The organism is Rhizobium sp. P1_B8, assembly GCF_056406515.1.
In genome coordinates this window covers 229,917-286,538 of record NZ_JBFTZZ010000015.1, presented here as the reverse complement: position 1 = coordinate 286,538, position 56,622 = coordinate 229,917, and the positions used below count along the sequence as shown (strand labels likewise).

Annotated in this window: 53 protein-coding genes (1 of these 53 cut by a window edge); 19 read left to right on the top strand and 34 right to left on the bottom strand. The window is 60.3% G+C overall.

The window, feature by feature from the left end; genetic code table 11:
• The first annotated feature begins 219 nt into the window (after window positions 1–219).
• Window positions 220–489, top strand: a complete 270-nt coding sequence (locus AC1D2N_RS18990) for a hypothetical protein (protein ID WP_165403391.1) — start codon at window positions 220–222, stop codon at window positions 487–489.
• Window positions 490–557: 68 nt separating this feature from the next.
• Here AC1D2N_RS18990 and AC1D2N_RS18985 read toward each other — a convergent pair whose 3' ends face one another.
• Window positions 558–683 carry a hypothetical protein gene (locus AC1D2N_RS18985; RefSeq protein WP_261330416.1) on the bottom strand — a complete coding sequence of 42 codons (126 nt, stop codon included), beginning with the start codon at window positions 681–683 and terminating at the stop codon, window positions 558–560.
• 294 nt (window positions 684–977) lie between these two features.
• Between AC1D2N_RS18985 and AC1D2N_RS18980 the strand changes: the two genes are divergently transcribed.
• Window positions 978–2,603 (top strand): ArnT family glycosyltransferase, encoded by a 1,626-nt coding sequence (locus AC1D2N_RS18980; RefSeq protein ID WP_130729695.1) that lies wholly within the window; start codon window positions 978–980, stop codon window positions 2,601–2,603.
• A 166-nt stretch (window positions 2,604–2,769) separates the two neighbouring features.
• On the opposite strand, the gene AC1D2N_RS18975 is transcribed toward AC1D2N_RS18980, so the two are convergent.
• From AC1D2N_RS18975 to AC1D2N_RS18965, 3 genes are all read right to left on the bottom strand, one after another.
• Complete coding sequence (locus AC1D2N_RS18975; protein ID WP_130729694.1) at window positions 2,770–3,828, bottom strand: acyltransferase family protein; 1,059 nt, start codon at window positions 3,826–3,828, stop codon at window positions 2,770–2,772.
• Between the two features lie 269 nt (window positions 3,829–4,097).
• A complete protein-coding gene (locus AC1D2N_RS18970; RefSeq protein ID WP_130729639.1) occupies window positions 4,098–4,868 on the bottom strand; it encodes an alpha/beta fold hydrolase in 771 nt (256 codons plus the stop codon).
• Between the two features lie 310 nt (window positions 4,869–5,178).
• A complete protein-coding gene (locus AC1D2N_RS18965; protein WP_130729638.1) occupies window positions 5,179–5,931 on the bottom strand; it encodes an SDR family oxidoreductase in 753 nt (250 codons plus the stop codon).
• A 417-nt stretch (window positions 5,932–6,348) separates the two neighbouring features.
• Here AC1D2N_RS18965 and AC1D2N_RS18960 point away from each other — a divergent pair, with 417 nt between their 5' ends.
• The 7 genes from AC1D2N_RS18960 to AC1D2N_RS18930 all read left to right on the top strand — a co-directional run bounded on the left by AC1D2N_RS18960 (window position 6,349) and on the right by AC1D2N_RS18930 (window position 14,030).
• Window positions 6,349–9,987 carry a PAS domain-containing protein gene (locus AC1D2N_RS18960; protein WP_130729637.1) on the top strand — a complete coding sequence of 1,213 codons (3,639 nt, stop codon included), beginning with the start codon at window positions 6,349–6,351 and terminating at the stop codon, window positions 9,985–9,987.
• Complete coding sequence (locus AC1D2N_RS18955; RefSeq protein WP_130729636.1) at window positions 9,984–10,625, top strand: response regulator transcription factor; 642 nt, start codon at window positions 9,984–9,986, stop codon at window positions 10,623–10,625. Before AC1D2N_RS18960 ends, AC1D2N_RS18955 begins: the two co-directional genes overlap by 4 nt.
• 2 nt (window positions 10,626–10,627) lie before the next feature.
• Window positions 10,628–11,005, top strand: a complete 378-nt coding sequence (locus tag AC1D2N_RS18950) for a response regulator (RefSeq protein ID WP_018516604.1) — start codon at window positions 10,628–10,630, stop codon at window positions 11,003–11,005.
• A 1-nt stretch (window position 11,006) separates the two neighbouring features.
• On the top strand, window positions 11,007–11,699 hold the full coding sequence (locus tag AC1D2N_RS18945) for a response regulator transcription factor (protein ID WP_130729635.1): 693 nt from the start codon (window positions 11,007–11,009) through the stop codon (window positions 11,697–11,699).
• 248 nt (window positions 11,700–11,947) lie between these two features.
• Window positions 11,948–12,304 (top strand): ArsR/SmtB family transcription factor, encoded by a 357-nt coding sequence (locus tag AC1D2N_RS18940; protein ID WP_018245798.1) that lies wholly within the window; start codon window positions 11,948–11,950, stop codon window positions 12,302–12,304.
• Between the two features lie 450 nt (window positions 12,305–12,754).
• Window positions 12,755–13,420, top strand: a complete 666-nt coding sequence (locus tag AC1D2N_RS18935; protein WP_018245800.1) for a nitroreductase — start codon at window positions 12,755–12,757, stop codon at window positions 13,418–13,420.
• Window positions 13,421–13,457: 37 nt separating this feature from the next.
• Complete coding sequence (locus AC1D2N_RS18930) at window positions 13,458–14,030, top strand: NADPH-dependent FMN reductase (protein ID WP_130729634.1); 573 nt, start codon at window positions 13,458–13,460, stop codon at window positions 14,028–14,030.
• A gap of 72 nt (window positions 14,031–14,102) precedes the next feature.
• Here AC1D2N_RS18930 and AC1D2N_RS18925 read toward each other — a convergent pair whose 3' ends face one another.
• From AC1D2N_RS18925 to AC1D2N_RS18900, 6 genes are all read right to left on the bottom strand, one after another.
• A complete protein-coding gene (locus tag AC1D2N_RS18925; protein WP_018245802.1) occupies window positions 14,103–15,290 on the bottom strand; it encodes a galactarate dehydratase in 1,188 nt (395 codons plus the stop codon).
• A 12-nt stretch (window positions 15,291–15,302) separates the two neighbouring features.
• Window positions 15,303–16,514 (bottom strand): mandelate racemase/muconate lactonizing enzyme family protein, encoded by a 1,212-nt coding sequence (locus AC1D2N_RS18920; protein ID WP_130729633.1) that lies wholly within the window; start codon window positions 16,512–16,514, stop codon window positions 15,303–15,305.
• Entirely contained in the window at window positions 16,511–18,232 is a 1,722-nt protein-coding gene (locus AC1D2N_RS18915) for an ABC transporter ATP-binding protein (protein WP_477981761.1), read from the bottom strand. Before AC1D2N_RS18915 ends, AC1D2N_RS18920 begins: the two co-directional genes overlap by 4 nt.
• 7 nt (window positions 18,233–18,239) lie before the next feature.
• Window positions 18,240–19,361 carry an ABC transporter permease gene (locus AC1D2N_RS18910; RefSeq protein WP_017967395.1) on the bottom strand — a complete coding sequence of 374 codons (1,122 nt, stop codon included), beginning with the start codon at window positions 19,359–19,361 and terminating at the stop codon, window positions 18,240–18,242.
• A gap of 9 nt (window positions 19,362–19,370) precedes the next feature.
• Window positions 19,371–20,357 (bottom strand): ABC transporter permease, encoded by a 987-nt coding sequence (locus AC1D2N_RS18905; protein ID WP_018245806.1) that lies wholly within the window; start codon window positions 20,355–20,357, stop codon window positions 19,371–19,373.
• A gap of 123 nt (window positions 20,358–20,480) precedes the next feature.
• A complete protein-coding gene (locus tag AC1D2N_RS18900; RefSeq protein WP_018245807.1) occupies window positions 20,481–22,418 on the bottom strand; it encodes an ABC transporter substrate-binding protein in 1,938 nt (645 codons plus the stop codon).
• A 323-nt stretch (window positions 22,419–22,741) separates the two neighbouring features.
• On the opposite strand from AC1D2N_RS18900, the gene AC1D2N_RS18895 reads away from it, so the two are divergent.
• Genes AC1D2N_RS18895 through AC1D2N_RS18855 form a run of 9 tightly spaced genes read left to right on the top strand, consistent with a single transcriptional unit; the run spans window position 22,742 to window position 31,473 of the window.
• Entirely contained in the window at window positions 22,742–23,455 is a 714-nt protein-coding gene (locus AC1D2N_RS18895; protein ID WP_020493434.1) for a FadR/GntR family transcriptional regulator, read from the top strand.
• Between the two features lie 20 nt (window positions 23,456–23,475).
• Window positions 23,476–24,306, top strand: a complete 831-nt coding sequence (locus tag AC1D2N_RS18890; RefSeq protein WP_026188708.1) for an NAD-dependent epimerase/dehydratase family protein — start codon at window positions 23,476–23,478, stop codon at window positions 24,304–24,306.
• On the top strand, window positions 24,303–25,196 hold the full coding sequence (locus AC1D2N_RS18885) for an SMP-30/gluconolactonase/LRE family protein (RefSeq protein WP_018245810.1): 894 nt from the start codon (window positions 24,303–24,305) through the stop codon (window positions 25,194–25,196). Before AC1D2N_RS18890 ends, AC1D2N_RS18885 begins: the two co-directional genes overlap by 4 nt.
• Window positions 25,197–25,253: 57 nt before the next feature.
• Window positions 25,254–26,207, top strand: a complete 954-nt coding sequence (locus AC1D2N_RS18880; RefSeq protein WP_130729631.1) for a dihydrodipicolinate synthase family protein — start codon at window positions 25,254–25,256, stop codon at window positions 26,205–26,207.
• 44 nt (window positions 26,208–26,251) lie between these two features.
• The gene (locus tag AC1D2N_RS18875; protein WP_130729630.1) at window positions 26,252–27,838 is read left to right on the top strand and encodes an ABC transporter substrate-binding protein; all 1,587 of its coding nucleotides are present in this window, start codon (window positions 26,252–26,254) and stop codon (window positions 27,836–27,838) included.
• 6 nt (window positions 27,839–27,844) lie between these two features.
• Window positions 27,845–28,942: an ABC transporter permease gene (locus tag AC1D2N_RS18870; RefSeq protein ID WP_018245813.1), complete on the top strand. Its 1,098-nt coding sequence runs from the start codon at window positions 27,845–27,847 to the stop codon at window positions 28,940–28,942.
• A 4-nt stretch (window positions 28,943–28,946) separates the two neighbouring features.
• Window positions 28,947–29,882, top strand: coding sequence for an ABC transporter permease (locus tag AC1D2N_RS18865; RefSeq protein ID WP_018245814.1), 936 nt, complete (start codon window positions 28,947–28,949; stop codon window positions 29,880–29,882).
• Window positions 29,879–30,733 carry an ABC transporter ATP-binding protein gene (locus tag AC1D2N_RS18860; RefSeq protein ID WP_018245815.1) on the top strand — a complete coding sequence of 285 codons (855 nt, stop codon included), beginning with the start codon at window positions 29,879–29,881 and terminating at the stop codon, window positions 30,731–30,733. Before AC1D2N_RS18865 ends, AC1D2N_RS18860 begins: the two co-directional genes overlap by 4 nt.
• On the top strand, window positions 30,730–31,473 hold the full coding sequence (locus AC1D2N_RS18855) for an ABC transporter ATP-binding protein (protein WP_018245816.1): 744 nt from the start codon (window positions 30,730–30,732) through the stop codon (window positions 31,471–31,473). Before AC1D2N_RS18860 ends, AC1D2N_RS18855 begins: the two co-directional genes overlap by 4 nt.
• A gap of 85 nt (window positions 31,474–31,558) precedes the next feature.
• On the opposite strand, the gene AC1D2N_RS18850 is transcribed toward AC1D2N_RS18855, so the two are convergent.
• The 12 genes from AC1D2N_RS18850 to AC1D2N_RS18795 form a co-directional block, all read right to left on the bottom strand.
• Window positions 31,559–32,449 (bottom strand): ribokinase, encoded by an 891-nt coding sequence (locus AC1D2N_RS18850; RefSeq protein ID WP_018245817.1) that lies wholly within the window; start codon window positions 32,447–32,449, stop codon window positions 31,559–31,561.
• Window positions 32,446–33,321 (bottom strand): MurR/RpiR family transcriptional regulator, encoded by an 876-nt coding sequence (locus tag AC1D2N_RS18845; RefSeq protein WP_018245818.1) that lies wholly within the window; start codon window positions 33,319–33,321, stop codon window positions 32,446–32,448. Before AC1D2N_RS18845 ends, AC1D2N_RS18850 begins: the two co-directional genes overlap by 4 nt.
• A complete protein-coding gene (locus tag AC1D2N_RS18840) occupies window positions 33,318–34,295 on the bottom strand; it encodes an ABC transporter permease (protein ID WP_130729629.1) in 978 nt (325 codons plus the stop codon). Before AC1D2N_RS18840 ends, AC1D2N_RS18845 begins: the two co-directional genes overlap by 4 nt.
• A gap of 17 nt (window positions 34,296–34,312) precedes the next feature.
• A complete protein-coding gene (locus AC1D2N_RS18835; protein ID WP_130729628.1) occupies window positions 34,313–35,839 on the bottom strand; it encodes a sugar ABC transporter ATP-binding protein in 1,527 nt (508 codons plus the stop codon).
• 61 nt (window positions 35,840–35,900) lie between these two features.
• The gene (locus AC1D2N_RS18830; protein WP_477981756.1) at window positions 35,901–36,965 is read right to left on the bottom strand and encodes a sugar ABC transporter substrate-binding protein; all 1,065 of its coding nucleotides are present in this window, start codon (window positions 36,963–36,965) and stop codon (window positions 35,901–35,903) included.
• 93 nt (window positions 36,966–37,058) lie between these two features.
• The gene (locus AC1D2N_RS18825; RefSeq protein ID WP_018245822.1) at window positions 37,059–38,030 is read right to left on the bottom strand and encodes a sugar phosphate isomerase/epimerase family protein; all 972 of its coding nucleotides are present in this window, start codon (window positions 38,028–38,030) and stop codon (window positions 37,059–37,061) included.
• A gap of 249 nt (window positions 38,031–38,279) precedes the next feature.
• The gene (gene rbsK / locus AC1D2N_RS18820; protein ID WP_018245823.1) at window positions 38,280–39,200 is read right to left on the bottom strand and encodes a ribokinase; all 921 of its coding nucleotides are present in this window, start codon (window positions 39,198–39,200) and stop codon (window positions 38,280–38,282) included.
• A 10-nt stretch (window positions 39,201–39,210) separates the two neighbouring features.
• On the bottom strand, window positions 39,211–39,666 hold the full coding sequence (locus AC1D2N_RS18815; RefSeq protein ID WP_018245824.1) for an RbsD/FucU family protein: 456 nt from the start codon (window positions 39,664–39,666) through the stop codon (window positions 39,211–39,213).
• A 22-nt stretch (window positions 39,667–39,688) separates the two neighbouring features.
• Entirely contained in the window at window positions 39,689–40,612 is a 924-nt protein-coding gene (locus AC1D2N_RS18810) for a carbohydrate ABC transporter permease (RefSeq protein WP_018245825.1), read from the bottom strand.
• Between the two features lie 10 nt (window positions 40,613–40,622).
• Window positions 40,623–41,732: a carbohydrate ABC transporter permease gene (locus tag AC1D2N_RS18805; RefSeq protein ID WP_018516602.1), complete on the bottom strand. Its 1,110-nt coding sequence runs from the start codon at window positions 41,730–41,732 to the stop codon at window positions 40,623–40,625.
• A gap of 111 nt (window positions 41,733–41,843) precedes the next feature.
• Window positions 41,844–43,505, bottom strand: a complete 1,662-nt coding sequence (locus AC1D2N_RS18800; RefSeq protein ID WP_477981754.1) for an ABC transporter substrate-binding protein — start codon at window positions 43,503–43,505, stop codon at window positions 41,844–41,846.
• Between the two features lie 76 nt (window positions 43,506–43,581).
• Window positions 43,582–44,643, bottom strand: coding sequence for an ABC transporter ATP-binding protein (locus AC1D2N_RS18795; protein ID WP_018245828.1), 1,062 nt, complete (start codon window positions 44,641–44,643; stop codon window positions 43,582–43,584).
• 354 nt (window positions 44,644–44,997) lie between these two features.
• On the opposite strand from AC1D2N_RS18795, the gene AC1D2N_RS18790 reads away from it, so the two are divergent.
• On the top strand, window positions 44,998–45,438 hold the full coding sequence (locus tag AC1D2N_RS18790) for an RbsD/FucU family protein (protein WP_018245829.1): 441 nt from the start codon (window positions 44,998–45,000) through the stop codon (window positions 45,436–45,438).
• Window positions 45,439–45,726: 288 nt separating this feature from the next.
• Here AC1D2N_RS18790 and AC1D2N_RS18785 read toward each other — a convergent pair whose 3' ends face one another.
• The 12 genes from AC1D2N_RS18785 to AC1D2N_RS18730 all read right to left on the bottom strand — a co-directional run.
• Window positions 45,727–46,842 carry a hypothetical protein gene (locus AC1D2N_RS18785; RefSeq protein WP_197729241.1) on the bottom strand — a complete coding sequence of 372 codons (1,116 nt, stop codon included), beginning with the start codon at window positions 46,840–46,842 and terminating at the stop codon, window positions 45,727–45,729.
• A gap of 240 nt (window positions 46,843–47,082) precedes the next feature.
• Window positions 47,083–48,024, bottom strand: a complete 942-nt coding sequence (locus AC1D2N_RS18780) for an ABC transporter ATP-binding protein (protein ID WP_112907084.1) — start codon at window positions 48,022–48,024, stop codon at window positions 47,083–47,085.
• A gap of 22 nt (window positions 48,025–48,046) precedes the next feature.
• A complete protein-coding gene (locus AC1D2N_RS18775; protein ID WP_018245833.1) occupies window positions 48,047–48,682 on the bottom strand; it encodes an ABC transporter permease in 636 nt (211 codons plus the stop codon).
• Window positions 48,679–49,311 (bottom strand): ABC transporter permease, encoded by a 633-nt coding sequence (locus AC1D2N_RS18770; RefSeq protein ID WP_018245834.1) that lies wholly within the window; start codon window positions 49,309–49,311, stop codon window positions 48,679–48,681. The genes AC1D2N_RS18775 and AC1D2N_RS18770 overlap by 4 nt, the downstream gene beginning before the upstream one ends.
• A 37-nt stretch (window positions 49,312–49,348) precedes the next feature.
• Window positions 49,349–50,167 (bottom strand): phosphate/phosphite/phosphonate ABC transporter substrate-binding protein, encoded by an 819-nt coding sequence (locus tag AC1D2N_RS18765; RefSeq protein WP_130729625.1) that lies wholly within the window; start codon window positions 50,165–50,167, stop codon window positions 49,349–49,351.
• A 5-nt stretch (window positions 50,168–50,172) separates the two neighbouring features.
• On the bottom strand, window positions 50,173–51,144 hold the full coding sequence (locus AC1D2N_RS18760; protein WP_477981750.1) for an ornithine cyclodeaminase family protein: 972 nt from the start codon (window positions 51,142–51,144) through the stop codon (window positions 50,173–50,175).
• Window positions 51,141–52,073, bottom strand: a complete 933-nt coding sequence (locus AC1D2N_RS18755; protein ID WP_197728332.1) for a glycine betaine ABC transporter substrate-binding protein — start codon at window positions 52,071–52,073, stop codon at window positions 51,141–51,143. The genes AC1D2N_RS18760 and AC1D2N_RS18755 overlap by 4 nt, the downstream gene beginning before the upstream one ends.
• A gap of 70 nt (window positions 52,074–52,143) precedes the next feature.
• Complete coding sequence (locus tag AC1D2N_RS18750; RefSeq protein ID WP_018245838.1) at window positions 52,144–53,649, bottom strand: HAL/PAL/TAL family ammonia-lyase; 1,506 nt, start codon at window positions 53,647–53,649, stop codon at window positions 52,144–52,146.
• Complete coding sequence (gene hutC, locus AC1D2N_RS18745; RefSeq protein ID WP_018245839.1) at window positions 53,646–54,413, bottom strand: histidine utilization repressor; 768 nt, start codon at window positions 54,411–54,413, stop codon at window positions 53,646–53,648. The genes AC1D2N_RS18750 and hutC overlap by 4 nt, the downstream gene beginning before the upstream one ends.
• Window positions 54,410–55,261 carry a MaoC family dehydratase gene (locus AC1D2N_RS18740; protein ID WP_130729623.1) on the bottom strand — a complete coding sequence of 284 codons (852 nt, stop codon included), beginning with the start codon at window positions 55,259–55,261 and terminating at the stop codon, window positions 54,410–54,412. The genes hutC and AC1D2N_RS18740 overlap by 4 nt, the downstream gene beginning before the upstream one ends.
• On the bottom strand, window positions 55,258–56,064 hold the full coding sequence (locus AC1D2N_RS18735) for an SDR family NAD(P)-dependent oxidoreductase (RefSeq protein WP_018245841.1): 807 nt from the start codon (window positions 56,062–56,064) through the stop codon (window positions 55,258–55,260). The genes AC1D2N_RS18740 and AC1D2N_RS18735 overlap by 4 nt, the downstream gene beginning before the upstream one ends.
• Window positions 56,061–56,622, bottom strand: the final stretch of a protein-coding gene (locus tag AC1D2N_RS18730; protein WP_130729622.1) for an acyl CoA:acetate/3-ketoacid CoA transferase. The gene runs 989 nt beyond the window's last position; only the last 562 of its 1,551 coding nucleotides appear in the window; the start codon falls outside the window, past its right edge; it ends in the stop codon at window positions 56,061–56,063. The genes AC1D2N_RS18735 and AC1D2N_RS18730 overlap by 4 nt, the downstream gene beginning before the upstream one ends.

Sequence of the window (56,622 nt, the reverse complement as noted above, 5' to 3'; positions counted from 1 at the left end):
TCGGGCCGGAGGAGACGACGATTAGTTCAAGCCTGAGCTTCATAAAGGTTTCTTGAACGCCTCGATGCGGTGAAGCCCGGCGACATATATGAAAAAATCCAAACCTCCGGCGTCGCGCTCCTCGACCGTCCGACGGACGCCGCCCTCAGCATCAGGCGGTAGGGTACGCCTCAGCATCACGGGTTTGCACCGACCTAACGTGACTTACCCGGCAAATGAATGTTTGCCATTTCTTGTTTTGCAGTGCACAATATTTACTGCAAACAGGGACGTGAGCCGTTGAGAATTTGCATCTACAAATCAGATGAAGTTCCTGAAGTAACGCTGTTCTTACGAGAAGGCGTACCGGTGCCCGCACATCCGAAAAGCCAAAAGTGGCGGCACATAAAAGCAGTCGTTGGCGAGGAGGTAAGGGCGGACCTTCTGACGCAAATCGAGATCGGCAATGGATGTCTTTTTGTCAAGCTTGGGGCATCTCCGAAGCACTGATCTAGGCTGCTGGAGTTGAACGCTGTTCGGCCGCCATGGAAACATGCTCACTCATTATCGTCCCCCCGCTAGATCACCAATCGGCTGTCCTCAAGCAGCGTGCCGATAGCGGCGTGCATATCGCCCTTGGATAGGCCGATCACCTCCTCATGCCCATCGTCTCCCACGGCTTCGCTGATCGGCGGCTCGCGCATCTCCGCACTTCATATCTGGGTTTTCAGATTGGCAGCCGCCCCGCCGATGTTCTTATTATGTTCGTATGAATTCAATAATCAATCTGGGTGAATTGCTTTTTAAGGCTTTGCTGATGAACTGCCATCATGACAAAGCCGCCCCGCAAGCCGTCCGAGCCGCTGCTCGGTGAAGCCTACGAGCAGCTCCGCAGCCGACCGCGTCGGCGGCGAGATCCCGCTCAGCCTAATCTTCCTCACGATCCGATGCCGGCGCGTATCGCGCCGCCTCGGCCGTCACGGAAGACAGGGTTTCAGATGACAGACGACCTGGAATTGAAGCAGGCCGAAGGTCAGCAATACCCGCAGGAGACGACCGACCGGGACATGGCTGCTGGCAACTACCTCAACACGGCGATCTTGCTGGGGATCCTGTTTATTGCGATCGTCTTCAGGTTCCACAAGATCACCTTGCCGCTGGTCGACGGCTTCAGCTGGCGCGAGATAAGCACTGCAATGATGGCCGACAATTTCCAGCAGCGCAGCTGGAACATCTTCTTTCCGGAAGTCAGTTGGACCGGGCCCGGGCCAAGCTATCAGGGCCGCGAGTTCCAGATCGTCAGCTATCTCACAGCCCTGCTCTACCAACTCTTCGGTTGGCACGACTGGTTCGGCCGCATGGTTGCGGCCTTCTTCGGTCTCGTGACGGTGTTTTCGTTGCACAGGCTAACGGCCCTCTGCTGGGACGAGATGCGTGCCCACGCGGCGGCACTTGCCTACGCGCTGATGCCGGCGGCAATCATGATCGACAGCTCGTTTCTTCCCGATCCCGCGATGCTGGCCTTAGTGACCCTTGGCGTCTGGCTGTTCGCCAAATACTGGGCCGGCGGCAGCGGCTGGCTCTTGCCGCTCGCCACGGTCAGCTTCTCGCTCGGCGTGCTGTCAAAGCCACCAGGCATCGCTGCCGGTGCCGTCATCTTCTATCTGATGGTCTGCTGGATTCTGGAGAAGAAGCGAAAGCAGGCGACCTGGGTCTTCCTGTCGGGGCTTTTGAGCCTGGCCATCATCGGCGCTTATTTCAGCTGGGCGATTTATCTCGGCCGCAGCTATCCGCCGTTTCATGTCGCCGGCAGCGGCGGCTATATCTGGGATTACGGCTTCTGGACATATGTCAGGGACAGGTTCTACTTCAAATCCGTGTGGAACACCTCGGTCCTGTGGTTCTACGGCTATCCATTCATGGTGCTGCTCGCGGTCGGCTTATGGATGCCGGCCAGCCTCGCCGAAGACCCGAAGCAACGCACCCTTTCGGCCATTCCCTATGTGTGGCTGGCTGCCGCCCTAATCATCTATCTGGCAGCGGCGGGCGAAATCACCAGCAATGTGTGGAATCTCCACATCTTCCATGTGCCGGTCGCGATGTTCTGCGGTCGCGGCGCGCTTCTTCTGGCAACGCTTGCATCGAGAACCATTCTAACGCCGGCGGTGATGCTTCGCTCGATCTGCATCGTGGCTCTCACGCTTGCCTGGTCGACCTTGCCGCTCGTCAGGACGATGAAGAAGCCGATCGCCATGAACGGCAAGCTGCTTGGCGAGGAACTGGCGCGGTTGGCGCAACCGGGCGATCTCGTCGTCGCCATCGCCCCCGAGGTCGGCGATCCCGTCGCAGTCTACTACAGCAGGGCGCGCGGCTGGGTATTCCCGCCTGGCGGAGGCGATGCGGAATGGTCGAAATTCGTCGCGGATGACGCCACTGCGATCGCGCAGCTCGAGGAACTGCGCGCGCAGGGCGCGGACCTGTTCGGCGTGGCCAAGAACGCCACCGACAAGCACGACCTGCTGTTCGTCGAGCATCATGATGGGGTTGTCGACTATCTCGACAAGACCTCAACCAAGCTTGTGGATTCGGCTGATTTGCTGATCTATCGGATCACCCGCCCATGAGCCGCGACAGGCTGGGGCCGTGGGCCTTGCCTTCCCTCGGAAAAGGAACCGCCAAATCGCGCCGGTCGTCCGCCACACAGACTATGGGCCGCATGAACTCGCCCTTATCCGTCGGACACGCTCTGGGTTGTTCACCGCTGACGATCTTTGGGAAAGCGCGCTTAAGCTAATTTACCGAAAACTTCCTGCCCATATAAGCACGGATAGGTTTATCGAAGTGGGTGAATAGAAAATGTGCTGCAGCAATAGCAGCTAAGAGCGTGCCGCTCACCGTGATTGCCAATGGTATGACGCCATCGCTAGCGCTTTGGAACTGAGCGCCAAGTCGAATAATAGGCTGGTGAATAGCGTAGAGCGGATAAGACAACAATCCGAAGTATGCCGCGAGTGGCCGCTCCTCGTTGGGCGGAACTGCAGCTGCCAGAGCGACAACGACTGGAATTATAATAGTGATACAGAAAAAATCGTATAACCCCCTGGGGACGGAAAAGGGAAGGAACAGAACCACGATCAGGATAAAAAGCGGAATCTGAGGCGCGACCCTCCCGACGCGATGATTGATGTTCCAGCGAAAAATCAGAACACCGGCAAAAAATGAAAAACCGACTCTGACAAAACCTTCAAGGAATGTTCGCCAGCTCGAAAATCCAACTGGACCAATTGTACCCTCGATGCCGACAATTTGGAAAAGCGCGACCGCGAAGAATGCGAGAAACGCGACATCGCCCCACAAACGAATTTTACGGCGAGCGGCCGATCCGTAAACGAGGCTGGCGACCATTTCAAAGCAGAGTGACCAGAGTGGGCTGTTAATCGAGAACGCTTCTTGCCCCGCCAGGAGTCCCAAGGGCAGGAGAAGTAATGCACCCACGGTAAGAATTGGGATGTCGTGGAGAGAAATATGCGGTTCTGAAGCAAATACCGCCGCAAGAACGCCTACCGCAACACCGACCACGATCATGGGATAGAGGCGCGCCAAGCGCTTCAGGAAAAATGCACTGCTCCGCAAACCACCGGACCTTAGTTTTTGGTCATACCCGTTTGCGAGAACAAAACCGCTAAGGCAAAAAAAGAAATCCACGGCGAGATAGGCGTAAGAGCCAAGGCCGAAACCGAAGATCTGGCTCGCATGCAAGAGGACAACGGATAGCGCAGCTACCCCTCGAAGTTCGTCCAGAAACGCAATGTGGTTCGTCAATTTACCGGCCCTGCTACCGGAGGTCACATTGCCAAGTCTTCGTTTGCAACCGATTAACGGATGACCTGTTTTCTGGCTGACGGCTTGCATGCATAGCAGCCGCGGAGGTGAAAGACGCTAACAACAACGGGACGAACGCCGCACTCGATGACGGTGCCGCCGCACGGATAAAGCGCGAAGCATAGGCTAGGTTAAGCGCCTAGGCAGCGGCCTCGTATCCCGCGCTGTGGAATGCCTTACCATCGTCGCACCACGACCGGATCAATGTTGATCCGGTCGCAGAATCACAGTGCGGTCTATTTCCTGGATGCAGCGTCTTCAATGACCTTCGCGACTTTATCGGGATGAGAGACCATCACGACGTGAGACGCGCCTTTAACCACAACCGTCTCTTTCGAGCCCGCCCGCTCCGCCATCCATGCGAGCGCTGCCGGCGGTATGTTCTTATCCGCGTCACCATAGACGAACCAAGACGGGATCTTCCTCCAGCTCGCCGCAGTCGAGGCCTCGCCAAGAGCCTTATCAGTGATGGGGCGCTGTGTTGCGGCCATCAGCTTGCCCTCCGCCTTGGATACATCTGCAGCGAATTGATCGTGAAACGCGCTCTGCTTGATGTACAGGTCCTTTACTCCACCATCCAACGGGACGGGCTCGTCAAGGGTCGGTGCGAGCGTGCTTCCCGGAAACTTACCTGAAAGCGCAACGGCGGTTTCTCCGACATCAGGCGCGAAGGCCGCGACGAAGACGAGCGATTTGACGTTGGCGCTGTCTGCTGCTGCCTCATTGATGACTGAGCCACCGTAGGAGTGACCGACGAGAACAACGTCCGTCTTCAGTCCCGCCACCACTTTGCGCACGTAATCGCCATCCGACGTCACGCTTCGAAGCGGATTAGCAACCGCCACCACTGGATATCCATCCTTTTCCAAACGTGTAATTACGCCATTCCAGCTGGAGGCGTCGGCGAATGCGCCATGGACAAGTACGACCGTCGGCTTCTCAGCCGCGTAGGCATTCAAAAAGCTTCCCGCCACGATAGCGGCGGCGGCGACAAACATCTTCAACATAGCTTAACTCCTTTTGTATCGCGTACGATTATTTAATGCACAATCTTGTTGTAAGCAAGTCCCGGAATCGCTGTTCACCTCGATTTGAAGATCGCGGTGAGCCATTGAGGCCGCATGCATTGCTCAGACCAGACCCGGCAACTATGCCGGTCTATTGCCACATCCGGCTCGAACTCGACAAAACTCTTGCGATTCCGCGGGGCCTGGCCACTTGTCGTATTCAAAGGCGCCAGGGCTCCAATTGCAGCCAGGCGAAAGTTCAGTGGCAGATCAGTTAATCCCCTGCCGGCCGGGAGATAAACCGCACAGCCTACTCCCCCATCGATTGGTAGAGCCAGTCGGATAGCTTTACGGTCGCCACCCGCGCACCTGCCTCAGGAAGCAGCGCGTCTTCAGTCAATTCAACCCCGAAATACGATGCGGATGAATCCGTCACCACCTGCCGCTCATCCTCATTCGCGGTGAGATAGATCCGGGCGATTTCGTCGATACCGAATTGTTCCGGGCCGCTGATTTCGGCGATATCGTCCAACGGCGCTCCGACTGCCAATTCCGCCAGCAATGCGGCGACGTCGCTCGCGGCGACCGGCCTCATGAACGCCGGGGGCAATCGAAACACATCGCCATCAGCACCGGTATCGATCAATCCGCTGATGAACTCGTAAAACTGTGTGGAGCGGAGAATAGTATAGGGTCGGCCTGAAGCCCTGATGAGATTTTCCTGCACCATTTTCGCGCGAAAATAATCGCTTTCCACGAGACGAGGCGTGCCGACAACAGAGAGTGCAAGATAGTGCCTGACGCCAGCCTCGGTCGCGGCCGCGAGCAAATTCTTCGTCGAAGCCTTGAAAAAATCCAATGCAGCACGGTCGCCGAATGATGCGGCATTGGTCACATCGACAATGACTTCGGTTCCCGCCACGGCCGCTTCGAGACCCTTGCCCGAAACTGTATCGACACCTAGCGACAATGATGCGGCCATTACCTCGTGACCTGAGCGGCGCAAGTTCTCGCTGAGCCGCGTTCCGATAAGGCCGCTTGCTCCAACCACCGTGATTTTCATATCAGCATCCTCCATCGCATGCCGTCTTCCCAAAACCGCGGCACCCTTTCGGGCGACATGCATTATAGATAGCCGCCGAGTTGCGCGGCGCGAACGGCGACACAATGACCGGAAAGCCAGACCCCTTCCACTATGTAAGAGGTCTAGCGGCTTAGACTTGGGATATAGCGGAGCCATCCCGAAGGTTAGGAAGACCAATCGGCAAGACGGAACGACATGCCGGTCTTCGTTCGCGCCGAAAATTCCGACCTGGCGCGGCGGCTACATCCCCGCGCAATGCATGGGTTTCCATGAGTTGCGGTTGCAATGTGGCGGGGTTACGGTTCGAATATGAGCCCGCCAGACCCGAAATCGAGAACAACGACGGTACGAAACGCTGACGATCCCCTGACTTTGTCTGTCCTGCAGGAACAGCTGATGATCAGCGTCTGGTCGCACCGCCCCCAACTCCTGCACCTGGGGCTCTTTATTGCGGCCTATGTGCTGGCCTGCGGATTCGCGCAGTCGCTCGCGATCGTCCCTGGAACAGGTATTTCCATCTGGCCAGCAGCGGGGCTTTTCATCGCGACACTTGTCGTCGCATCCGGCTACAGCTGGCCTTGGTGGGTGCTGGGAGGCTGCCTGGCTGAATTGTTCAGCAATTTCCTGTGGTTCCACAGCCCCCTGCCTGCGGCTTTCCTGATCTACATCGGCAACGCCCTTGAAGCGGCTGCCGGGGCATGGCTCGTCAACCGGACCTTGACGCGGCCAGTTCGGTTGGAAACCTTGCAGGAAGTTCTCGCATTCGTCGTACTGGGGGCTGGGATTGCGCCCATCGTCAGCGCGACTGTGGGAAGTGCGACCCTGGCGTGGTTTGGCATACAATCGCAATCCTTCGCAACGGCTTGGCCTCTATGGTGGATCGGGGACGCCACCGGCGTCCTGATCGTAGCGCCGCTGGCACTGGTCGTGTTTCACAGCTGGCGTGGCAAGACCCGGCTCTCGGCCGCGCAATGGGTGGAAGCTTGCGTCCTGGGACTGATCTTTCTCGGCGTTGCCGCTCTTTCTCTGAGCGGCTACCTCCCATTCGCGTATATCATCATGCCGCCTCTTCTTTGGGCTGCGGTTCGCTTCGAGTTCAAAGGCGCTGCCGTATCCTTGGCTCTCCTCGCCCTGATCACGGCGCTGTTCACGATAACAGGCACCAGCCAGTTTGCCGGCGATCCCGAATCCCAGAAGCACAAGCAGGTCATGCTGCAGCTTTTTCTGGCGATCTCGGCATTTTCGGCGCTCATCGTGGCCGCCATATCCCGGCAGCACCAGCTGGCAGTGCTCACATTGCGCCAAAGTCTGGATACGCTGCGCGACCGCGAGCGGGAACTCTCGCAGCTCGTGGATATGGTTCCGAGCCACGTTTGGCGTCTGACCCCCGACGGTGAGCCGACCTTCTTCAACAAACGGATGGTCGATTTTCTCGGCCTCGATGTGGCGGATTTCGACAAGCCCGGCATGAGCCGGCTGGAGGCCGTCCTCGAGGCCACCGTTCATCCCGAGGACGCGGCGGGGTTCGGAGATGCCCTTCGCCATTGCCTCGTTACCGGCGAAAGCTTCGCCATGCGGTATCGACTGCGCCGCGCCGACGGCCTCTATCGCTGGATGTCGAGCCGTGCCGAACCGATGCGGGATCAGTCGGGGCGCATCGTTCAGTGGTACGGCCTTTGTCACGACATCGACGATCAGGTTCATGCGGAAGAGGCTGTGCGGCGGAGCCAACAACAGCTTCAGCAGATCATAGACGCCGTGCCGGTCCGCATCTGGAGCGTGGAGCCTACCGGCGGGTCGTTCTATTTCAACAAGCGATATCAGGACCATTTTCGCTCCGTTATCGCCGATTTCGACGCTCTCGGTGAGCCGCGCATCGACGATCTGCTGCAGCAGCTGGTTCATCCCGAAGACGCTCCCGACGTTCAGCGTACGCTCAGGAACTGCTTCGAAACCGGCGGCGGCTGCGCGATGCGATTTCGCTGGCGCGAAAAGGATGATGTCTACCGCTGGGCAGAGTGCCGGGTGGAGCCGCGGCGCGACGAAAACGGAACGGTCGCGGAATGGTATGGCGTTTCTCTCGACATCGACGATGAGGTGCGTGCGCTGGAGGCGTTACGCGAACGTGAGCGGGAGCTGTCATTGCTCGTCGATATGGTCCCCGTTCATATTGCCCGCATGGCGCCCAGCGGCGAGCCGACCTTCTTCAGCAAGCGTACCCTGGAATCCATCGGGGTGGACGACGTCGCGGCTTGGGACAAGCCGGACGTCAGCCGCTCAGCGGCCATCATCGGGGCGACAGTCCATCCCGAGGATGCACCCCGCATGAGAGAGGTGCTCAGCCATGCCCTCGCCACCGGCGAACCCTACACCATAAGGTATCGTCGGCGCCGTGCGGACGGCGAATATCGCTGGATGGAGGGTCGCGCAGAACCATTGCGGGATGAAAACGGAATTATTCTACAATGGTACGCTGCTGCACTCGACATCGACGACGAGGTGCGCGCGCAACAGGCCCTACGAGAGCGGGAACGAGAGCTGTCACAGCTCGTCGACATCGTTCCGAGCCTTCTCTGGCGGTTGGATTCGCAGGGCGAGCCGACTTTCTTCAACAAACGGCTGATCAATTTTCTGGGACTGGACGTTGCCGATGCAGACAAGCCCGGCATGAACCGTCTTTCCGCCATCATGGAAGCCGCCGTCCACCCTGACGATGCGGAGAGCCTCGCCGAAGCGCTCGACCATTCCTTCGTCACCGGCGAGCGCTTCTCCAAGCAATATCGCCTGCGGCGCGCCGACGGCGTCTACCGCTGGATGAAAGGCAGCGCCGAGCCTCTGCGGGACGAGAGCGGCCGGATCGTCCAGTGGTACGGTCTGACGCATGATATCGACGATCAGCTGCGCGTCGAGGACGCGCTGCGAGAGAGAGAACGCTCGCTCTGGCAGATCGTCGAAACGCTGCCGGCAATGATCGATTGCGCGGCGCCTGATGGAGAACCGGTATACCGCAACCCTCAGCTCCGCGACTTCCTCGGATATAATCTCGAAGAGCTGGACGGAACGGGGAAAACCCGGCTGGACGGCACACTCGATGCCGGTGTTCATCCCGACGACGTGGCGGGGGTCAAAGAGAACTATGCCCATTCATTGTCCACCGGCGAGCCCTATGCGCGCAGGCATCGTCTGCGGCGGCACGATGGTGAATATCGCTGGGTTGAGACGCGTGCGGCGCCGATGCGCGATGCCGACGGCATCATCGTCCAGTGGAATGTCATCTGCCTTGATATCGACGGTGAGGTTCGGGCCGAGGAAGATTTGCGTCAGGCGCGAGAAGGCCTTGCACGGGCGAGCCAGGTGGCGAGCCTCGCCGAGCTTTCGGCCTCGATCGCGCACGAGGTGAACCAGCCGCTCGCGGCCGTCGTGGCCAACTCACATGCCTGTCAGCGCTGGCTCATGGCCGAACCGCCGAATATGGAGCGGGCGCAGAGGACGGTGGAGCGCATCATCCGGGACGCTAACTCAGCGGCAGATGTCGTCAGCCGTATCCGCGCATTGTTCAAGCAATCCGCAGACCGCAGGGTCCACACGACGCTCTCCGGCGTCGTCGACGAAGCGCGCAACCTCATGGCCGACGAAGCGGCGCGCAGGCGCGTTCGGATCGACATGGGCATTGAGGGCAACCTTCCGCTGGTCGCAATCGACCGCGTCCAGATCCAGCAGGTGCTGATCAATCTCATCCGCAACGGCATCGAGGCGATGGACGCCGTTGCAGACGACAGGGTGATCGAGATCCGTGTGCAGCATATGGGGAATGCCGTCCGGACCGAAATCAGCGACCACGGCCCGGGCATCGAGTTTCCCGAGAGGATGTTCGAGCCGTTCTTCACGACGAAAGAAAATGGCATGGGCATGGGGCTGGCGATCTGCCGCTCGATCGTCGAGCTGCACGGCGGACGGTTGTGGGCCGAGAAGAACAATCCGCGCGGAGCGACGTTGATCTTCACCTTGCCCATAGAAACGAAGGCGGCGCCATGACAGCCGATGACCATATTGTCTTCATCGTCGATGACGATGGACGCATTCGGGAAGCCCTCGGCGAGCTGCTGGAATCGCATGGCATGCGCGCCATCGCCTTCGAGTCAGCCTGCGATTACGTCAGAGCGGACAAGCCGGATGTCCCCGCCTGCCTCATCCTCGATATCGAGCTGCCTGACATCAACGGCCTGGATCTGCAGAAACAGATCGCCGACAGGGACCATCCGCCGATCGTCTTCATCACAGGACACGGCGACATCCCCTCCTCCGTGCGTGCGATCAAGCATGGCGCGGTGGATTTCCTGACCAAACCCTTCAGCGACGCGGACCTGATGGCGGCAATTCACGCGGCGATCGCTGAGGATCGGGAGAAGAGATCGCAACGCGCCGAACTCCACATGCTGAGGCAACTCTATCTCGACCTGACGCCGCGAGAGCGCGAGGTGCTGCCGCTCGTCGTCAGCGGTCTTCTCAACAAGCAAGCAGCAGCCGAATTGGGGATCAGCGAAGTGACGCTGCAGATCCATAGAAGAAATGTGATGCAGAAAATGGCGGCGGCATCGCTCGCCGATCTCGTCCGGATCGCGGAGAGATTGGAAATACCGATAACCCACTCGCGCCGAGTGGGAGGGAATTGAACATGAACAAGACAAGACACGTCGTGGCAATTGTCGATGACGATCCAAGGCTGCTTGAATCGATGGGCGACCTTCTGGAATCTGCGGGTTATGTGGCTCGCAGCTTCTCGTCGGCGGGCTCGCTGCTCGTCAATGGGCTGTCGGACCTCGACCTGCTCATCACCGATATCGGAATGCCTGGCATCGACGGCTTCGAACTTCGCGACCTGGTGAGGAAATCACGGCCGGAGCTGCCGGTATTCCTGATCACGGGCCGCCACGAGATAGCAGATCAGGGCCGCGCTCAAGGCGTGGGCGGATTTTTCCGCAAGCCTTTCGATGCCCAGGCCCTGCTGGCGGCTATCGCCAACGCTTTGCATAAATCGACAGATGGAGGGTAACATGAGAGTTGACCAGCCGTTGCTGCGGAAATCGGCGCCGTTATCATTGCAGTGCAGTTACGAAGAGAACCAGCCGCTCGTCATTATCGTCGATGACGACGCCTCCGTTCGCGAGGCGCTATCGGAGCTGATCCTGTCGGCTGGCTTCCAGTCGACCAGTTTTGCCTCGACCCGCGAACTGCTTGACGCCGATATCCTGGATTGCCCCGGCTGCCTGATCCTCGATGTGCGCATGCCGGGAGCAAGCGGCCTCCACCTGCAGCGTCATCTGGCGGAAAAGGGCATATCCAAACCGATCATCTTCCTGACCGGGCATGGCGATATTCCGATGACCGTCCAGGCGATGAAGGCCGGCGCCGTGGATTTTCTCACCAAACCGGTGCGGGACCAGACGCTGCTCGACGCCATCACAGCGGCCATTGCGATGGATGCCGAACGAAGGGCGGAAGCCGCGGTCGCCGAGCGCAATATCAAGCGCTTGGAGACGCTGACGCAGCGCGAGCGCGAGGTTCTGCATGAAGTGGCGCGCGGACGCCTCAACAAGCAGATCGCCTTCGATCTCGGCATCAGCGAAGTGACGGTCAAGCTGCATCGCAGCAATGTCATGCACAAGATGGAGGCCGCCTCCATCGGCGAATTGATCCGAGCGTGGGAAACACTGCCCATGCAGATGCGCCAGGCTGGCGCGCGCTAATCATCGACGCGCGCTTCAAGTCATTGATTTATGCTTTTAGCCGCGTGTCTTTCAATGGTGGAAGATACCGGCCTCGAACATCATCTGCGACCGCTGTCCATTTGAGGCGAGTCGTATCCGATTTGCGCCAAAAAAAGCGATGCGGCGCCGGCAATGGGTTTCGGTCTCGCTCTCATGCGGTAATCCTAAATTAAAGCTCGGGGATATGACCTGGTGCCCAGCTTTGGTTACCTAAAGGAGATCTCGCCGTGAACAATCAATCGTCAACCGCGCCTTCCCCTGAAACCAACGCCTTCGAAAACGAAGCAAACTTCTTGTCGGCTATGGGGAATGCCAAACGGCTTCACATTCTGCATCTGCTGGCCGAGGGAGAAATGTCCGTGAGCCTCCTGGCCGACGAGGTGGGATTGAGCCAATCTTCGACGTCCCAGCATTTGGCAATTCTTCGAGAACAGGAACTCGTGCAGACGCGAAGAGCTGCTCAGACGATCTACTATTCACTTCAATCCGGCGCGGCCAGGGCAATGCTCGATACGCTCGCTGACATCTTCGGATCGTACCGTCGCACCGAAGTAGAATGTGTCCGAGCCCTGGGCACCCAATAAAAAATACGAAACGTCGATCCTACGCAGCTGATGGTTGGCGCCGCGGCAGCGAAGAGCAGCGCAATGGCGAAGAACGCGGTTTCGAGGAGATGACTGCGGCTTGAGTGTAAGCGCCAAGTCCCGCGATGCCTCGCCGACATGCCCCTCGAACACATCGATCCCTGATGTACGTTTGATGTACCCCTCCTAGACCACCGTGTGATTACGCCTCCATTGCGAATGGAGATAATGAACCACATCAGGAACGGAACAGTCAGGACGAAACGACCATGAGTATGGACAACACCTCATACCCCGGCAGACTGGAACCCGGCGAGCTGGTTCCGTCGCGCTATGCGCTTGATATCGGCGAGATTGACGTAACGGCGGTCAGCGATGGGATGCGAGCGCTGCCAGGCGCGATGTTGGGCCACAACGCTGGCCCGGCCGTCCGGGCGGACGGAGGCGATCATGGACGTATATGAGGCAGTCAAAAGTCGACGATCGGTGCGCGGGTTCAAAGACAAGCCTGTGGAGAGGGAGGTGCTTGAGCGTGTGCTGTCCGCCGCAGCTTGGTCGCCGTCAGGATCGAACATCCAGCCGTGGAACACCTACGTGATGACCGGCGCGCCGCTGGCTGAGCTCAAGACGTCCGCCGTCGAGCGCGTGGCCCATGGCGACGCCTGGGACAAGCGGCAGTACGAGATGTACCCGCCCGCACTGAAGTCCCCCTATGGGGAGCGCCGGTCCGCCTTCGGCAAGGAGCGCTACAGCGCGCTCGGTATTGCGCGCGAGGATTGGGAGGCGCGCCAGCGGGCAGCAATCGCCAACTGGAACTGTTTCGGCGCGCCCGCCGCCCTGTTCTGCTACATCGATCGTGACCTGGGCCTGCCCCAATGGGCCGACGTCGGCATGTATCTGCAGACGGTCATGCTGCTGCTCCGCGCCGAAGGTCTTCACAGTTGCCCGCAGATGGCGTGGTCGCAGGTTCGCGAGACGGTCGCGGAGGTCCTGTCACCCCCGGACGGGCTCATCCTCTTCTGCGGCATGTCGATCGGGTACGAGGACCCCACGGTCAGTTATGCCCGTACAGGCCGCGCCCCGCTCGGCGAGACGGTCACGTTCCTCGGCGAATAGTGACTTGCCATCATCATGCGAGATATTGGAGAACGCCATGACCACGCATAAAGTAGGTTATCTCATTGGCAGCCTGGCCAAGGGCTCGATCAACCGCAAGCTCGCCAAGGCGTTGGTGCGGTTCGCCCCGCCGGAACTTGAAATGTCGGAGATATCCTTCAAGGACCTGCCGCTCTACAGCTACGACTATGACGCCGACTACCCTCCGGCTGGCAAGGCATTCAAGGCGGCAATCGCAGCCGTCGACGCCGTGCTGTTCGTCACGCCTGAATACAATCGATCCATACCCGGTGGGCTGAAAAACGCAATCGACTGGGCGAGCCGCCCCTACGGCACCAACTCGTTCACACGTAAGCCGTCAGCGGTGATCGGCACGTCGCCGGGCGCGATTGGCACGGCAGTCGCCCAGCAGAATTTGCGCAGCGTGCTCAGTTTCTGCAACTCTCCCCAGATGAATGCCCCGGAAGCCTACATCCAGTTCACGCCGGGGCTGATCACCGATGACGGCGAGGTCACGAAAGACACCACCGCCGATTTCCTTCGCACTTTCATGCAGGACTTCCATGTCTTCATCGCAAGAGTTCGCTCAGTGTTGCCGAAAGATGCCTAGAAGCGTCGCCCTGCGGGAGCTGGCGGCGTCCACCCGGGCGGCCAGCTCCTGTTTTTAAAGGGGGCAATGCCCTCAGGCGAAGGCGTAGGAGCCGTCGGGCCGCTTCGGCACGCGCCGCTGCCAATGGATGTAGCCTTCCTCTTCCATTGCCTTCTCGTCCATTTCGACGCCCCAGCCGGGCCGGTCGGGACGCAGCTCCAGATAGCCGTCCTTCGGCAGATAGGGATCGACGACGTAACGGGTTTCCCCCTCCCGCTTCTCGATATCGAGGCCGCCATAGACGTAGGCCTGTCCCTTTGGCAGCCGGTATTCGAGGATACGGAAATTCTGTGCCGCCGCCGAAAAATGAACGTTGACCGCCGTCGCCAGCGGACCCATCGGGTTGTGAGGCGCCACGCCGACGAAGAAGGCTTCGGCGAGAGTGGCAATACGGCGCATTTCGCTGATGCCGCCGACGACGCAGATGTCGGGCTGGATGAGGTCGGCGCCCTTGACCTGCAGCAGGCGCAGGAACTCGTTTCTGTTATAGAGCGACTCGCCAGTCGCCAGCACGCAATTGAGCCCCTGTTTCAGATCGCCCCAGGCCTCGATATTTTCAGGACGCAGCGGCTCCTCGAAAAACAGGGGGTCGTAGGGTGCCAAGGCATTGCCGAGTTGCCTTGCGGCGATCGGCTCGAAAATCTTCGCATGGGCGTCGAAGGCGATCTCGTATTCGTCATTGACCGTTTCGCGCAGCGAGCGGAAATAATCCGCCGAGGCTTTGACGACATTGCCCCAGCGATTGGAGTGCATGTCGATACGCCAGGGGCTGAGCTTGAAGGCGGTGAAACCCCACCCTTCCTTCAGACGATCGAACTCGTCGCGGGCCGCCGGTGCATCCGGTGCGGTATAGACCCCGGCATAGACCTTGATGCGGTCGCGCACCTCGCCGCCCAGCAGCTTGTAGACCGGGACGTTTGCCGCCTTGGCGGCGAGGTCCCACAGGCAGTGATCGAGCGCGGAGATCGCGGCAAGGCCGAGCGCGCCCGGCGGGAACCGGCTTTGCTGGATCAACAGATTGACGAGATAGTCGACGCGTGTCGGATCCTGGCCCGATAGAAATTCGTAAAGATAATCCAGGAGCGGCGGAAGCGCCTTGTCGGGGCCGTGATTGTAGCATTCGCCCCAGCCTGTTAGCCCGTCATCGGTGTCGAGCGCGACGATCACGCGGGGACGGTCCTTGTCTCGGGTCATGAAAACCCGCATGCGGTCGATCTTCATCTTTCTGTCCTTCTAGCGATTGAAATAGGTGCGGCGTGACAGGCGCGTCTGCACGTAGAGATGCTCGTTGTCGGTTCCGGGATTGTAGGCACCGGCACTTTGCGGCACCGAGACATTGCCGTTGCTGGGGAAGCGCGCCACGAAGGCCTCGTCGATATCGCAGCCAAGTCCCGGACCATCAGGAACGGCGATCAAACCGCCGACCTGTTGCGGATGCGGCACGATCGTCTGGCGGCGGCCGTCCCAGTCATCGTCGAGGCGCTCGAGGATGAGGGCGTTCGGGATCGCCGCAAGCAGATGCAGAGCCGCATATTCCGCCACCGGCCCGAGCGAGCCCGAATGCGGCGCCATCTGGATATGATGCGCCTCGGCCATGGCAGCGATCTTCTTCATCTGGGTGATGCCGCCGGCCCGGCCCGTGTCCGGCTGGATCACGTCCACCAGCTCCTTTTCGATGAGCTCGCGCTCGCCGAAGATAGTCGCCGAACGTTCGCCGGCCGCAAGCGGCACATGCGCTGCGTCGCGGATGCGCCGGTAGCCGTCGAAATTCTCCGGCGCGATCGGATCTTCCACCCACATCAATTCATAGGGTTCGAGCGCCCGAACCAGCCGGCAGGCATCCGCAGGCGTCAGCCACGGCGGTCCATGCAGATCGATGGCGATGTCCATGTCGTCGCCGACGGCGTCACGCAACGCGGCGACCTTGCGGACCGGATCGGCGACACCGCCGCATTTGATCGCCTTTATGCCGCGCTCTTTGAGGGCAAGCGCTCGCTCGGGCGTATTCGCATGCGAATAGATCGGAATCCGGTCACGCACCTTGCCGCCGAGCAGCATCCAGACAGGCACGCCGAGCGCCTTGCCCTTGATGTCCCAAAGCGCCATGTCGATGCCGGTCATCGCACCGCCTCCGACCGTCCCGAGCATGCCATGGCCCATCATGGCGATATGCATCTTCTGCCACAGCCGTTCGATATGGGCCGGATCTTCGCCCACGAGGAGTGGGGCGAGATCATGGATTGCCGTCTCGACGACACGCGGCCAGCCCGAGCATTCACCGATGCCGGTAATGCCCTCATCGGTATCGATCTTCAGAAAAAGCCAGTTTCTGGTGCCGCCAAACTGCTTGGAGGCGCCACCGCCGGAACGTTGGTCGGAAGCCCAGTTCGCGGGGTCGGGCTGACCGACATGCATGAGAAAAGTACGGATCCCGGTGATTTTCATCGCTGAAAAGTTCCATTTTTCAGAATGTCCGGCGCGACGTAGCGGAAACGCCGCGAATGATCGCGATCGCGCGGATCGGGGCGCGGGATCGCTGATATGAGCGCCTGCGTATAGGCGTGCTCGGGCGTGCGGCAGACCTTCTCCGCATCGCCAATTTCGACGAGCTGGCCTTTGTACATGACGCCGACACGGTCGCACATGTAGCGGATAACGCCGATGTCATGGCTGATGAAGATATAGGCGAGACCGAGTTCGTCCTGCAGGCGCATCAACAGATCGAGCACCTGCGAGCGCACGGAGACGTCGAGCGCCGAGGTTGCCTCATCGGCAACGATGACACGCGGATTGAGGGTGATGGCTCGGGCAATGCCGATGCGCTGGCGCTGGCCGCCGGAGAATGCGTGCGGGTAGCGTTCGCGCGCCCTCGGATCGAGGCCAACCTGCTCCATCAGATGGCAAACGCGCTCCTCCAGCGCCCGCCCCTTTGCGACGCCATTGACGAGCAGCGGCTCGCCGATGATCTGGGAGACGGTCATGCGCGGGTTGAGGGAGCCGAAAGGATCCTGAAACACCATTCGCAATTCCCGCCGTGCGGCAGCAAGCGTCTGACCTTTTGCCGTTGCCAGATCGATGATGTCGCCGTCGGCGCGGCGATAGAGGATTTCACCTGCAGTCGGATCGATCAGCCGCATGATAGATCGGCCCATCGTCGTCTTGCCGGAGCCGCTCTCGCCGACGATGCCCAGCGTTTCGCCCGGCAGAAGCGAAATGGAAACATCGTCCAGCGCTTTCACCTCGCCGAAATCCATCGATACATTGCGGAGTTCGAGGATCGGTGGCGCCGTCGTGTCGAGCGGCGGGCGCGCCAGCCGGATTTCGGCCTTTGCTTCCAGCTTCAGCACCGAGCCGATCAGCATGCGGGTATAGTCGTCTTGCGGCGCATGAAAGATCTGCTCGACTGGCGCATATTCCTTGGCGACGCCGTCATGCATTACGAGTACATCGTCGGCGATCTGCGCCACGACGCCCATGTCATGCGTAATGAACAGAACGGCCATGCCCTTGGCCTTCTGCAGCCTTGCAATCAGGTCGAGAATTTCGGCCTGGGTCGTCACGTCGAGGGCCGTGGTCGGCTCGTCGGCGATCAGCAGCTGCGGTTTGCAGGCGAGCGCCATGGCAATCATAGCGCGCTGACGCATCCCGCCGGAATATTGAAAGGCATATCGATCCAGCGCTTTATCAGGCGAGGGAATTTCGACCTGCTTGAGCAGCGATATGGCTTCAGCGCGCGCCTCTGCCTTGCTCATCCTGGTGTGAAGGCGAAGCGCCTCGACGATCTGGTTGCCGACCGTGTGGATCGGCGACAGCGACGACATCGGCTCCTGGAAGATCATGGCGATGTCGCGGCCGCGGATCGATCGGATCTGACGCCCGCGCGGATTGAGGCTGGTCAGATCGATCGAGCCGCCGTCCTGATCGTTCAGTATGATCGATCCGCCGGATATGCGGCCGGGCGCATCGACGATCTGCAGGATCGATCGCGCCGTCACCGACTTGCCGGAACCGCTTTCGCCGACGACACAGAGCGTCTTGCCCGGCTCGATCGAGAAAGAGAGATCGCTAACGGCGCGAAAGACGCCGGTGCGCAGAGGAAACTCGACCGTCAGATTTTTCACCTGGAGCAGCGGCCTGCCGGCAATGGGAACGATATCGGTCATGCCGGCCTCATTTGTTGTAGGGATCGGCCGCATCGCGCAGGCCGTCGCCGAGAAGGTTGAGCGCCATCACGGCGACCACGACGGCACAGCCCGGCATGAAGAGCCATGGCGCGGTGGCGATCGAGCGAATGTTCTGGGCCTCGCGCAGAAGCACGCCCCAGGAGATGGTCGGCGGCTGTAGACCAAGCCCGAGGAAGGAGAGAGAGGTTTCGGCAAGGATCATCGCCGGCACCGCAAGCGTGATCGACGCGATGATATGGCTGGCAAAGCTCGGCAGCATGTGGCGAAAGATGATGCGCCTTTCGCGAACACCGTCGAGCCTGGCGGCGGCGACGAATTCCTCGGTGCGCAAAGACAGGAAGCGGCCGCGAACGACGCGGGCGAGCTGTGCCCAACCGGTCAGCGACAGGATGATCGTGATCATCATATATTGCAGCGTCGCAGGCCAGTCCTGTGGCAGCGCCGCGGCCATTGCCAACCAGATCGGGATCGTCGGCAGCGACAGCACGAAATCGATCACCCGCTGCAGGAAGAAATCGATGCGGCCGCCGTAATATCCCGAGATGCCGCCGAGCACGATGCCGAGCATCAACGAGAAGAAGACACCGACGAGGCCGATCGACAACGAGATCTGCGAGCCCTGGACCGTTCGGCTGAAGACATCGCGCCCAAGCCTGTCGGCGCCGAACAGAAGCAGCGGCGTCGTCTTGTCAGGCGAGGCGATCAGATGGATGTTGGTCCTGAACAAGCCGAACACCGAATATTCGTAGCCGCGCCCGAAGAACTGGACGTCGACACGTTTTGTCGTGTCTTCCTTGAAGATGGCGGCCAGCGTTTCAGGATCGCGGGTCAGCTTCATCGGATAATAATGCGGGCCGAAGGAGAACCCGTTCTGCGTATCGATCAGATGCAATCTCTGCGGCGGGTGAAAAGTCGCCCGCGCATTTTGCAGGTTCGGATCGTTGATGGCGAAGAAGCCGGGAAGCAGGGCGACGATATACATCAGCACGGTGACGACGAGCGCCACCATGGCCAGCCGATGCCGGCGGAAAGCCCACCAGATGAGCTGCCACTGCGACGCGACGGCGGCGCGATCCGGCGGAATGTTCGTGACGGTGATGTCGGCCATATAAGGCTCCTATTCCAACCGGATGCGGGGATCGACCAGCGCAAGCAGGATGTCGCTGATCAAAGAGCCTATCAGCGTCAGCGCGCAGATCAGCAGAACGAAGGCGCCGGCGAGATACATGTCCTGGGCCATCAGCGCCTGCAGCAGCAAAGGTGCTGCCGTCGGCAGATTGAGGACGATGGCGACGACGACCGAGCCGGAAATGAGGTTGGGCAGCAGCCAGGCAATCGTCGAGATGAACGGATTGAGCGCGATCATCAGAGGATATTTCATCAGCAGCCGGAACTCAGAGAGACCTTTTGCCCGTGCCGTTGTGACGTAAGGCTTCGGCAGCTCATCGAGCATGTTCGCGCGCATGACGCGGATGAGGCTCGCCGTCGAGGAGACGGCAAGGATGATGACGGGAAGCCAGAGATGCGAGAAGAGGTCGACCATCTTGGCGAAGCTCCAGGACGCGTTCTCATATTCCGGCGAAAAGAGCCCGCCGACATCCTGTCCGAATTCGACCGCCGCGACATACATCAGCACCAGCGCCAGCAGGAAGGACGGAACGGCCAGGCCGAAAAAGGTGAAGGCAGTGAAGAAATAGTCGCCGATCGAATATTTGCGCACCGCGGAATAGACGCCGATCGGCAGTGCGATCGCCCAGGTAGCGATCAATGTCGACAGAGCCAGAACGAGCGTCAGCGCCATACGCTCCCAGATCAGGTCAGAGACCGGCTGCTGCCATTCGAAGGAAATGCCGAAATCGCCGCGTGTAAGAATGCCCCATATCCATTTGAAATATTGGATGAGCATAGGGTCGCCGAGGCCAAAGCGCTCGCGCAACTGCGCCGCTGTGTTCTGATCGACGATCTCGTTGGAGGCTGCCAGCGTCGCAATATAGGTCGTGACATAATCCCCCGGCGGCAGCTGGATCAGCACGAAAGCGAGGAAGCTGACGGCAAACAGCGATGGAATCATCCATAGGAAGCGTTTGGCGATAAAGACCAGCATGAGGCGCCTCTTGCATTGAACGCCGCCCACCTGGCCTTGTCGGCCGTCAGGACCGGCAAGGCATCTCGGAGGGCGAACTGAAAGAAAGCGCCGTACCGTCGGGCACGGCGCTTAAGACGAAAATCAGCTCGTGAAGGTGAATTGCTGCGGCATTGCAGGGCCGGGATTGGGCCAGGACCAGCTATCCGGCTCCTTCTCGGGAACATTGCGCAGATTGTTGCGGATGATGCCGAAACCGCCGACAGCAAGGCAAAGGCCGACGGTCTCGAACTCCTCAGCCGCGATGTCGAAGATCTGCTTCATGATCGCGCCGCGTTTGTCGAGATCAGCCGTCGAACGTGCTTCGTCGAAGAGCTTCATGCGCTTCTTCTGGCTTTCCGGCGGTTCTTCGCCACGTGCACCGTTGGAGGTGTACCAAAGCGTCCACGGAATGGCGTAACGCGAGCCCTGCGGATGGAAGGCGAAGAAATCGCGCGGGTCGAGCATCGGATCGAGACCGCCGGGGCCTGGCCATACCGCCGCATCATGGGCATTGTCGTCGCCGCGGGTGTAATAGAGCGCCCGCTCGATCGTGTTGACCTTCATGTCGATACCGATCTGGGCCCAATGCGTCTTGACCAGTTCCAGGGCATCGACGAGGTCGGGATAGAGCGTCGGAATGACGTCGATCGAGAAGAATACTTTCTGGCCGTCGGGCCTCAGCCGGAAACCGTCGCCGCCTTTCTTGTAGCCGGCCTCATCGAGCATCGCGCCTGCCTTGTCGGCGTCATATTCAGTGAACTGGCGTGCGTATTTCTCGTTATACCAGGGATGGGTCGGACGCGGCCCAGCCTGGTAGGGCTCGCTCTGTCCGAAATAGACGATGTCGATGAGTTCCGGGCGATTGATGCCGATCGAGAGCGCTTGCCGGAACGCCTTATCCGCAAACATCTTGCGCATGGCAGGATCTTTGTGGGTGATGTTGAAGTAGATCTGGCACTGTTGCGAGGCCGAAGGCACGAGCGTCAGCAGCCGATAATCGCCTTTCTCCATGTTCTTGGACAGCGTCGGCTTGTTGGCCAGAACGCTGATATGGCGTTCCTGGATGTCGATCTTTCCCGAGATGACATTCAGCATCAGCGATTCGACGTCCTGCGAGATGCCGAAGTTGATTTCATCGATGTAGGGAAGCTGGTTGCCCTCGGTATCGACCTGCCAGAAATAAGGGTTGCGGGTCATGACGACGCGCGTCGCGCCACCGGCATAGGGCTCCTTGATCACCCATGGATCGAGTGTCGGCTTGTCGACATTACCCCATCGCGACGGGATCTCGATGTCGCCGCAACGGCTGCGGAACAGCTCCGTCCAACTGGTGACGCCGGCCTTCTTCGCATCGGCCTCGATATTCGGATTATATTTCGGCAGGAACTGGCTGCAGTAGTGCTTCGGGAACAGCGTCGGATGCTGACCAAGCGGCGTGGCGAGGTTTTCCAGATAAAGCGCGTTGGCGGCCGCAAAGGTGAACTTCACCGTATAATCGTCGATCTTCTCGACGGTGACCGGCTTGCCGGCGACCGCAAGCTGCGCCGGTGTCGAGCTGTAAAGCTCGGTGTTCTTGACGCAATCTTCGATCGCGAAGACAACGTCATCGGCCGTAAAGGGATGACCGTCCGACCAGCGCACGCCTTCGATGAGATGGAACGTGAATTGCGTTGCGTCATCGCTGACTTCCCAGCGTTCGGCAAGGTTCGGCTGCACGGCGGTAAAATCGAGGTTCCAGCGCACGAGGCTCTGGTTGCCGACCATGCGCAGGATGCCGTTATGGTCGGATGAACCGCGAAGGCCTCGGCGCAGCGAACCGCCGTAGGTGCCGACTTTCTCGAACGGCGTCACGACCATCGGCTTTTTCGGCAGGCGCTCGGCGAGCGGCGGCAGCTTTCCATCCTTGGCGAGTTGCGCAAGTGCTGGCGCTTCGCCACCTGCGGCAGAGACGCGACCGGCGATAGACAGCGCCGCGACACCAGCCATGCCGCCAAGTACGGCGCGGCGGGTGACACCACGCGACAGTATTTCATTGGCCATCGAATTCCTCCCTTTTGTGCCGGCGCAGCCTTTGCCCCGGCCGATGCGGCGGGCTCCCGACCCGCCGCTGCGCCCTCCTCGGCGCTACGACCTGAACCATAGACACGTTCGCAAATGATTACAAGAGTTGACAGATAATTACAAATTTTGTAGCGATGCAGCATCGAAATACGATGTTGTGCCGCTGAAATACGGCCAGCAGGATCAAAAACGTTCGATCTGTCAGATGCTGTGCGCCGCCCTGAACATCATGGTCGGCGACAGCCAGGGTGCGACCGTCAACGCCGTCGCATGGCGTCGAGAGACGAGAGAAAAGGACCAGAATGACATTTACGGTCGATGCCGTTTCGAACAGGGGCGCAACGCGCTTCAGCGACATCATCTACGAGAAGATCGTGGGGATGATCGCCGACGGCAACTTTCCGGTGAACGAACGACTGCCACCGGAGACGAAGCTTGCCGCAGATTTCGGCGCATCGAGACCCGTCGTGCGCGAAGCGCTTGAACGCTTGAGAGCCGACGGCTTGGTCGTTTCGCGCAAGGGTTCCGGTTCCTATGTCAGGCAAAGGCCGGATTCGTCGATGCTGAAAATGGTGCCGGTCGGCTCCTTGGCCGATGTCCAGCGGTTCTTCGAATTCCGCGCCGGTCTCGAAGCCGAGGCGGCGGAGCTTGCCGCACGGAACTGGCAGCCGGCCGACAAGGAGCGGATAACGGCAGCGCTTCTTTCGATCGAACAATGCCTGCGCAACGGAGAGCTTGGTGCCGAGGAAGACCAGGCTCTGCATGACGCAATTGCCATGGCGACCGGTAACCAGTTCCACATCACGCTGCGCGAGTGGTTCAAGCCGCATTTCGCCATCGGGCATTCCGTTACGAGAAGCTTGAGCTTGAAGCGGACGCCGGAACAGATCCGCAGCGTCCAGGACGAGCATGCGGTGATCGTCGAGGCAATCTTCGCGCACCGGGAAACCGAAGCGCATGATGCGATGAAAAAACACATACTGAATGCTCGCGCCCGCATGTTCCAAGGCGTGTGAGCACAATGGGAGGAGAAATGATGAAACGGGTCGCCATGACGGGTGCTGCCGGACGTGTAGGAACTCTGCTGCGCCCGCTCCTTCGGTCGCATGTCGAGCACCTCAGCCTGATCGATCTCCAGGAGCCTGACGAGCTTGGCGAAAACGAGAGCTTCCTAAAGGCCGATCTTACAAAGCTCGACGAGGCGACGGCTGCGCTGAAGGATGTCGACGGTGTGGTTCATCTCGCCGGCATTGCAAGCGGCATCGACATGAACGCCATTCTGCACGCGAACGTGCTTGGAACATACAATCTTTACGAAGCGGCGCGGACCAACAAGGTCCAGCGGGTCGTCTATGCATCGAGCAACCATGCCACGGGCTTTTATCCGCGCGGCCAACTCGTGTCGCCGCTCGACCCGATGCGCCCCGACAGCCCTTATGGACTTTCCAAATGCTGGGGCGAACTTGTGGCGGGGCTGTATTACGACACATCAGGCATTCGCTCTCTTTCCATCCGCATCGGCAATGCGGGCACCTATCCCAACAGCGAGCGATCTGTTGCGATCTGGATCAGCGCGCGAGACCTGGCGCAATTGGTCAGGATCGGCCTGTCGCACCCGTTGATCGCAGCAACGGTGGTTTATGGCGTTTCTGATGCCGAGGAGATCTGGTGGGACAACGGTCTGGCGGCACGATTGGGCTACCAGCCACAGGACCGGCCGCGCGATCACGCCCGCATCGAGGAGGGATCCGAAGGGCCGGTCGCGCTTGCGTTCCAGGGTGGCGGGTTCTGTGAGATCAATCACGACGGCACCATCCGCATGCGCGACGCCGAGGGTCTGGCCACGAGCCTGGAGACAGTTGAATGACGGCCCCGCTAGTCATCCGCCCGGACGTCCGTTCCGTGATCCAGCAGCCGCTGACGGTTGGTGAATCGCCGGTATGGGACGAGGAGACCGGCACTTTGTGGTTCGTCGATATTCAGGCGCCGGCGCTCGTCCGGCTCTCGGGTTCAGGAAAGATCGACCGCTTCGACATGCCGACAGCAATCGGCGCCCTCGGGCTTTGCCGCGATCACAAGATCGTCGTGGCGCTTCAGACGGGCGTCCATCTCTTCGATCCCGCCTCTGGAGATTTTGAGCTCGTGTCCGATCCAGTCGGGCGACACATCAACTGCCGCCTCAATGACGGAAAGGTCGGCCCCGACGGGCACTTCTGGATCGGCTCGATCAGCGAAGCCAAGCCGCAGATCGATGATGCCGCACTTTACCGCGTTAGCGCCGATGGCCGCACGCGGACCGTTGCAACCGGACTGACGAGCTCCAACGGCCTTGCCTGGTCGCCGGACGGCCGGCGGATGTATCACTCCGACAGCCGGCAATGCTTCCTGCAGGCATTCGACTTCGATCCTGATACGGGCGACCTCGGCGATGGGCGCCGGCTTCGCAGCTTTACGGAAGACGAGGGTCGTCCGGACGGAGCGACAACCGATCGCGATGGGTTCTACTGGAGCGCCGGCGTTTCTGCCGGTCGCCTCAACCGAATATCGCCCGAAGGCGAAATCGTCGAGATCTACATTCTGCCGGTCGCGGCACCGACAATGCCGTGTTTCGGAGGGCCGGATCTGCGCACCCTCTTTGTCACGAGCCTGTCGACGGACCGTACCGGACGTTTCGAGGCGGGGACGGTCATCGCCTTCGACGTGGATGCAAAGGGCCTGCCGCCCTTCCGCTTCGGGACCGGTCACCCTCCGGGATGACAGCGAGCCTCCCTTCGAAATGACAGCGAATAGATGGAAAGATAACGGGGAAGAAAGATGAGCATCGCAACCATGCGCAAGGCGCTTACAGGCGTATCGGGTGTTCCGGTCACCGCCTATGACGGCAAAGGTGAAGTCGAACCTCGGATCACGGCGAAAGTCTATGAGCGGGTCGCGGCAGCCGGCATTCACAACATTGTCGCTGCCGGCAATACCGGGGAATTCTATGCTCTGACGCCGCAAGAAATCAGGATCGTCCATGAGGCGGCGGTTTCAGGCGTCAACGGCAAGGCGCCGGTGACGGCGGCAATCGGCCGATCGCTGCGCGAGGCGATCGGCATGGCGAAAGATGCGGCCACGATCGGCGCATCCGCCGTCATGTCGCATCAGCCCGTCGATCCTTTCGCAGCACCTTCGTCCCAGATCGACTATTTCTGCAATCTTGCGGATGCTTCCACCCTGCCGCTCATCGCCTATGTCAGGGCCGAGGGTTTCAGTGTCGAAGATATCACCCGTCTCGCAAATCACTGCAATATTGCCGGCATCAAATTTGCCACCACCGATCTGATGCTGCTGTCCAGAGCGATCGCTGCAGCCGATCCGGCCGGCGCACTGTTCGTCTGCGGCCTGGCGGAGAGCTGGGCGCCGACATTTACGGCTGCGGGCGCGCGCGGCTTCACATCCGGTCTCGTCAATGTCGCGCCGCACCTGTCGCTTGCCGTTCACGATGCACTCGAAAGAGGAGACTTCGGCGCGGCAAGGGCTATCGTCAACCAGCTTGAACCGTTCGAGCGGATGCGGACCAAATTCCGCAATGGTGCGAACGTGACTGTCGTCAAGGAGGCCGTCACCTATTCCGGCCTCGATGTCGGCCCCGTGCGCGTGCCGGGATTGCCGCTGCTCGATCGGCATGACCGCGAGGAACTCCATCGGCTGCTTCAGCGCTGGGATGCCGCCGGCAACAACCAGATCCATCCACACCAGCAGGATTCCGCAAAGGCGGCCGGCTGAGTTCGACACTATTTCCACAAACAACAGGATTGGGAGGTCTTGAGATGTTGAGACAGGTACTGACGACGATCGCAATTACCGGCGCCATGATGACGGCGCAGCCCAGCTTGGCGGCGTCGCCGCCCAATATGCTGGTGATCGGCACCAATCTCACGGGCATAAGGACGCTCGATCCGGCGCAGAACAACGCCCGCACGGTTTCCGAACTGATTTCGAACATTTACGACAACCTCGTGCAGCTGTCGCCGGACGACCTTAAAACGTTGAAGCCGATGCTCGCGACGCAATGGAGCGTCTCGGCGGATGGCAAGATTATCACGCTGACATTGCGCGATGATGCGGTCTTCCAGAGCGGCAACAAGGTGACGGCCGACGATGCGGCCTGGTCGATCCAGCGCGTCATCAAGATGGGCCAGGTCGGCTCCACCGACGTCGCTCTCTGGGGCTTTACACCCGACAACGTCGAAAAGCTTGTTCGGGCAAAGGACGAGCATACCCTCGAAATCGAGCTGCCGCAGGCTGTGAACACCGATCTGGTGCTCTATTCGCTTGCCGGCTCATCGATCGGCATCATCGACAAGAAGACGGCACTGTCGCATGAGGCAAATGGCGACTTCGGCGGTGCATGGCTTTCTGCCAATTCCGCCGGCAGCGGCCCGTTCGCTCTGACGCAATGGCGGCCGAACGACGTTGCGATCTTCAACGCACGGAAGGACTATTGGGGCGGGGCGCCGGCCATGGCTCGCGTCGTCGCCCGGCACATTCCAGAATCCGGCAACCTCAGACTGCAGCTCGAAGCCGGAGACGTCGATGTCGGCCAATACCTAGCAAGCGGCGACCTCGACGCCCTGTCCACCAAAAAGGACATGGTGATCGAAAGCGTTCCGGGCCTCGGTTTTTATTATATCGCGCTCAACCAGAAGGACCCGGATCTGCAGAAGCCGAAGGTTCGCGAGGCCTTCCAGCATGCCTTTGACTGGAAGGCGATCTCCGGCAACATCATGCGCTATACCGGCTTCCCCTGGCAGTCGATGATCCCGCGCGGCATGATCGGTGCCCCTGAGGAAGCTGCCTCACGTTACGATTACGATCCTGCCAAGGCCAAGCAACTGCTGGCGGAAGCCGGCTACCCCAATGGGCTGAAGAAGGTGCTCAATCCGTCAGGTGCGCCGACACTGCCCTTCGCCGAAGCGCTGCAGGCGAGCGCCCGCGCCGCCGGCCTCGATCTCGATCTCGTGCCAGGCGAATTCACGCCGGCCTTCCGCGAGCGAAAATACGAAGTGCTGCTTGGCAATTCCGGCGCCCGACTGCCTGATCCTTTCGCGGTAGCCACGCAATATGCCTACAATCCCGACAATAGCGACGAGGCGCGTCTCGGCAGCTATTATCTTTGGCGCACAGGCATGAAGGTGGACGAGCTCAACACACTCGTCGACCAATCGATGAAGGAGCGCGATACCGGCAAGCGCACGGATATCTTCAAGAAGATGGACGGCATTTACAGCGGCATGGCCTCGCCGCTCGTCATCTTCTTCCAGCGAACCGACCCTTATGTCATGCGCGCCAACGTCAAGGGCTATCATGGGCACACGACATGGTCGACGCGCTGGCATGACGTGACCAAGGAGTAGAACGCCGTGGCGAGCGCCGATCTGACATCGAAGCGAGAAAACAGCCTTCGTTCTACGGAGGGCGGGTTCGCCGATGCGGCCCCGCACCCTCTAATGAGCCTGTTGCGGCGCCTGGCAGGGCGCGCCGTCGCGGTCGTGACGACGCTGCTCGGCCTGCTCTTCCTGACCTTTTCGATGGGTCGCCTGCTGCCTGCCGACCCGGTGCTTGCCATCACCGGGGCGGAGGTCAGCAAGGAGGTTTATGATCGCGTCTATAATGAGCTGGGGCTCGGGCAACCTGTCTGGATGCAGTTCCTCGCCTATGTCGGGAAGATTGCGACAGGCGATCTCGGCACATCGGCGACGACCGGCCAGCCGATCCTCACCGATCTCCTGACGATTTTTCCCGCCACCATCGAATTGGCGGTCATCGCCATGATCATCGGGGCGATCATCGGCGTTCCGCTTGGGATCACGGCTGCCGTCAGGCGCGGAACGATCATCGATCACGTTGCCCGCATCATCGCCCTTGCCGGCCATTCCATCCCGATCTTCTGGACCGGGTTGATGGCGCTCTTCATCTTCTATGCAAAGCTCAAGCTCGTCGGCGCATCGGGCCGGATCGATGTCTTCTACGAGGGTCTCGTCACGCCGGTGACCGGCTTTCTTCTGATCGACGCGGCGATAGAGCAGCAATGGGACGTGTTTCACAACGCCCTTGGCCACATCATCCTGCCGGCAGCGATCCTCGGCTATTATTCCGTCGCCTATATCAGCCGTATGTCGCGAAGCTTCATGCTGGAGCAACTGAGCCAGGAATACATCATCACGGCGCGGGCAAAGGGGCTCGGCACCCGCAAGGTGGTCTGGCGCCATGCATTCAAGAACATCCGGGTGCAGCTTTTGACGATCATGGCGCTGACCTTCGGCGGGCTGCTCGAGGGGGCGGTGCTGATCGAGACCGTCTTCGGGTGGCCGGGGCTCGGCCAGTACCTGACCCGGGGGCTGCAGATGAACGACATGAACGTGGTCATGGGTTCCGTCCTGACGATTGGCGCCGTCTTCCTGACGATCAACATCCTGTCGGATTTCCTTTATCGCATTCTTGATCCGAGGACACGGTGACGCCATGACGATCTCTTCTGAGCACGCAGACAGCGTTAACACTGGCGGCCTTCGCAACTGGCTGCTGGCACCGGAGCCTCGAGGGTGGTTCCAGTCATCGGCGCAGCAAATTCATCAGGGCTGGCGGAAATTCAGCCTGCACCCGCTAGGACTGGCCGGGCTAGCCATCATCGTAGTGCTGATCGTCGTGGCGCTGGCCGCCCCCCTGCTGACGAGCTATGATCCGATCGTTCAGGATATGGCCGGGCGGCTTGCGCCGCCATCCGCCAGCCATTGGCTCGGCACCGACAATTTTGGCCGCGACGTCTTTTCCCGGGTGATCTATGGCGCCCGCACCACGCTCTACATCATCATGCTCGTCACGGTCATCGTCGCACCGCTCGGCCTGCTGATCGGCACCGTCTCAGGCTATTTCGGCGGCATCGTCGATGAAGTACTGATGCGCGTCACCGACATTTTCCTCTCCTTTCCCGGGCTCGTCCTCGCGCTTGGTTTTGCCGCAGCGCTCGGTCCAGGCATCACCAATGCGATCATCGCAATTTCATTGACGGCCTGGCCGCCGATCGCGCGTCTTGCCCGCGCCGAGACGCTCAGCCTGCGCAAGGCGGACTATATCGCCGCCGTACGCCTGCAGGGCGCGACATCAATCGCGATCATCACGCGCCACATCCTGCCGATGTGCATTCCCTCGGTGATCGTCCGCGTCACCCTCAACATGGCCGGCATCATCATCACTGCCGCCGGCCTCGGTTTCCTCGGCCTTGGCGCGCAGCCACCGTGGCCGGAATGGGGTTCGATGGCCGCCAGCGGACGTGAATTCATGCTCGACAGCCCCTGGGTCATCGCAGCACCCGGCATTGCCATCGCACTCGTCAGCCTCGCCTTCAACCTCGTCGGCGATGCGCTTCGCGATGTTCTCGATCCCCGAGGTTCAGAATGACGGACTTGATCGATATCCAGAACCTCGAAATCGCCTTCGGCGGCGGACAGGTGCGGGCCGTGCGCGGCGTCAGCTTTTCGCTTGGACAGGAAAAGCTCGGGATCGTCGGTGAATCCGGCTCGGGAAAGTCGACCGTCGGCCGCGCGATCATGAAGCTGCTGCCACCGACCGCGATCGTCAATGCCGAGCGGATGCGCTTTCGCGACGTGGATCTGCTCAAGGCGACCGAAAAAACGATGATGACGATCAGGGGCCGGCGGATCGGCCTGATCCTGCAGGACCCGAAATATTCGCTCAATCCCGTCATGCGGATCGGCGAACAGATTGCCGAGACCTACCGCTTCCATCATCCGAGGACGAGCAGGGCAAAGACCTGGCAGCAGGCACTCGATATGCTCGAGGCCGTTCAGATCCGCGATCCGGAGCGTGTGGCCCGCCTTTATCCGCACGAAATCTCGGGCGGGATGGGCCAGCGGGCGATGATCGCCATGATGCTGATTGCCGAACCCGAAGTGCTGATCGCCGACGAACCGACGTCAGCGCTCGATGTGACGGTGAGGCTCGAAATTCTCGCCCTGCTCGACGAGCTCGTCTTGCGCCGCAATCTCGGGCTGATCTTCATCAGTCACGATCTCAATCTCATCAGGAACTTCTGCGATCGCGTTCTCATCATGTATGCAGGGCGGGTCGTGGAAGTGCTCGAGGCGCGCGATCTCGACAAGGCCCGACACCCTTATACGCAAGGGTTGCTGGCATCCTTGCCGACGATCGAAGATCCGCCTGCCCGGCTGCCGATCCTGAAACGAGATCCGGCCTGGCTTGAAGAATTCGCATTGGAGCCGTCGCGGTGATTAAAATCGACAATCTTACGGTCCGTTTCGGGCCTGGGCAGCGGCCTGTCGTCCGAGACGTAAGCTTCGCCATCGAAAGGGGAACTGCTTTCGGCCTGGTCGGCGAGTCCGGCTGCGGGAAGTCCACTGTCCTGAGGGCGCTTTCCGGCCTCAACGCCAACTATGACGGCCGGATCGAGCTCCACGGCGAGACGTTAAATCAGCAGCGCAGCCGGCCTTTCTTCCGCCGGGTGCAGATGGTGTTCCAGGATCCCTACGGATCCCTCCATCCCCGCAAGACCATCCGCTCGCAGCTGAAAGAACCGCTGCGCAACCAGGGGCTGGATACGAATTCGGTCGACATGAACGCGGTCCTGAGATCGGTTGGCCTCGACCCGGCGCTGAGCTACAGATTTCCGCACCAGCTGTCTGGGGGCCAGCGGCAGCGCGTGGCGATCGCCCGTGCGCTGATGCTGGATCCGGACGTTCTGCTTCTCGACGAACCGACATCGGCGCTCGACGTGTCCGTTCAGGCCGAAATCCTCAATCTCCTCCAGGATCTGCGCACCAATCGCGGTCTGACCTATCTGCTCGTCAGCCATGATCTCGCCGTCGTCTCGCACATGTGCAGCCGCGTCGCCATCATGGAAGCGGGCGAGATCGTCGAACAGGTCGATGTCGGCGCCTTGCGAAAAGGTGCGGTCGAACACCCCTATTCGCAACGCCTGCTGCGCGCGAGCAGGATGTATGGAAAGGCGTAGCTGTTCTCGGCCTTTGTTGAAAAGATTAAAGCTTGCAACGCCGGCCGCGTGTCATTGGCTCAGACGCATTTAGATATGGCAGACTTCATCTCAGACGATTTTCTTCAGGCGTACTAACCAGTCGTGCAGCCTCGATATTTGCCTTCTGAAGCGCGGCGTTCATCGTCTTCCCGGATGCGATTTCCGCAGCAAGGACGCCGATGAACTCGTCTCCGGCCCCATGCGTGCTCTCAACCTCAACCTTGACTGCTGCAACGGCGATCTCTTCTCCGCTGCGATTTGCGTAGGCGACACCCGATCCCCCGGCGGTCACCACCACTTCGGGGAAGATCTTCACAAGCTTCCTCGCCGCCTCCAGAGCGCCGTCAAGCGTTTCAACAACGGGAACGCCTGCCAGCATTTCGGCTTCGATGGCATTGACGACGATGATGTCGATCAGGTGTTGCAGATCGTTCGACAGAATGCGTGCCGGGGCTGCATTGATCAGCACGCGCCCGCCTGCCTGCTTCACGGCCTTTGCCGCCGCAACGTTGGCGGCATCGGGAATCTCGTTTTGCAGGACGAGAATTGTTGTTCTGCTGAGCAGATCTCGAGCTGCCGAGACATCGTGGTCGCCAAGCGTCAGGTTGCTTCCCGACACGATAACCGCACCATAGTCGCCTTCGGCATCGAAAGTCGCGACACTCATGCCGGTTGACTGCGATGCATCACGTCGGACGAATGTATGATCGACATTTTTGCGAGCGAGATTTGCGATAAGAAAATCCCCGAAGTCATCACCAGCAACCGCCCCGATCATGAAGGTGGCGACCCCGGTGCGGGCAGCCGAAACCGCCTGATTGCCGCCCTTGCCGCCGCTTTTCGGATGCCAGGATGTCCCCGTCACTGTCTCGCCCTTTCGGGGCCGGGCCGGTCCAAAGACGGCGATATCGTAGTGAAGGCTGCCGAAGACGGTGACAACAGGCGAAAATGTCATGGGAGGCGATCTTTTCGTTTGGACGTGACGGCGGACATAGTGCGTTCAAGATTGCGTTCGGCTGCCTGATAGTCACGCTGGGCGACGGCAACGAAGATGGCATCAAGGATGTTGAGCTGGGCGATGCGCGCTGCGGCATTTTCCCCCATCAGCGGTGAACCTTGTGCGGTGGAACACAGAACCACGTCTGCGGACTGGGCGAGAGCCGAGGAATCGTAGTTGGTGATTGCAATGGTGCGCGCGCCGTTCCTGCGCGCGAGCTGGATTGCCTCGATCACAGCGATCGTGTTGCCGGAATGGGAAAAGCCAATGGCGATATCGCCATCCACCAGCAACGAGGCCGACATCAGCATCATGTGGGAATCGTCGAAGACGCTGGCGCGCACGCCGATGCGAAGAAACTTGTGCGCCACATCCCGTGCGATCTGCGCCGAGCCGCCGACACCGTAAAAGTCGCGGTTTCTCGCCTGGTGGATCAGATCCGCTGCCCTGTCGAATGCTTCCATATCGAGAATGGCAAGCGTTTCCTCAAGGGCGTGGATCGAGGTGCGAAACACTTTCTGGACGATTTCAAGCGACGTATCCTCGACGGACAGTTCCTGATGCATCTCTGCCGTTGGCTGGCGGTTATACTGGCTGACGGCGGAGCGGAAGTCACGGAAACCGGAGAAGCCGAGCTTCTTGGTGATCTTGACCACCATGGCTTCGGAAACGCCGGCGTTCTCCGCGATCTGCTTGAGCGACGTCTCGTCACTGAAATCGCGCATGGCGAAAACGGTATCGACGACCTTTGCTTCGAGCGGCGTCAAGAGCGGCATCATCATGCGGATGCGTGGCCCGACGGCCTTCATGTCGAAGCTTTCAGCGTTCATCCCCGTCCCCTTGTCGCGCGATCGATCATCATGGCGACGAGGATTATAAGGCCGGTGGCGAGCAGTTGATAGAAGGCTTGAACGTTCATCAGCGTCAAACCGTTACGCATCGCACCAAGGATGATGGCGCCGAGGATCGTGCCGAGAATGCTTCCCTTGCCACCCATCAGCGAAGCGCCGCCGATGGCCGCAGCCGCAATCGCGTCAAGTTCCCATAGGTTGCCGAGGATAGGCTCGGCAGCCCCGAGACGCCCGATCAGGATCAGCGAAGCGAGTGCTGCCAGCCCCCCGGAAATGACATAGGCCGTGATCTTGGTGCGCGCAATCGGAACGCCGGCCACATAGGCTGCCTCTTCATTGCCACCGACCGCCATCAGATATTCGCCGATCGGTGTCTTCTTGAGCAGGATCCAGGCGGCAATCGCAACGGCAGCGACGATAATGACTGGCGTCGGAATGCCGAAGAGATTGCCGTTGAAGAGTGAGCGGAAGCCCGTGGGAATGCCGAGAACAGGATTGCCGCCGGTATAAATGAGCGCGATGGCCCGGTAAGTGCTGAGCGTCCCGAGCGTGACGATGAACGGCTGCAGGCCGACATAGGCGACAAGCGCGCCGTTGATGAAGCCGCAGACGACGCCGACGCCGAGACCGGTGAAGATCGCCAGCGGTATCGGCGTGCCGGTCAGAAGAAGGGTCGCGGTGATGACGGCGGAGATTGCGGCCGTCGGACCAACGGATAAATCGATGCCGCCCGAGATGATCACCAGCGTCATGCCGAGCGCAAGGCACGCATTGATGCTCGACTGCTGGAGGATATTGATGAGGTTTCGTTCGGAGACGAAGCCAGGAACGAGCGCGGCAAACACGGCCATGATGATAATGAGCCCGATCAGGGTTCCGGCATCGCGGAGCGAAAACGAGAAGCGGCGAAAGACCGGTGCGGGCTTAACGGATGCAGTCGAAGAACTGGTCATTGGGTGTCCTGTCTGGTTCACGCGGAGCTCGCAGTGCGGGCGACGGTGGCGCCGGGGTTGGCCCCGGGAATGGCATGCGCGACGATCGCGCTTTCGCTCAGCTGGTCGCGTGGAATGTCCGCAGCGATCGAACCTTCCCGCATGACCAGCACGCGGTCCGAGAGCCGGATAACCTCCGGCAGTTCAGAGGAGACGACGATGATCGAATGGCCTTCGCGGGCAAGATCCTCGATCAGATGATAGATCTCGGACTTGGCGCCGACATCGATACCTCGGGTGGGCTCGTCGAACAGCAAGATCTGCGACTTGGCCGCTAGCCAACGGGCAATGATCGCCTTCTGCTGATTGCCGCCGCTGAAAAGGCGAATGGGGCGATCCAGTTGAAACGGCCGCAGATTGACGCGCTTCAACAAATCTTGTGCGGCCGCACGGAGCTTGCCCGTGTTGATCATGCCGCCCGACGAAAAGCTGGAAAGCGAAGCGAGCGCCATGTTGGTACTGACTGGACGTAGGGGAATGATCCCTTCCCGCTTGCGTTCTTCCGGCACGAGACCGATGCCGGCGGCGATCGCATCGCGCGGGGAGGCGAAGCGCAGGGCCTTGCCGTCGATGGCGATCGACCCGTCGCTCAGGCGGTCAGCGCCGGCCAGAAGCCGCAGCAGTTCCGTGCGACCGGAGCCCACGAGCCCGGCAATGCCAAGCACTTCACCCTTGTGCAGCGTGAACGACACATCGCGGATCTTCGTTGCGGATGACAGGTTCTTGGCCTCGAGCTTGACCGTATCGGTGACGAAGGAATTGTGTTCCTCTTGCATCAGCTCGCGACCGACCATCATCGCGATCACGTCCTTTTCCGAGGCACTCTTGAGATCGACCATGCCGACGAGCTTGCCATCGCGCATGACGCTGGCGCGGTGGCAGATGCGGAAGACCTCGTCCATCTTGTGGGAGACATAGATGATCGAGACCCCACTCGCCGAAAGGCTGGCGATCACCTCTGCCAGACGGTCGAACTCGCTCGGCGTCAGGCTCGACGTCGGCTCGTCCATGGCGATGACCTTCGCCTTGTCGAGCAGCGCGCGACCGATCTCGACGATCTGGCGTTGCGCGACCTTGAGGGAGGAGATCGGCGCTGAAGGATCAATAGTCCTGTCGATCAGCGAGAGGGCTTGCGCCGCGCGGCTCTCCTGCTCACGGCGGGAGACGAAAAGACCACCCAGGCGGGTCAGCGGATGACCGAGAAACATGTTCTGGGCGACGCTCAAATGCGGCACCTGCTGCAATTCCTGGTGAATCATGGCGACGCCCACACTGCGGGCATCTATCGGCCTTTTGAGGATCAGGGCCTGACCATCGACAAAGACCGTTCCGGAGGTCGGGCGGAACACGCCGGAGAGGATTCGCAGAAGTGTGGATTTGCCGGCGCCGTTTTCGCCTAGAAGTCCGTGGATCTCGCCGGCTGCAACATCGAACGACACGTCGGCCAGGGCGTTCACCCCGGGGAAGCTCTTGGAGATCGTCTCGAATCTCAGTCGCGGCACCATCACTCCACCTCCTTCAACACATCGGGATGCCGGCCTTGACGGCCGGCATCGTCGACGTTCGTTACTTGGCTGCCTTGGCATCTTCCATCAGCACCGCCCGGACATCGACGCCCGCACCCTGGTAGCGGCTGAGATTGTCGGCGGTGATGAGGGCCTGCGGGGTCGCCACCACGCGTGGCAGCTTCTGGCCGGCAACCAGGCGCAGCGCGGCCTCGAGCGCCACTTCGCCGGTCAGGACCGGGAAGCTGTCGACCGTGCCGGTCAGTTCGCCGGCCTTGATCGAAGCGTAGGCGTCAGAGATGCCGTCGGTGCCGAAAACAGCGACCTTGCCCTGGAGGCCTGCGGCTTTCACGGCCTCGACGATGCCGAGCGCCATGCCGTCATTGTTGGCATAGAAGCCGACCAGGTCGGGATGCTGGTTAAGGATGTTGGTCGCAGCATCGTAGGACGTCTGACGATCCCAATTTCCCGGAACGCTGGCGACGACTTCGAACTTGCCGCCTTCGCTGATTGTCGATTTGAAACCGTCGGTGCGTTGCACCGCCGCATAGACGCCGGCTTGACCTTCAATGATGGCGACCTTACCGCCCTCGGGACGATGCTCGATGAACCGTTTGGCCACGCGCACGCCGTTGTCGCGCTGGACGTTGCCGACATAATGCTCGGCCTGCGGAATGACGGCATCGTTGACGTTGACGACCGGAATATTGGCCGCCTTGGCCTGCTCGATGACCGGCTGCAGGTTGGCGTCCGTCTGCGGAGAGACGAGCAAGACGTTATAGCCCTGCGTGATCATGCCCTCGGCGATGGTCAGCTGGCCGAGCTGGTCACCCTCGCTCTGGGCAGCCTGATAAATGACGGGAACGTTGACCTTCTTGCCGAGGGCCGCGTAGCCTTCGCCCAGCGAGCGCCAGTATTCGTTCGTCAGTGTCTTGGAAACGGCACCGGCCTTCGTGCCTTCGGGCAGCTTGGGCAGCGCGCCAAGCTTTGTCTCGAGCTGCGACCAGTCCATACGGTCCTTTTCGGTATCGGAATTGAGGGGCGCGAGTTCCTGCGCGACGGCCGCGCCGAACAGGAGGCTGGCGGCAATGCCGGCAGCAAGGGTCGTCTTCAAAAAGGTCGTCATCGGTTCCTCCCGGATAGGGTCGATCGGCACGCCTCCGGCATGCCTTGGGTTCAAGGGTCGTAGAAATTCAGGGTATGTTGACGGTCAGGCAGTTCAGCCGAGCATGAGTTCCTGGACAACCGCCTGCGCAGAGACTGCATCCTGTCGGTCAATCGCCCCGGAGAGACGATTGTCCTGCTCGAGGCGATCCACCACCGTCAGCATCCGCTTGACGGTCTGGATGTTCACCTCGCATTCGTGGACCGGATCGAGACCGGTCATATCGGGGAACGTGTCGAAATAGATCGCGCCGTCATAACCGTCCTTGCGGATCTGGCGTAGCAGCTCGATCGTCTGCTGGGTATGCACCGCGCCGACCATCAGACCGTCGTCGCGTTTGGCATAGCCGTCATTGAGATGAACACCCAGAACGCGGCTGTAGCGGGCAATGAGAGCTGCGGCAAATGCCGGCTGCTCGTCGGCATAGAGCACATGGGCAAAGTCCAGCGTGACGCCGAGATTGGGCATATCGACATCCTTGATCGCCAGGAGCGTGGTCGCGCAGTCGGGCATCAGGCTGTAGGAGCGTGGCTCGTTCGGCTTGTATTCGATGCTGATCTCGCAGTCGGGATCATGCATGCAAACTTCACGAATTCCGTCTATTTCGTGTTGCCAAAGCGTATGGTAGTCCGCCTGAAAGGCATAATCGAAACCATCCTGTCCAAGCCAGATCGTCATCAGCTTGCTGCCGGCGGCGCGGGCCGAGTCGATGCCCTTCTTGGTGAGATCGATCGCTTCGCGGCGAACTGCCGGATCGGGGTTGGTGAAAGCGCCGATTTTGAAGGCCGGATTGGTATAATAGCGCATGGCGAAGCCGTTGATGGCTAGGCCGAGATCACCGATCTGACGCGCCAGGACGGCCGGATCGTCGGCCACATGGTCAGGATAATTGAGATCGAGATCGGTTAGACCATCGACCTTGGCAGCGCGCGTCGCCATTTGCAGGACGGTCGGCTTGCCGGAAAGCTCCGGCCATTCGGCCGTTGGCTTCGAGGCAAAAGAATTAAGGCGGGTGGCGAATTTCAATTGGGTCACGGCTTTGGCTCACTTCAGTCGCTATGCACACTACTTCACAGAATAATTTAGATTTGTAAAGTTATAAGTGTTGTGCAATGCGTCAATTCGTTGTGGGCCGCGTCGGAGATATCTGCTTCCGCCCTTGCCTCCCTCGCCAAAGCACCGGCGTGCGGAAACCCGCCGCCGGTATTGACAGCCTTGGCTGGATGGAATTCGAAAGGGCCCCAAATGGGTCGCCTGTACGGCAGGATGTCGGCGTCAGCCGGCCATTACGGCCTCGATCTCGGCAAGCGAGGGCATGGCAGGGGCCGTCCCGCGTCTCGTCACGGCGATGCCGGCAGTGGCGCAGCCGAAGCGGACAGCATCGAGCGGCGGCGCGCCTCGCGCAAGTGCTGCTGCAAAGCCGCCGACGAAGGCATCGCCGGCGCCGGTCGTATCGATGACCGGGCCGCAGGAGACGGCTGGCACATGAGCCGACTGCCCGGCATTGTGAAACAACACGCCGCGGGCGCCGAGCGTGATGACCGCCGCACCCACTCCCTGCGCCAAAAACACGTCAGCTGCGCGTTTCGCATCGTCCAGCGTTTCGATCGGAAAGCCGACCAGGGCCGCGGCTTCTGTCTCGTTCGGGATGATATAGTCGCAGAGCCGGTAGATCTCCGCTGGAAAGGCGCCCGCGGGTGCGGGGTTGAAAATCGTGGTGACACCGGCCTTCCTTGCAATATCAAGCGCCCGATGGGCCGCGGGTGCAGGCTGTTCCAGTTGGGTGATGAACACTGCGGATTGCTCGATCGTCTCGCGCGCTCCCTCGACATCCTCGATGCCGATCGTGCCGGCTGCCCCGGCATAGACGATGATAGCGTTGTCGCCGGTGCGGTCGTTGACATAGATGAAAGCGGCCCCTGTCGGCTTGTCGTCCATGACGATCAGCTTCGCCGTCACGCCGGCCTGCTCATAGGTCTTGAGCGCCAGATCGCCGAATGTGTCGCGACCAATCTTCGAAATGAAGGACACGTCAGCTCCGGCACGCGCGGCAGCCACCGCCTGATTGGATCCCTTGCCGCCAGGGCCAACAGAAAAGCCGCTGCCGGCGATGGTTTCGCCCAGGGCCGGCATGCGCGGCGCGAGATAGGCGGTGTCGGCGACAAAAATGCCGAGAATGGAAATTCCGGTTCTCATGGCTGACACCTCACACGCCTGCAGGTGCGATGACGCCCTTGGTGAACAGGAAGCAGCCATAGAACCGCGTCTCGCCGGTCGAGATTACACAATAGGCCTTCTTGGCGAGATCGTAGAAGGCGAAGCGCTCGATGCCGTACATGGGCGAAGGTTTGCCTTCCGCCCGGTCGATCTCCGCCTGCACCTCGCTTTGCACCGCCGGCATCTCCCCCGGCGCACCCATGACTTCCATGCGGCCGGCGGAATTCTGGAGCGGTGTGTCGAGTGGCAGCACAGAGAGGATCGCACGGATCGCCTGCGGTGCCGAGAGATTGGCCATGCTGAGCGGCCTACCGATCACCGTCTGGCGGGCCACACTGTCGCTCGGGAAATTGGTATCGGACACAACAAGCGTGTCCCCATGCCCCATGGAGCGCAAGGCGTGCAGCACGTCTGCATTGAGCGCCGGGTCAAGATTTTTGAGCATTAGAAATGTCCTCCTCGTGCCTCTATTTAACGGCGCCTGCCGTCAGGCCCTTCACAATGTAGCGCTCCAGGAAAATGCCGACGAGCACCAGCGGCATGATCGCCGCCGTGGCGATGGCGGCCATTGACCACCAGTTAATCCCCTGCGACCCCGTCTGGCTTGCCACCATCACCGGCAGCGTTTTTGCATTCGAACTCGTCAGCAGTGCCGCAAAGAAATATTCGTTCCAGCAAAGAATGACCGAAAGGATGAAAGCTGCCACCATGCCGGGCAGTGCGATCGGCAGGACGATCCGTAGGAAAGCGCCCCAGATCGAGCAGCCGTCAACCAGTGCCGCCTGTTCCAGCTCGACCGGGATGGTGTCGAACTGGTCGCGCATAATCCATATCACGATCGGCAGCACCATCAGCGTGTAGATAAGAATGAGGCCGATCAGCGTATCGAGCAGCATCAGGTGCTTGTAGAGAACCAGGAACGGCATAGCGAGCACGACCGGCGGCAGGATCAACTGCGACAGGAAGAAGAAGGAAATGTCCTTGTTCGCCATCCAAAGGAATTTATAGGAGAACCGGCTGAGCCCATAGGCCGCCAGCGATCCGATGAGCACCGCCAGGAACGACGCCCCCGCTGACGCCACGATGCTGTTGAGAAAGCGACGGATGAACTCATCGCGCACAGTCGATGGCGCCAAGATCGTATCCGGCGAGAGGCCGAGCGAGCGCCAGCCCTTCCAGTCCGGCGTAAAGTCCACGAACGGGATCAGATGCCCCTGCGTCACGTTGACCGCTGTCTTGAACGAGGTCGTGATCGTCCAGTAGATCGGAAAGAGCGAGATGAAGGCCCAGAAGACCAGAGCCGCATAGATCAGCAGGCTGTTGGTCAGGAATTGCGGGCGCCGCGACCAGAGGCTCCCCGGCCTATCGGATGTTTCAGCGATGATCGCCATGGGCTTCGCCTCAATTTTCACGTTGCATCCATCGGCTCGCCCCTTTCAGGATGAGCGCGACGAAGATGATGATGATGACGAGATAGAATTCCGCAAGCATGGTGCCGTAGCCGACATTGGAACGGTCACGATATTCGCGGAAGATGAAGCTCGACACGGTATCCGTCGCCCCGCCCGGTCCGCCAGCGGTGACGTTGATGACGATATCGGCGAGCTTCAGCTGGAAGATGATGCGCAGGATGATCACTGTCATGCTGACCGGAAGCATCAGCGGAAAGGTGATCTCCTTGAAACTCTGCCAGCCTGACGCTCCATCCACTTTCGCCGCCTCCTTGATTTCGGAAGGAAGCGCCTGAAGGCCGGCGAGCAGCAGGATCATCATGAACGGGATCGACACCCAGGCATCCATGGCCATGATCGAGGTTCGCGCGAGCCACGGCGTCGAGAAGAATGCCGGATTGTCCCAGCCAAGATGGCGCGCAAGGGTCGCCGCCGGGCCGAACCGGTATTCCATGAGTGATTTTCCAATCATCCAGCTGACAGCTACCGGGCTCAGCATCAGCGGCAGGAGAAAGGCAACACGGAAGAATTTGCGCGCCTTGATCTCGGCGTTGAGCAGCAGCGCCAGCCCGAAGGCAATGACATATTGAACGAGGACCGAAAGAACATAATAGACCATGTTCAGCAGCGCGTTCCAGAAATACCGGTCCGCGAACAAAGTGCGTAGATTGTCGAGCCCGTTGAAGCGTCGGCCGGCCGCCGCGCTCAGGTTCCAATCCGTGAAAGCGATATAAAGCCCGAAGACGGTCGGGAAAACCACCATGGCGACGGTGAAGAGCACGGCAGGAAGCACGAAAACCGCGCGCTGCCCCGCCTCACCGCGGATCATCACCTGGCTCGCACACAGTGCCACCGCCCAGACGATATAGGCAAACAGCAGCGGTCGCCAGCTGACGAGGCCGAGCGCCGTGACCCCGCTCGCATCGAGGATCTGGAGAATGAGGACGGCGAACAACAAGATGGTCGCAGCGAAGAGCAGCAGCCGACCGCGCCTGGCGGCGGCGCGCTGGACCGTCGCGCCCTCCACAGGGCTGACGGCTGGGGTAATCGTATGCGACATAGGCAAGACCCTTGAGGCAGAAAGGCGTGCGGAACCGGGCAACGGTTCAGGCGGCACGACTTTGTGCCGCCTGAGATCATGGACGAGACATCCGAAGATGTCCGTCGTATATCAGGCCCCGAGCGAGGCCTTGTAGAGCGCAAGCTGCTTGTCGCGGCCGAGCTGATCGGTGATCTTCTCCCAGGCGGCAGCGATCGCATCGGCGCCGGCCTGTGCGGTTACCTGTCCGGCGAAAACCTTGGCCAGTTCGTCTTCCGCGACGCTGTAATATTGGAAGATGCCCGGAATACGCGGCTCGATAGCGGCGTTCGGATGGTTGTAGGAATTCGACTGCGAAGCGAGATAGCCTGAGATAAAGGTTTCGTCATAACCTGCCGACACCCATTCCTTGATGTCGAACTGGCTCTTGCGATAGCACTGGAAGCCGGACGGATAGGCCGCCGTCCAGAGTGCCAGATCCTTGCCGCCGAGATGGGCTGCAGCACTCCAGGCCGCTTTCTTCTTTTTCTCGTCGCTGTCGACCCGGGCCATCACATAGACGCCCCAGCCCAGATAGGCCATGTTTGGCGCGTGGTTCGGGCCGCTGGCAAGCTTTTCCCACTGGCCGGTCTTCGAATTATAGACATCGTCCGATCCCGGAAGGATGTCGAAGCCGATGGTGTCGCCAACGACCGAGCTGTCGCTGGTGCGCGCGCTTGCACCCACGTCTCCCCACCAGGAGACCATGGAACCGGTGCCGGCCAGAAATTGCTGGAAAGCTGTCGTGCCCGGATCGGCATTGAGCTGATCGCCCGCTTCCGATGGCAGGGCGTCGATGACGTCCTGAATCGCCCGGACCCATGCCGGGTTGTTGATGCGCGGCTTCATCGTGTCGGTGTCGAACAACCAGGCCTTGTCATCTGGATGCTTGGCATAGGCCGTGGCGCGGCTGCCGAGGAAGTAGAAGCCGAAACCGCCCCAAGCCTTGGGTGCGTCGAGATAGCCGACCGCTTCCATGCCGCCGATGGTCTTGCCCTTGAGGAATTTGGTGACCTCCTGAACCTTCTGCCAGGTCTTCGGAACGCCCCACTCGCCCTCGTGGCCTTCGTCCTTCCAGGCCTTCGCCAGGTCGGCATCGGCGAAGTAGTCGGTGCGGTAGTTGAAGTTGTGGCAATCGCCATCGACCGAGACGCGGTAGGTCTTGCCGTCCCAGGTGCCAACCGGCGCCTTGAGGTAGTCGACATAGTCGTCCATATCGATCTGGGTCTTGACCCAGTCCGGCATCTCCGACGCCAGCCCCTTGCCGCAGACATCACCCTCGAACGGCGCGCCCATCTCGAGCAGGTCGAAATCGACCGTACCCGTTGCGATCGCCTGCTGCAGGCGTGGATTGTAGTCAGCCTGCGCAAGGTCGATCCAGGTGATCTTGGCGCCGGTATAATCCTCCCAAGGCTTGAGGAAGCCGCGGAACAGAACGTTATGCAGGTTCTGGTTATTCAGGCCCATGAAAGATAGTTCGACGCCGGCGAACTCGCCCTGTTTGACGCTCTTCTTCGTCGCTTCCAGGCACATCTCGCCAACTTTCTGCCAGTCGGCATCCGTCGGCGAGCCTTTGCCGACACCCGGCACCTGCAAGATCTGGCTGCGCAAGGATGCATCCTGCGCAAAGGCCGTTCCGAATGGACCGAGCATGGCGCTTCCGGCTGCGACCGCACCGAGGCTTGCACTGGTCTTCAGGATGGCGCGCCGGCTCAGGCCGATCGCCATCATTCTCTCGAAATCACTGACTTTCATATGGGTCTCCTCCCGTTGATAAACCGCCACGGTTGTGGCTGCCGGCGCTTCCTCCTCGAAGCGGCAGCAAGAACTCTCAGATAAGCCTCAGTCCGCTCTCTCCGTCAAACAGATGGACGAGGGCGGCGTTCGGCGTCATCGCGATCACATGGTCCGAGGGCTCCTCGACGCGGTCGCGAAAGACGCCGATGATCTTCTGTTGCCCAAGCTTTGCAAAGACCTGCGTTTCCGATCCGGTCGATTCAACGACCGTCACATGTGCGCTGACCGAGCCGCCAAGCGTGAAGTGCTCGGGCCGAATGCCGTAAAAGGCTGGCCGCCCGTCCGAGCCCGCAGGCGCGCGGTGGAGCGGCAGCCGAATACCCTCATCCGTCTCGAAGAACGGCTCGGCGGCAGAGCGGATGTGGCCCTTGATCAGGTTCATCGATGGCGAACCGATGAAACCGGCGACGAAGGTGTTGGCAGGCGTATCGTAAAGCGTCAGCGGCGAACCGATTTGCTCGACACGTCCGTCGCGCAGCACCACGATTCGGTCGGCCATGGTCATGGCCTCCACCTGATCATGCGTCACGTAGATCATCGTCGTTGCCAGCCGGCGCTGCAACTCCTTGATCTCGGCGCGCATCTGCACGCGCAGCTTGGCATCAAGGTTAGAGAGTGGCTCGTCAAACAGGAATACCTTGGGATCGCGCACGATCGCCCTTCCCATCGCCACGCGCTGACGCTGGCCTCCAGAAAGCTGGCGGGGATAGCGGGCAAGATACGGCACCAGATCAAGGATCTCGGCCGCCTTGCGCACCCGCCCCTCGATATCGGCCTTCGTCTCACCGCGCATCTTCAGCGCGAAGCCCATATTCTGCGCCACCGTCTTGTGCGGATAGAGCGCATAGCTCTGAAATACCATGGCGATATCGCGGTCCTTCGGCGGCAGGTCGTTGACCACCTTGCCGTCGATCCGGATGTCACCGAAGGTTATCGGTTCGAGGCCGGCGACCATGCGCAGCAGCGTCGATTTTCCGCAACCCGACGGCCCCACCAGAACGACGAACTCGCCGTCGGGGATTTCGACGGAAACGCCATGGATCACCGTCAGGCTTCCATAGGCCTTACCGACATTGACGATATTCATCGATGCCAAATATGATCCTCCTCCAACGGCGTCGCGCACTCCTCGCGACGTTTGATCGACCTTCCTGCAAAGCGGCGGCAGGTAGAGCGCTCAGCTGCACCCGCCGCCCCTATCCTGGGAGGACGTCATTCGCACCGATAACTTCACACATGGAATTACCGTTGTAAAGTAATCCATTGCAGAATTCTCAGATATTTCTCGTTTTCGTTCTCGCGACGACTTGACTAACCATAAGCATCATCGGATATGTGCGGTGCTTTTGTCCAAAAATATAAACGAAGCATTTGAGGCTGAACCCATTTCAAAACATTACGGAATTTGCATAATCTGTAAAGATTAGACCTTTGGACAGGGAGGCACAACATGCTGAGGGGAATCGATCCAGTCTTAAACGCCGAGCTGATGCATGCTTTGATGCTGATGGGGCACGGGGACCAACTGGTCTTGTGCGACGTCAACCACCCTGCCCAGACCATAGCCCGGCATACAACCTACGGCCATCTCATCGACGTTTCCGGCTGCGGCTTGGAGCGTGTCGCTGAAGCTATTCTGACGCTCTTCCCACTGGACACGTTCATCGATGCGCCGGTGAAAAGGATGCAAGTTGTTGGCGACGCCAGCGGGCAAATGCCGATTTTCGCGACGATACAAAAAGTCATCGATCGCGCTGAAGATCGCCCTGTTCGGATGGAGGCATTGGAGCGTTTCGCATTTTACGAAGCAGCGAAAAAATCCTTCGCGATCGTCAGAACCTCCGACCCAGGGCCCTATGGGTGCTTCATTTTCAGCAAAGGTGTCATCTAATCTTTGACTGCGAAATTGGTCCGAGACGCTTGCGTTTTCGGCGACCGGTACGGCTTCGGCTGCCTGCCTGCGTCGTCGCAGACCAGGACTGAATGAATTAGAGCCGTGAAGCGCTTCGTGGAGACGACGCCAGAGCGACCGGCCGTTGAGCGAGCGGTCGCTTTGACGGCCTCACATGTGTTCAGGACTGATTTGGACGCAGAAACGCCGAAAGCTTTCACCGCAAAACGGCCCGCCCTGGTCTACCGCCGATCGTGAAGGCTCGGTCAAACAGCGCGGACCGTCTTGCTATTTCCAGCTCGTGTAATCGTCGGCGACGCAACCAAGAGGCGCGCGATCCTGACCAAACCGCTTCTTGAGCTGCCCGCATCCCCACTCGTTTAACGGCGCCGGCATAAGATTGTTGATGTCCATGCCAGGCGATTGGAATGGTGTCGTGGAGGTCGTGACGTACCAAAGCCAGAAGCCGACCACACCGACGAGGATCAGAAGCAACATACCGAAGAAAACCTGCAATCGCCTCCAGATCGATACCCCCGCCTGCTTGGGGTCTTCGATCAAAACCGGCACACTCCGATCGCTTTCTTGCTGGTGCGCGAAAGGTGCTAGAGCCGCGTTGCGCTCATCATCCGTAAGCTTCACGCGCTGCAGACGATCGTCCAGAAGCACTGGCAGGGCAGTATTGCCGTGCCTGACAGCCAGTCCGATCGCTTTGCCATTGGCTTCCCCGACGATCAGAGGCTCTTCTCCATTCTTCATGCGCGTGTAAGCCGATCGCCCCGTTTTGTCGTTGGCAATCTTGTCATTGTAGGTGATGGAAAGGACGCCGCGTCTGCGGTCGAATGCGGTGACCTCGACCGGAACGGGGGTCAGCATGGCAGGCCGAAGCAATTGGCCCTTGACCCACCAGATGCGGATAGCGAGAAAAATCATCCCCAGGCCCATGCCGCCAAACAGTAGCGCGAACACGGTGAGCGTGATGATCCGGTTCCACAGCATGTCCAGACCCAAGCTCATCGTCGCAAGTTCCGGATGATCGGCGGATATCACAAGACCGGTTTCGTAGTCGCCAGTATGGAAATCGACGAACATGACCTCGACATCGGTGTCGTAGTCTCGTCCGCCGTAGCTGTAGACAAGGCGTGCCTCGCAATCGGTAAAGACTGCCTTGCGTGTCGTGCATCGCCCGTTTTGCACGTCGCCATTTTCCAGCGTCAAAGGGTTCTGGCTGATCTGGAAATCGCGGATTACGCCTGGTGCTTCCGAGACGAATAGAAAGACAGCCAGTGCCAGGATGATGGGCGTTGACCAGAAGTAAGCATTCGGGGTGGAGATGACGTTGCGCGCCAACGAGAGCGGGCGACTAGGAAGAACAAGCGAAGACAATGGCGTAGGTCCCCTCATGTGGCAGCGCAGTGCGCTGGGAAAGCTTCAGACAGTGACCGATAACGAACGAGCGGAGTTGACGTCATTCCGGCCGCTTGCACAATCCCATTGTGCGAAACTCATCTACAGCCTGAGACAGGCGATCGGCAATCCCTTTCAGCACGCGTGGGTAGCATTGGCATGGTGATCTCTTCGGCAAGGGCCGGTGGTCTTGTTCCGCGTCGAGCAAAACCGCTGCGCACTTTTACCGGAATTGCCCTACAGCCGATTGGCGCGCAACAAAGTGTCCCGCGACAGATATCCCGCAAGCGTGCCATCGGCGGCTCGGACATGCAGGCCCGGCATCTCACCGGAGAGGATGAGCGCCAAGGCGTCGTGAACCGTGGCGTCAGCGGCGATCTCGGCATCGCCGTTGGACGGTTCCGGCGTGGTCATGATCGTCGATACGGCAATCAAGCTCAGCCTTTTTATGGCTCGGTCAGGGCCGAGGAAACTCTCGACGAATTCATTGACGGGACGCGCAAGGATCTCCTGCGGGCTATCATATTGAAGGAGGCGGCCATCCCGCATGATCGCGATGCGATCGCCCATCTTGATTGCCTCATCGAGGTCATGCGTGACGATGACGACGGTCTTCTTCACCTTCCTGAGAATATCGCGGAATTCGTCCTGAAGCCGGACGCGGGTGATCGGATCAATCGCGCCGAACGGTTCGTCCATCAGCATGATCGCCGGATCGGCGGCGAGAGCGCGGGCGAAACCGACGCGCTGACGCTGCCCGCCAGACAATTCGTGCGGAAGACGCTGCCGCATGATGGCCGGATCAAGACCGACGAGATCCAGGAGTTCGTCGACGCGGCGATCGCTGCGCACCTTTTCCCAGCCGAGAAGCCGCGGTACGGTTGCGACGTTGCGTGCGATCGACATATGCGGAAACAGACCGACTTGCTGGATGACATAGCCGATGCTGCGGCGCAACTCTTTCTGATCGACCCGGGCGATATCCCTGCCGTCGACCAGCACACGTCCCGTCGTGGGGGTCTCTAACTGATTGATCATGCGCATGGTCGTGGTCTTGCCGCAGCCCGAAGGACCGATCAGGGCAACCGTCGTACCGGTCTCGATCAGGAGATCGAGATTGTCGACCGCATGCTGGCCGCTTCCGTCGTAATTCTTCGTAACATGATCGAGATGAATCATCCTGATATCCGCTTTCGGCCGCTTAGCGCCGTTGAGTGAAGACGCGCTCCAGGGCGCCGAACGCCAATTCCGCAAAGATTGCGAGCAGGGCTATCGGGACCGCTCCGACGAGAAGGCGCGGCATGTTCATGATCGCAATGCCGGCATTGATGAAATCGCCAAGTCCGCCGCCGCCGATAAAGGAGGCGAGTGCCGCCCCGCCGATCACCTGGACGGCACTCGTCCTGACGCCTGACAGAATCGCGGGAACGGCCAGAGGAAGTTCGATCTCCCACAGCATCTGCCCGGCGCTCATCCCCATTCCATCGGCCGCATCGATCACCGAGGCGTCGATCTCGCGAATGCCGATGATCGTGTTCAACAGCAGCGGCGGCACGGCAAGGACGATGAGGGCGATCACCGACGGCAACAATCCGATTCCGAGGAAAGGCATCGTCGCCGACAGGATCGCAAGGCTCGGTATGGAGCGCAAGGCGCCGGCGATATTGACCACTGCAAAGGCGGCGCGGGGTGCCCGTGCGACGGCAAATCCGAGCGGCACGGCAATGACAAAAGCGATGCCGAGCGACAGGACGCACATCAGAAGATGGCGATTGAAAGCGTTGAAGAAGGTGCCGGAGTTGTCGAAGATCCAGCTGAATGCATCGATCACGATCATGCCGCTTTACCTCCACTGCGGCGGCGCAGCAGCTTTTCGAACGACGCAAAACAGTAGTCGGCAAAGAGCGCCAGAAATGACGTCAGCAGCCCGCCTGCGATGATCTTTTCAGGAAACCGCTGGTCGATGCCTTCGAAAATGATGACGCCGAGCCCGCCGGCATTGATATAGGCGGCAACGGTCGCGATGCCGATCACTGTTACCACGGCAATGCGGATGCCGCCGACAATATAGGGCATCGCCAGCGGCAGCTCGACTTCCCAGATCCGCCGCGCCGTGCCGTAGCCCATGCCGTCGGCAGCTTCGAGTATGTCACGCGGAATAGCCTGAAATCCCATGCCGATATTGCGGATCAGGATCATCAGCGAATAGGCGGCAAGACCTGTTATAGCGGGCGCCGCCCCGATACCCATGATGGGAATGAGAAGCGCAAACAGCGCCAGGCTGGGCACGGCGAACAGGATACCGGTGAAGATGACGATGGCCGCAAAACTTCGCGGTCGCCTTGCCGCCCATATCCCGACGATCAGCGAGATCACCAGGGCAATGCCGACCGATGAAAAAACGAGATACAGGTGCTCCAACAGCGCTTCGAATAGCCGGTCGAGATGTTTAGGGACCCATTTCATCGCCGAGACCTCCGCGTCCGGGCGCTCATTCGCCTGTCTACCATGGGATCCCCAATCTGCGATCGGCGTCGTCGGCTCTCTGCGGCAGAATATCGTAGGCGGACGGAGTGACCGCCGAAAATCGCCTGAGGCCGAGCCGTTCCAAAACCGCCGCTCCCTCAGGCGTTTCATGCAATGCCACGAGGCTTTGCTTTAACGCTGTGGTGATGTCCACAGGCAATGTCTGCGCGGCAACCAATAGCGGCGCGGGAAGCGGCTCGGTCGTCGCCAGAATACGAAGACCATCGATCGCGTCGGGTTCGTGCATCGACAACAATTGGAAGGCGTAAGCGTCGATCGCGCCCGCATCGATCCTGCCATCCTTGAGGGCGGCGACGATGCCTGAAGGGTTGAGCAGCGGTCCGACCGTCATGCTCTGCTTCATTTTCCCGGCAAACTGGCCGGCAAGGAAGGAGCGCGCCGCGTGGTAGCCCGATTGAGAATCGCGCACGGTCCAGCCCCAGCGTGCCGCAGCGAGATCGGCCACCGCGTTGACTGGCCCGGTGGAGGCGATGAGAATGTGGCTGGCATAGAGCGGCTGGTCCAAAGACCATGCCTCGCTCGAGACGGCTGCGGCAAGCATCGTCGGTCGCGCAGCCTCGCGCATGCGCGAAAACGGATAGCCGCACATGAAGACCGCGCCCATGTCCGGCCTCGCCCATAATTCCGACAGGGGGGCTGGTGCTGCATGAGCGATGATCTCGAGTTCTATGCTGGACTGCGAGCTGACCAGCGCAAACAGCGCGTCCCACAGGCCGCGAATGCGCGGGCTGAGATTATACATTCTCGAACAGGCGATCGGCTTGGACATCACCATGGCGACTATGCGAACCGAAGCCGCTGGCCGATGTTCATCTCTTTTGCCTTGTCGACCATGGCGGCGCCGAGCGCCACGTCGGTCGTGCTGAGGCCGCGATGCCAAAACAGGATCGTCTCCTCATCACTTTCGCGGCCGGGCTTCATGCCGCAGACGATCTGGCCGATTTCGGCATGCAAGTTCTCGGCCGTCACCTTGCCCTCGTCGACGTGACGGCGAAGCGCCCCGAAAGGTTTGCCGGGGCCGCATTGTCCCCAATCGTCGACGACGACCTTGTCCATGATATCGGTGAGATCGAATTCAAGTGCGCTCATCGTGCCATAGGGCACGACGAAGGCCCCCTTCTTCACCCATTCGGTCTTGAACAGCGGCGCTGGTTCCGGCAGGCGGCTGGCCTCGACCATGATGTCGGCGCCCTTGAGGCAATCCTGCCAATTGTCGGTGACAACGATCTTCTTGCCGAGATCCGCCTCAAGACGCTTTGCGAAGGCATCGCGACTTTCCGGCCGGCGCGAATGCACGCGGATTTCCTCGAAGTCGAAGAGATGGTCGAGAAGCCGGACATTCCAGTAAGAGGTTCCGCGCGCACCGATATGACCGAGAATCTTGCTGTCCTTGCGGGCGAGATATTTTGCGCCAAGGGCAGTCACGGCCCCGGTGCGCATGTCGGTGATAGCAGTTGCGTCGATGATGGCCTTCGGCACGCCGGTGTTCGGGTCGAACAGGTTGAGGACCGCAAGCTCCGAGGGCAGATCGACCTTATAGTTGTCGACGAAGTCACCGACAACTTTGACGCCGGCATAGTTCAGCGCTTTGACATAGCCGCGAAGCACGTTGAAATGGCCTTTGTCGGAGCTCTCTGGCACAAGATGGACGCGCGGCTCGATGACGGTTTCGCCCCTGCCCTGCGCATCCAGCGCCTTCGACACTGCATCGAGAACCTCGTCATATATCCGGCCGCGGGGCATGACAATCATTTCGGCAGCAGGCCGTTTTCCTTGAGGAAATCGACCGCCACGTCCTTGGCTTCCTCGTGGTCGGTCTCGACCTTGGCATTGAGGACCCGCATTTTCTCGTTGTCGAGATGGGTGCCGACCGCTTCCAGCAGTTCGGCAACTTTCGGATTGGCCTTCAGCACGTCCTGGCGGACAACGGGGGCCACGTAGTAGGGCGGAAACAGACCCTTGTCGTCTGCCAGCGGCACGAGGTTCTTCGAGCCGATCTGCCAGTCGGTCGCTGCACCGTTGGCGACGTCGATGTCCTTTTGGTCCAGTGCATCATAACGAAGACCAAGCTTGGCAAACTGCTTGAACTCCTTGAACTCGGCATCGTAGACGCGCTTCAGGCCGGGCAGGCCATCGGCGCGGTCGGGAAATTCAGCACCGCCGCCGAAGACCAGGGTCTTGGAAACCTTGGCGAGATCCGACAGGCTCTTCAGATTGCTGGCCTGCGCCGTTTCCTGCCGGACAACGATGACGTAGCCGTTGTTGATGCCGCTCGGCTTCAGCCATGTGAGGTTGAACTGCTTGGCGTAGAAATCCTTGACCTCAGTGTAGACCTTGTCGGCATCGGTCGACATCTCACCCTTGACGACAGAAGCGAGCGCTGTGCCAGTATATTCCGGATAGAGATCGATCTCGCCGGCCACCAATGCCTGGTGAGCAATCAGCGTGCCGCCGAGATTGATCTTGCGCTCGACGGTGATGCCGGCATTTTCCAAAACGGCGGCGTACATTTCGGCGAGGATAAACTGCTCGGTGAAATTCTTGCTGCCGACCTTGATGGTCTCTGCGGATGCAGGCTGGAACATGGCGGCTGCCATGATGCCGGCTGCAAAGATGCCTTTTGTCCAATTTTTCATAACCATTCCCTCTTGTTGACTTTTCAATGAACGAACCGACGGCATTCCCCAGAATGACCGCCGGCATGACCGGTCAGTGCCCTGCCCTTCTTGCCGGGGCAGTGGCGAACCGCGCTTATTGCGGGCCGAGCCCGATCAATGCGGCAATCGTCGCAAAATCCGGCCCTTGTGCGCGATCCTCTTCGAGCGCCGGGACTTGGGTGCGGACGAAAGCATAGGCTTCCGCCGATCCCTTGCCCAATTCGCCTGAGACCCCTCGCAGCTCGACGGCCTGTACCGAGGCGATCAGTTCGATGGCAGTGAGATAGCGCAGGCGCTCGACGATCGCCTGCGTCTTTGCCAAAACGCTCGGAGCCATCGACGCCTGGTCTTCGACGCCATCGGCAACAGGAATGGGCGAAAGCGAAACCGGCATGGCCAGATGGCGGATTTCGGCCTCCATGGCCGAGACGGTCTTTTGCACGGTCGCAAAGCCGGTGCGGCTCTGGCCCATCGCGGTCAGGAAGCGCGGGAGGTCGGACATGGCAGGCGACATGATCTTCATGATCCGATAGGCGGTGCCTGCCGCGCAATGCGCCATCGCCTGCCCCAGCCTTTCCCAGGCGAGCACAAACGCGGTCATGTCAAAATTGCCGTGTGAAAGAATGACGCCCTCGGATACGATCACGACAGGATTGTCGCCGGAACTGACGAGCTCAATCTCGGTCGCCTGCCTTGCCTCGTCGATCGCATGCCTCAACGCACCCCAGACCTGCGGCGTGCAACGGTAGCTCAAAGGATCCTGGAGACGTCTTGCTGCATCGGCGGCAAGCAAGGAGCTGCCCGAAAGCAGCTCCATCAGTTGAGCGGCGACACGGCGTTGCCCGAAGGCGGGTCTTGCAGCCAGAGCGCGATCGTCGAAGACGCTGACATTGGCCCGGAACGCTTCGAAATTAACGGCAATCGCCTTCAGGGACCAATCGAAGAGCCGCTCGATCTCCTCAAGCGCCAGACAGGCGAGGCCGATGGAGAGGCTGTTGGCCACAACAAGCGCATGCCCGTCCTTCGGCGCCAATTCGAGGGGCTTCAGGCCGGCCCTTTCAAGAGCGATGGCGGCCGGCAGCACTTCGCCGCCAAGCTCGATCTCGCCGAAGCCGAGAAGGCCGCGGCTCATATGGGCAAGCGGAGCCAAATCCGCCGCACCAATCGAGCCCAATGATGGGACGACGGGATGGACACTTGCATTGATGGCGGCGATCAGACCGTGGAATACTTTCAGCGAAACGCCGGAACCGCCAGCCGCCATGCCGGCAGCCCTGACGGCCATCATCGCCCGCACGGATTCCTGTGCGAGCGGTTGTCCGACGCCGACGGCGCGGGCTTGCGGCACACGCATCTGGAACGCCACGAGGTCTTCCGTTGCAAGTCGCGTGTCGACACCGGCTCCCAGTCCCGTCGTCAGGCCATAGACCGGCAGATCGTTTGCCGTATAGCGATCGACGACGGCACGCGCCGCGACAATCCGGGCTTCGACCTCGGCGGATATCTCAATCCGCGCATGACGACGGGCAACCGCTGCGATGTCCTCGATCGTCGGCGGAGCCGCGCTGAAGATGATCGATGGAGAATGGGTGGCGCTCACTGTTTCTCTCCGAGAATGGCGACGGGCTTAGAGGGACCCTTGCTGGACCGTGCTTCCAGCCGATATTGCGCGCCGGGATAGTATAAAAGCGCGCAGGTCACGACGGCCTCGCCCGACCAGGTCCGTCGAAAGACGCGCAGGCAAGGGTGATCATTCTTCAGGCCGAGATATTTGCGTATGGCCCTATCCGGTTTGACGGCCTGGACGATATGTTCGAACGCCGTTATCGGTGCGACCTGCGTCAGATATTCGTGCGGCGTCATGCTGTAGAAGTCGGCAGACAGATAATCGGGCGCCACCAGCGGATTGACATAGCGCTCCTCGACCTGAATGGGCTGGTCGTTTTCCATGTGCACGATCAGCGAATGCATCACCTCAGCGCCGAGGATCAGTTGGAGCGCGTCGGCAACGTTAGCATCCGCCTTCATCAGCCCGGCCTTGACGACCACCGCCTTATGCGTGTGACCCCGTTCCAGTATTTCGTCGGCTATGTTGCGGATTTGAAGCAGATCGACGTCGAGGTGCTTTGGCGACACGAACGTTCCGATCCCGGCGGATCGCTTGAGAACGCCCTCGAACATCAGCTCCCGCAGGGCCCGGTTCGCCGTCATGCGGCTGACGCCGAATGCCGCCACCAGTTCGCTTTCGGAGGATACCCGGTCTCCCGGCTGCAGCTTGCCCTCGGCGATGTCGGCCAGGATCTGCTCCTTGATCCTGATATAATGGCGCGCTTCGCCGGCGGCCGGTTTGACTGCTTTCGTCATGACAGCCTCGCCACGCCATTGTCGAGGATGATAGCGCTCCGCGAAGCAACGAGCCCCCTGAAGTGAATCTCGGCGCCGTTGCGCCATATCTGCAGGGTGATCGTTTCTCCGGGAAAGATCGGTGCGCTGAAACGCGCCGCGATTGCGCTCAAGCCAGTCGCCATGCCTGGATCGATGGCAGCGAGGATGGCGTAGCCCGCATGGCCGAAGCTGCACAGCCCATGCAGGATCGGCCGGTCAAAGCCGCTTTTGCCGGCTGCCTGCGGATCGACATGCAGCGGATTAAGATCGCCGTTCAGGCGATAGATGAGAGCGGCGTTACCAGGGATGTCGACATTGAATTCGAAGTCCGGCTCTCCGTCCGGGACTTTGGGCAAGGGTTCAGGCGCAAATCCCGCCGAACCGCATCCACCGTCGCCGCGGCACGCGTTCGTCTGGACGATCGTCGCGATGGGCTCGTCACCGTCCGCGGTTGCGATCAGGCGCTCGAAGCTGACGAACATTCCTTTTTCAACACCGCGATCGACTACCGAGAGGACGCGTGAGCGAGAGGTCAGCGGCACATCAAGCGGGACCGGCCGGTGGATCGTCAGGCGATGTTCGGAATGCACGAGACGCGCCCAGTCGACGCCTGTCTGTCGCATCCATGGGCCTGGATGCGCTACGATATTGGCAAGGGTCGGCGCGGTCACGAGATCGCGTTCATAGACGTAGTTCAATGCCTTTTCGTCGAGCGCGTTGGTGCCGTAGCCAACCGACAGGGCGTAAAGGATGGCATCTCTTGCGGTGACCACATGTGTTGCTTGCGGCACCGGGAAGTCGAGGATGGATTGGGCCGGCAGCGTCACGATGCGGCGCCCCCAGATGTCGCGGGTTTGCGAACGCCTCCGGACAGGCGGATGCCGCCGTCAACGGACAGCAATTCACCGGTGACGAAGTCGGCACCCTGAACAAGCCAGACAATGGCGCCGGCAACGTCTTCCGGTGTCGCGACACGGCCGAGCGGCGCGGCGTCCGAAAATCGCTTGGCAGTGGCTCCATAGGCGTCCGGCCCGAGCGTGTCGCGCATCCAGCGCGTATCGATGATGCCAGGACAAACGGCATTGACGCGGATATCGGGACCGCAGGTGCGCGCCAGGGCCAAGGTCAGCGCATTCAGCGCGCCCTTGGAGGCCGTATAGGCAAGCGAGCTGCCGCCGCCAGTAAAGGCAACATTGGATGAGACATTGACAATCGCACCGCCGCCGCTGTCACGCATCGCAGGCACTGCCGCCCGGCACATCTGATAGGCGCCGATGACATTGACACCGAAAACGTTCTGAAAATCTTCGGCCGACAATGTCTCCAGATCGAAAGGATCGGATTTGACCGTCATCGCGGCATTGTTCACCAAGGCGTCGAGCCGCCCCCATCGATCGACGGCAATCGCGACCATTCGGCGGCAAGCCGCGTCATCGGCAACGTCGGCCTGGACGATCTCCACCTCCGCGCCCAGGCTGCGGCAGATATCGCCAGTCTCATCGGCCTCTTTCTTGCTGCGGCTGTAGTTGACGACCACCCTGGCACCGCCCGCGGCGAATTGTTTGACGCATGCAGCCCCGACGCCCGTTGCCGAGCCTGTGACGATGATGGCGGCTCCATCGATTTTCATGGGGCAAAGTCCTTCATGGCGTGGGGCGAAAACAGACGCGCATCCATCTGCTTCAGCCGATCTGACACCGCGACGCTCTTCGGCAGGCGATCGAGAACATGGGCGGCAAGATCGATGCCGGGGGCAAACTCCGTCAGCGTCAGGCATCCGTCAATTACCCGAAAGACAGCCCGTTCGGTGACGACGAGCTGTGATTGCCCTTCCGGCGCAAAGGCGGGGCTCGAACTGATCTGGTCGACATCATCGACGATCTTGCAGAAGCGGCCGTCCTGGATGATGTCGAGCGTGCCGTCGGCAACGGCAATTTCAGCGCCACCGGCCGAAAACGCGCCGAGATAGACAACGTGCTTGGCCGTCTGCGAAATATTGGTGAAGCCGCCGACCCCGACGATGGAATTATTGAAGCGGCTGACATTGACCGCACCGTGCCGATCCACCTCGGCCATGCCGAGGAAGGCGATATCGAGGCCGCCGCCGTCGTAAAAATCAAACTGCGATGCCTGTGGGATGATGGCGGTCGGATTGACGGCGGCGCCAAAGGACAGCTCCTCGGCCGGC

Excerpts from the sequence above, each read along its gene's own strand:
- AC1D2N_RS18830 (WP_477981756.1), bottom strand. The coding sequence starts at position 36,965 with ATGACGACCTTTTTGAAGACGACCCTTGCTGCCGGCATTGCCGCCAGC.
- AC1D2N_RS18885 (WP_018245810.1), top strand. The coding sequence starts at position 24,303 with ATGACGGCCCCGCTAGTCATCCGCCCGGACGTCCGTTCCGTGATCCAG.
- AC1D2N_RS18950 (WP_018516604.1), top strand. The coding sequence starts at position 10,628 with ATGAACAAGACAAGACACGTCGTGGCAATTGTCGATGACGATCCAAGG.
- AC1D2N_RS18990 (WP_165403391.1), top strand. The coding sequence starts at position 220 with ATGTTTGCCATTTCTTGTTTTGCAGTGCACAATATTTACTGCAAACAG.
- AC1D2N_RS18845 (WP_018245818.1), bottom strand. The coding sequence starts at position 33,321 with ATGAACGCTGAAAGCTTCGACATGAAGGCCGTCGGGCCACGCATCCGC.
- AC1D2N_RS18985 (WP_261330416.1), bottom strand. The coding sequence starts at position 683 with ATGCGCGAGCCGCCGATCAGCGAAGCCGTGGGAGACGATGGGCATGAG.
- AC1D2N_RS18805 (WP_018516602.1), bottom strand. The coding sequence starts at position 41,732 with ATGTCGCATACGATTACCCCAGCCGTCAGCCCTGTGGAGGGCGCGACG.
- AC1D2N_RS18970 (WP_130729639.1), bottom strand. The coding sequence starts at position 4,868 with ATGTTGAAGATGTTTGTCGCCGCCGCCGCTATCGTGGCGGGAAGCTTT.
- AC1D2N_RS18770 (WP_018245834.1), bottom strand. The coding sequence starts at position 49,311 with ATGAAATGGGTCCCTAAACATCTCGACCGGCTATTCGAAGCGCTGTTG.
- rbsK (WP_018245823.1), bottom strand. The coding sequence starts at position 39,200 with ATGAGAACCGGAATTTCCATTCTCGGCATTTTTGTCGCCGACACCGCC.
- AC1D2N_RS18920 (WP_130729633.1), bottom strand. The coding sequence starts at position 16,514 with ATGAAAATCACCGGGATCCGTACTTTTCTCATGCATGTCGGTCAGCCC.
- AC1D2N_RS18785 (WP_197729241.1), bottom strand. The coding sequence starts at position 46,842 with ATGAGGGGACCTACGCCATTGTCTTCGCTTGTTCTTCCTAGTCGCCCG.
- AC1D2N_RS18835 (WP_130729628.1), bottom strand. The coding sequence starts at position 35,839 with ATGGTGCCGCGACTGAGATTCGAGACGATCTCCAAGAGCTTCCCCGGG.
- AC1D2N_RS18860 (WP_018245815.1), top strand. The coding sequence starts at position 29,879 with ATGACGGACTTGATCGATATCCAGAACCTCGAAATCGCCTTCGGCGGC.
- AC1D2N_RS18780 (WP_112907084.1), bottom strand. The coding sequence starts at position 48,024 with ATGATTCATCTCGATCATGTTACGAAGAATTACGACGGAAGCGGCCAG.
- AC1D2N_RS18850 (WP_018245817.1), bottom strand. The coding sequence starts at position 32,449 with ATGACATTTTCGCCTGTTGTCACCGTCTTCGGCAGCCTTCACTACGAT.
- AC1D2N_RS18965 (WP_130729638.1), bottom strand. The coding sequence starts at position 5,931 with ATGAAAATCACGGTGGTTGGAGCAAGCGGCCTTATCGGAACGCGGCTC.
- AC1D2N_RS18880 (WP_130729631.1), top strand. The coding sequence starts at position 25,254 with ATGAGCATCGCAACCATGCGCAAGGCGCTTACAGGCGTATCGGGTGTT.
- AC1D2N_RS18735 (WP_018245841.1), bottom strand. The coding sequence starts at position 56,064 with ATGAAAATCGATGGAGCCGCCATCATCGTCACAGGCTCGGCAACGGGC.
- AC1D2N_RS18775 (WP_018245833.1), bottom strand. The coding sequence starts at position 48,682 with ATGATCGTGATCGATGCATTCAGCTGGATCTTCGACAACTCCGGCACC.
- AC1D2N_RS18930 (WP_130729634.1), top strand. The coding sequence starts at position 13,458 with ATGACCACGCATAAAGTAGGTTATCTCATTGGCAGCCTGGCCAAGGGC.
- AC1D2N_RS18895 (WP_020493434.1), top strand. The coding sequence starts at position 22,742 with ATGACATTTACGGTCGATGCCGTTTCGAACAGGGGCGCAACGCGCTTC.
- AC1D2N_RS18915 (WP_477981761.1), bottom strand. The coding sequence starts at position 18,232 with ATGACCGATATCGTTCCCATTGCCGGCAGGCCGCTGCTCCAGGTGAAA.
- AC1D2N_RS18790 (WP_018245829.1), top strand. The coding sequence starts at position 44,998 with ATGCTGAGGGGAATCGATCCAGTCTTAAACGCCGAGCTGATGCATGCT.
- AC1D2N_RS18815 (WP_018245824.1), bottom strand. The coding sequence starts at position 39,666 with ATGCTCAAAAATCTTGACCCGGCGCTCAATGCAGACGTGCTGCACGCC.
- AC1D2N_RS18960 (WP_130729637.1), top strand. The coding sequence starts at position 6,349 with ATGATCAGCGTCTGGTCGCACCGCCCCCAACTCCTGCACCTGGGGCTC.
- AC1D2N_RS18765 (WP_130729625.1), bottom strand. The coding sequence starts at position 50,167 with ATGGTGATGTCCAAGCCGATCGCCTGTTCGAGAATGTATAATCTCAGC.
- AC1D2N_RS18810 (WP_018245825.1), bottom strand. The coding sequence starts at position 40,612 with ATGGCGATCATCGCTGAAACATCCGATAGGCCGGGGAGCCTCTGGTCG.
- AC1D2N_RS18980 (WP_130729695.1), top strand. The coding sequence starts at position 978 with ATGACAGACGACCTGGAATTGAAGCAGGCCGAAGGTCAGCAATACCCG.
- AC1D2N_RS18905 (WP_018245806.1), bottom strand. The coding sequence starts at position 20,357 with ATGCTGGTCTTTATCGCCAAACGCTTCCTATGGATGATTCCATCGCTG.
- AC1D2N_RS18840 (WP_130729629.1), bottom strand. The coding sequence starts at position 34,295 with ATGACCAGTTCTTCGACTGCATCCGTTAAGCCCGCACCGGTCTTTCGC.
- hutC (WP_018245839.1), bottom strand. The coding sequence starts at position 54,413 with ATGACGAAAGCAGTCAAACCGGCCGCCGGCGAAGCGCGCCATTATATC.
- AC1D2N_RS18760 (WP_477981750.1), bottom strand. The coding sequence starts at position 51,144 with ATGATTGTCATGCCCCGCGGCCGGATATATGACGAGGTTCTCGATGCA.
- AC1D2N_RS18900 (WP_018245807.1), bottom strand. The coding sequence starts at position 22,418 with ATGGCCAATGAAATACTGTCGCGTGGTGTCACCCGCCGCGCCGTACTT.
- AC1D2N_RS18800 (WP_477981754.1), bottom strand. The coding sequence starts at position 43,505 with ATGAAAGTCAGTGATTTCGAGAGAATGATGGCGATCGGCCTGAGCCGG.
- AC1D2N_RS18890 (WP_026188708.1), top strand. The coding sequence starts at position 23,476 with ATGAAACGGGTCGCCATGACGGGTGCTGCCGGACGTGTAGGAACTCTG.
- AC1D2N_RS18935 (WP_018245800.1), top strand. The coding sequence starts at position 12,755 with ATGGACGTATATGAGGCAGTCAAAAGTCGACGATCGGTGCGCGGGTTC.
- AC1D2N_RS18910 (WP_017967395.1), bottom strand. The coding sequence starts at position 19,361 with ATGGCCGACATCACCGTCACGAACATTCCGCCGGATCGCGCCGCCGTC.
- AC1D2N_RS18875 (WP_130729630.1), top strand. The coding sequence starts at position 26,252 with ATGTTGAGACAGGTACTGACGACGATCGCAATTACCGGCGCCATGATG.
- AC1D2N_RS18925 (WP_018245802.1), bottom strand. The coding sequence starts at position 15,290 with ATGAAGATCGACCGCATGCGGGTTTTCATGACCCGAGACAAGGACCGT.
- AC1D2N_RS18755 (WP_197728332.1), bottom strand. The coding sequence starts at position 52,073 with ATGCCGTCGGTTCGTTCATTGAAAAGTCAACAAGAGGGAATGGTTATG.
- AC1D2N_RS18945 (WP_130729635.1), top strand. The coding sequence starts at position 11,007 with ATGAGAGTTGACCAGCCGTTGCTGCGGAAATCGGCGCCGTTATCATTG.
- AC1D2N_RS18865 (WP_018245814.1), top strand. The coding sequence starts at position 28,947 with ATGACGATCTCTTCTGAGCACGCAGACAGCGTTAACACTGGCGGCCTT.
- AC1D2N_RS18955 (WP_130729636.1), top strand. The coding sequence starts at position 9,984 with ATGACAGCCGATGACCATATTGTCTTCATCGTCGATGACGATGGACGC.